At 29.1% G+C, this 57,671-nt stretch carries 50 protein-coding genes (2 of these 50 cut by a window edge); 14 read left to right on the top strand and 36 right to left on the bottom strand.

What is annotated here, in order from left to right; all coding sequences use genetic code 11:
- A protein-coding gene (gene acs, locus Q0733_RS02520) for an acetate--CoA ligase (protein WP_298778567.1) crosses the window boundary here: on the bottom strand, positions 1–1,194 show its 5' portion. Its footprint begins 714 nt before the window's first position; 1,194 of the gene's 1,908 nt are visible here — the first part of the coding sequence; it begins with the start codon at positions 1,192–1,194; the stop codon falls past the left edge of the window.
- Between the two features lie 55 nt (positions 1,195–1,249).
- Between acs and Q0733_RS02515 the strand changes: the two genes are divergently transcribed.
- On the top strand, positions 1,250–2,029 hold the full coding sequence (locus tag Q0733_RS02515) for a sulfite exporter TauE/SafE family protein (RefSeq protein WP_298778566.1): 780 nt from the start codon (positions 1,250–1,252) through the stop codon (positions 2,027–2,029).
- Here the strand turns inward: Q0733_RS02515 and Q0733_RS02510 are convergent, their stop codons facing one another.
- Positions 2,030–3,682 (bottom strand): serine hydrolase, encoded by a 1,653-nt coding sequence (locus tag Q0733_RS02510; protein ID WP_298778563.1) that lies wholly within the window; start codon positions 3,680–3,682, stop codon positions 2,030–2,032. It abuts the gene before it with no gap.
- 218 nt (positions 3,683–3,900) lie between these two features.
- Here Q0733_RS02510 and Q0733_RS02505 point away from each other — a divergent pair, with 218 nt between their 5' ends.
- Entirely contained in the window at positions 3,901–4,698 is a 798-nt protein-coding gene (locus tag Q0733_RS02505; RefSeq protein WP_298778561.1) for a tellurium resistance protein TerC, read from the top strand.
- A gap of 50 nt (positions 4,699–4,748) precedes the next feature.
- Here the strand turns inward: Q0733_RS02505 and Q0733_RS02500 are convergent, their stop codons facing one another.
- From Q0733_RS02500 to Q0733_RS02475, 6 genes are read right to left on the bottom strand one after another with little or no spacing between them, the layout of a single operon-like run.
- A complete protein-coding gene (locus tag Q0733_RS02500; protein WP_298778558.1) occupies positions 4,749–5,117 on the bottom strand; it encodes a glyoxalase in 369 nt (122 codons plus the stop codon).
- Positions 5,110–5,592: a hypothetical protein gene (locus Q0733_RS02495; protein ID WP_298778555.1), complete on the bottom strand. Its 483-nt coding sequence runs from the start codon at positions 5,590–5,592 to the stop codon at positions 5,110–5,112. Before Q0733_RS02495 ends, Q0733_RS02500 begins: the two co-directional genes overlap by 8 nt.
- 59 nt (positions 5,593–5,651) lie before the next feature.
- Positions 5,652–6,839: an enoyl-ACP reductase FabV gene (fabV, locus tag Q0733_RS02490; protein WP_298778552.1), complete on the bottom strand. Its 1,188-nt coding sequence runs from the start codon at positions 6,837–6,839 to the stop codon at positions 5,652–5,654.
- Between the two features lie 10 nt (positions 6,840–6,849).
- Entirely contained in the window at positions 6,850–7,797 is a 948-nt protein-coding gene (locus Q0733_RS02485) for a phosphoribosylaminoimidazolesuccinocarboxamide synthase (protein ID WP_298778549.1), read from the bottom strand.
- A 43-nt stretch (positions 7,798–7,840) separates the two neighbouring features.
- Positions 7,841–8,461: a hypothetical protein gene (locus tag Q0733_RS02480; RefSeq protein WP_298778546.1), complete on the bottom strand. Its 621-nt coding sequence runs from the start codon at positions 8,459–8,461 to the stop codon at positions 7,841–7,843.
- Positions 8,458–9,411 (bottom strand): PhoH family protein, encoded by a 954-nt coding sequence (locus tag Q0733_RS02475; RefSeq protein ID WP_298778543.1) that lies wholly within the window; start codon positions 9,409–9,411, stop codon positions 8,458–8,460. The genes Q0733_RS02480 and Q0733_RS02475 overlap by 4 nt, the downstream gene beginning before the upstream one ends.
- A gap of 127 nt (positions 9,412–9,538) precedes the next feature.
- Here Q0733_RS02475 and Q0733_RS02470 point away from each other — a divergent pair, with 127 nt between their 5' ends.
- The 5 genes from Q0733_RS02470 to gldG are packed head-to-tail and all read left to right on the top strand — an operon-like array spanning position 9,539 to position 13,576.
- Positions 9,539–10,399: an SAM-dependent chlorinase/fluorinase gene (locus Q0733_RS02470; RefSeq protein ID WP_298778540.1), complete on the top strand. Its 861-nt coding sequence runs from the start codon at positions 9,539–9,541 to the stop codon at positions 10,397–10,399.
- 5 nt (positions 10,400–10,404) lie between these two features.
- Positions 10,405–10,701, top strand: a complete 297-nt coding sequence (locus Q0733_RS02465) for a putative quinol monooxygenase (protein ID WP_298778539.1) — start codon at positions 10,405–10,407, stop codon at positions 10,699–10,701.
- Positions 10,701–11,222 carry a GNAT family N-acetyltransferase gene (locus tag Q0733_RS02460; RefSeq protein ID WP_298778537.1) on the top strand — a complete coding sequence of 174 codons (522 nt, stop codon included), beginning with the start codon at positions 10,701–10,703 and terminating at the stop codon, positions 11,220–11,222. Before Q0733_RS02465 ends, Q0733_RS02460 begins: the two co-directional genes overlap by 1 nt.
- Before the next feature lies 1 nt (position 11,223).
- Positions 11,224–11,943, top strand: a complete 720-nt coding sequence (gene gldF, locus Q0733_RS02455; protein WP_298778535.1) for a gliding motility-associated ABC transporter permease subunit GldF — start codon at positions 11,224–11,226, stop codon at positions 11,941–11,943.
- The gene (gldG, locus tag Q0733_RS02450; RefSeq protein WP_298778534.1) at positions 11,936–13,576 is read left to right on the top strand and encodes a gliding motility-associated ABC transporter substrate-binding protein GldG; all 1,641 of its coding nucleotides are present in this window, start codon (positions 11,936–11,938) and stop codon (positions 13,574–13,576) included. Before gldF ends, gldG begins: the two co-directional genes overlap by 8 nt.
- A gap of 40 nt (positions 13,577–13,616) precedes the next feature.
- Here the strand turns inward: gldG and Q0733_RS02445 are convergent, their stop codons facing one another.
- On the bottom strand, positions 13,617–14,375 hold the full coding sequence (locus Q0733_RS02445) for an NAD(P)-binding domain-containing protein (RefSeq protein ID WP_298778533.1): 759 nt from the start codon (positions 14,373–14,375) through the stop codon (positions 13,617–13,619).
- Positions 14,365–15,027 carry an MIP/aquaporin family protein gene (locus Q0733_RS02440; RefSeq protein ID WP_298778532.1) on the bottom strand — a complete coding sequence of 221 codons (663 nt, stop codon included), beginning with the start codon at positions 15,025–15,027 and terminating at the stop codon, positions 14,365–14,367. Before Q0733_RS02440 ends, Q0733_RS02445 begins: the two co-directional genes overlap by 11 nt.
- A 171-nt stretch (positions 15,028–15,198) precedes the next feature.
- Between Q0733_RS02440 and Q0733_RS02435 the strand changes: the two genes are divergently transcribed.
- From Q0733_RS02435 to Q0733_RS02420, 4 genes are all read left to right on the top strand, one after another.
- A complete protein-coding gene (locus Q0733_RS02435; protein WP_298778530.1) occupies positions 15,199–16,047 on the top strand; it encodes a DUF2911 domain-containing protein in 849 nt (282 codons plus the stop codon).
- 121 nt (positions 16,048–16,168) lie between these two features.
- Complete coding sequence (locus Q0733_RS02430; RefSeq protein WP_298778528.1) at positions 16,169–17,404, top strand: DEAD/DEAH box helicase; 1,236 nt, start codon at positions 16,169–16,171, stop codon at positions 17,402–17,404.
- Between the two features lie 72 nt (positions 17,405–17,476).
- Entirely contained in the window at positions 17,477–18,379 is a 903-nt protein-coding gene (locus Q0733_RS02425) for a neutral zinc metallopeptidase (protein ID WP_298778526.1), read from the top strand.
- Positions 18,380–18,441: 62 nt separating this feature from the next.
- Positions 18,442–18,795 carry a hypothetical protein gene (locus Q0733_RS02420; protein ID WP_298778524.1) on the top strand — a complete coding sequence of 118 codons (354 nt, stop codon included), beginning with the start codon at positions 18,442–18,444 and terminating at the stop codon, positions 18,793–18,795.
- 43 nt (positions 18,796–18,838) lie between these two features.
- Here Q0733_RS02420 and Q0733_RS02415 read toward each other — a convergent pair whose 3' ends face one another.
- From Q0733_RS02415 to Q0733_RS02380, 8 genes are all read right to left on the bottom strand, one after another.
- Complete coding sequence (locus tag Q0733_RS02415) at positions 18,839–20,023, bottom strand: glycosyltransferase family 4 protein (RefSeq protein WP_298778522.1); 1,185 nt, start codon at positions 20,021–20,023, stop codon at positions 18,839–18,841.
- Positions 20,024–20,512: 489 nt separating this feature from the next.
- Positions 20,513–21,238, bottom strand: a complete 726-nt coding sequence (locus Q0733_RS02410) for a LytTR family DNA-binding domain-containing protein (protein ID WP_298778519.1) — start codon at positions 21,236–21,238, stop codon at positions 20,513–20,515.
- A gap of 9 nt (positions 21,239–21,247) precedes the next feature.
- Positions 21,248–21,565 carry an Hpt domain-containing protein gene (locus tag Q0733_RS02405; RefSeq protein WP_298778516.1) on the bottom strand — a complete coding sequence of 106 codons (318 nt, stop codon included), beginning with the start codon at positions 21,563–21,565 and terminating at the stop codon, positions 21,248–21,250.
- A gap of 2 nt (positions 21,566–21,567) precedes the next feature.
- A complete protein-coding gene (locus Q0733_RS02400) occupies positions 21,568–23,283 on the bottom strand; it encodes an ATP-binding protein (protein WP_298778514.1) in 1,716 nt (571 codons plus the stop codon).
- Positions 23,283–23,822: a heme NO-binding domain-containing protein gene (locus Q0733_RS02395; protein ID WP_298778511.1), complete on the bottom strand. Its 540-nt coding sequence runs from the start codon at positions 23,820–23,822 to the stop codon at positions 23,283–23,285. The genes Q0733_RS02400 and Q0733_RS02395 overlap by 1 nt, the downstream gene beginning before the upstream one ends.
- A gap of 144 nt (positions 23,823–23,966) precedes the next feature.
- Positions 23,967–24,377: a response regulator gene (locus Q0733_RS02390; RefSeq protein WP_298778509.1), complete on the bottom strand. Its 411-nt coding sequence runs from the start codon at positions 24,375–24,377 to the stop codon at positions 23,967–23,969.
- 272 nt (positions 24,378–24,649) lie between these two features.
- Complete coding sequence (locus Q0733_RS02385) at positions 24,650–25,321, bottom strand: bifunctional 4-hydroxy-2-oxoglutarate aldolase/2-dehydro-3-deoxy-phosphogluconate aldolase (RefSeq protein ID WP_298778507.1); 672 nt, start codon at positions 25,319–25,321, stop codon at positions 24,650–24,652.
- Between the two features lie 80 nt (positions 25,322–25,401).
- Positions 25,402–26,448: a sugar kinase gene (locus Q0733_RS02380; protein WP_298778503.1), complete on the bottom strand. Its 1,047-nt coding sequence runs from the start codon at positions 26,446–26,448 to the stop codon at positions 25,402–25,404.
- 150 nt (positions 26,449–26,598) lie between these two features.
- On the opposite strand from Q0733_RS02380, the gene Q0733_RS02375 reads away from it, so the two are divergent.
- Entirely contained in the window at positions 26,599–27,630 is a 1,032-nt protein-coding gene (locus tag Q0733_RS02375) for a LacI family DNA-binding transcriptional regulator (protein WP_298778502.1), read from the top strand.
- A 5-nt stretch (positions 27,631–27,635) separates the two neighbouring features.
- Here Q0733_RS02375 and Q0733_RS02370 read toward each other — a convergent pair whose 3' ends face one another.
- From Q0733_RS02370 to Q0733_RS02305, 14 genes are all read right to left on the bottom strand, one after another.
- Entirely contained in the window at positions 27,636–28,478 is an 843-nt protein-coding gene (locus tag Q0733_RS02370; protein WP_298778500.1) for a DMT family transporter, read from the bottom strand.
- Between the two features lie 89 nt (positions 28,479–28,567).
- Positions 28,568–29,332, bottom strand: coding sequence for an SDR family NAD(P)-dependent oxidoreductase (locus Q0733_RS02365; RefSeq protein WP_298778498.1), 765 nt, complete (start codon positions 29,330–29,332; stop codon positions 28,568–28,570).
- Positions 29,333–29,383: 51 nt separating this feature from the next.
- Complete coding sequence (locus Q0733_RS02360; RefSeq protein ID WP_298778495.1) at positions 29,384–30,670, bottom strand: MFS transporter; 1,287 nt, start codon at positions 30,668–30,670, stop codon at positions 29,384–29,386.
- A 17-nt stretch (positions 30,671–30,687) separates the two neighbouring features.
- Positions 30,688–31,395, bottom strand: a complete 708-nt coding sequence (locus Q0733_RS02355) for a FadR/GntR family transcriptional regulator (RefSeq protein WP_298778492.1) — start codon at positions 31,393–31,395, stop codon at positions 30,688–30,690.
- A gap of 57 nt (positions 31,396–31,452) precedes the next feature.
- Positions 31,453–32,394 carry a polysaccharide lyase family 7 protein gene (locus tag Q0733_RS02350; RefSeq protein ID WP_298778489.1) on the bottom strand — a complete coding sequence of 314 codons (942 nt, stop codon included), beginning with the start codon at positions 32,392–32,394 and terminating at the stop codon, positions 31,453–31,455.
- A gap of 6 nt (positions 32,395–32,400) precedes the next feature.
- Entirely contained in the window at positions 32,401–34,152 is a 1,752-nt protein-coding gene (locus tag Q0733_RS02345; protein ID WP_298778486.1) for a PKD domain-containing protein, read from the bottom strand.
- Between the two features lie 35 nt (positions 34,153–34,187).
- A complete protein-coding gene (locus tag Q0733_RS02340; protein ID WP_298778484.1) occupies positions 34,188–35,150 on the bottom strand; it encodes a PKD domain-containing protein in 963 nt (320 codons plus the stop codon).
- A 22-nt stretch (positions 35,151–35,172) separates the two neighbouring features.
- Positions 35,173–36,618, bottom strand: a complete 1,446-nt coding sequence (locus Q0733_RS02335) for a RagB/SusD family nutrient uptake outer membrane protein (protein ID WP_298778482.1) — start codon at positions 36,616–36,618, stop codon at positions 35,173–35,175.
- An 18-nt stretch (positions 36,619–36,636) separates the two neighbouring features.
- Positions 36,637–39,738, bottom strand: a complete 3,102-nt coding sequence (locus tag Q0733_RS02330; protein ID WP_298778480.1) for a TonB-dependent receptor — start codon at positions 39,736–39,738, stop codon at positions 36,637–36,639.
- Between the two features lie 361 nt (positions 39,739–40,099).
- On the bottom strand, positions 40,100–40,477 hold the full coding sequence (locus tag Q0733_RS02325; RefSeq protein ID WP_298778476.1) for a cupin domain-containing protein: 378 nt from the start codon (positions 40,475–40,477) through the stop codon (positions 40,100–40,102).
- Between the two features lie 24 nt (positions 40,478–40,501).
- Positions 40,502–42,757: an alginate lyase family protein gene (locus Q0733_RS02320; protein WP_298778474.1), complete on the bottom strand. Its 2,256-nt coding sequence runs from the start codon at positions 42,755–42,757 to the stop codon at positions 40,502–40,504.
- A gap of 78 nt (positions 42,758–42,835) precedes the next feature.
- Complete coding sequence (locus Q0733_RS02315; RefSeq protein WP_298778472.1) at positions 42,836–43,831, bottom strand: T9SS type A sorting domain-containing protein; 996 nt, start codon at positions 43,829–43,831, stop codon at positions 42,836–42,838.
- Between the two features lie 133 nt (positions 43,832–43,964).
- Positions 43,965–46,175 (bottom strand): heparinase II/III family protein, encoded by a 2,211-nt coding sequence (locus Q0733_RS02310; RefSeq protein ID WP_298778469.1) that lies wholly within the window; start codon positions 46,173–46,175, stop codon positions 43,965–43,967.
- 10 nt (positions 46,176–46,185) lie between these two features.
- On the bottom strand, positions 46,186–48,489 hold the full coding sequence (locus tag Q0733_RS02305; RefSeq protein WP_298778467.1) for a chondroitinase-B domain-containing protein: 2,304 nt from the start codon (positions 48,487–48,489) through the stop codon (positions 46,186–46,188).
- Positions 48,490–49,000: 511 nt separating this feature from the next.
- Here Q0733_RS02305 and Q0733_RS02300 point away from each other — a divergent pair.
- Together Q0733_RS02300 and Q0733_RS02295 are read left to right on the top strand one after the other, a co-directional pair.
- The gene (locus Q0733_RS02300; RefSeq protein ID WP_298778465.1) at positions 49,001–52,072 is read left to right on the top strand and encodes a TonB-dependent receptor; all 3,072 of its coding nucleotides are present in this window, start codon (positions 49,001–49,003) and stop codon (positions 52,070–52,072) included.
- Between the two features lie 9 nt (positions 52,073–52,081).
- Complete coding sequence (locus tag Q0733_RS02295) at positions 52,082–53,617, top strand: RagB/SusD family nutrient uptake outer membrane protein (RefSeq protein WP_298778463.1); 1,536 nt, start codon at positions 52,082–52,084, stop codon at positions 53,615–53,617.
- Positions 53,618–53,836: 219 nt separating this feature from the next.
- Here the strand turns inward: Q0733_RS02295 and Q0733_RS02290 are convergent, their stop codons facing one another.
- The 4 genes in view from Q0733_RS02290 to Q0733_RS02275 are tightly spaced (at most 21 nt apart) and all read right to left on the bottom strand, a layout consistent with a single transcriptional unit that may run on beyond the window.
- Positions 53,837–54,607 (bottom strand): SDR family oxidoreductase, encoded by a 771-nt coding sequence (locus Q0733_RS02290; RefSeq protein ID WP_298778459.1) that lies wholly within the window; start codon positions 54,605–54,607, stop codon positions 53,837–53,839.
- A gap of 21 nt (positions 54,608–54,628) precedes the next feature.
- Positions 54,629–55,747, bottom strand: a complete 1,119-nt coding sequence (locus tag Q0733_RS02285) for a polysaccharide lyase family 7 protein (RefSeq protein ID WP_298778456.1) — start codon at positions 55,745–55,747, stop codon at positions 54,629–54,631.
- Positions 55,748–55,765: 18 nt separating this feature from the next.
- The gene (locus Q0733_RS02280; protein ID WP_298778453.1) at positions 55,766–56,464 is read right to left on the bottom strand and encodes a FadR/GntR family transcriptional regulator; all 699 of its coding nucleotides are present in this window, start codon (positions 56,462–56,464) and stop codon (positions 55,766–55,768) included.
- 13 nt (positions 56,465–56,477) lie between these two features.
- On the bottom strand, positions 56,478–57,671 hold the 3' portion of the coding sequence (locus tag Q0733_RS02275) for an Nramp family divalent metal transporter (protein WP_298778451.1). The gene runs 81 nt beyond the window's last position; 1,194 of the gene's 1,275 nt are visible here — the last part of the coding sequence; its start codon lies off the right edge, out of view — the gene reads right to left on this strand; it ends in the stop codon at positions 56,478–56,480.

The raw sequence follows: 57,671 nt of genomic DNA, 5'->3' as shown, positions 1-57,671 counted from the left end.
CGTATCAATAATTGGACTTTTACCTTTACCAATATTATCATTATACCAGTGCCAAGCTTCTTCATTGATAGGTTCTCCAACAGAGCCTAAAACCTTTAAAGATGACAAATCATATTTATCTACCAATTCTGTTCCGTGTTTTGCTAAAGCTCTAATAGCTGTTGGAGCGGTATAAAATTGATTTACTTTATGTTTTTCTACAATCTCCCAAAAACGTCCAAAATCTGGATAACTTGGCACACCTTCAAACATAACTGTGGTTGCTCCATTTGCTAGCGGGCCATAAACAATATAAGAATGACCTGTAATCCAACCAATATCGGCAGTACACCAATACACATCATTTTCTTTGTATTGAAATGCATTTTTAAAAGTATAGGCTGTATATACCATATAACCAGCAGTTGTATGCACCATTCCTTTTGGCATTCCTGTAGAACCTGAAGTGTATAAAATAAAAAGAGGATCTTCTGCATTCATAATTTCTGCTTCACATTCAGTTGATGCTTTGTCTAACAAAGGTTGTAACCACTGATCTCTTCCTTGTTTCATGTAAATTTCAGAATTGATTCTTTTTACCACTAAAACTGTTTCTACACAAGTACATTTTTCTAATGCTTCATCTACAATCCCTTTTAAATCTATGGTTTTTGAACCTCTATAAGAACCATCAGAAGTAATAACCATTTTACAATCAGAATCATTTATTCTGGTTGCCAATGCTGTTGCTGAAAAACCAGCAAAAACAACTGAATGAATAGCTCCAACTCTAGCACATGCCAAAGTAGCAATCGCTAATTCAGGAATCATAGGCACATAAATACAAACCCTATCGCCTTTTTTTATTCCGTTTTCTTTTAAAACATTTGCAAACTGATTTACTCTTTTATATAAATCTTCATAAGTAATATGCTGCGTTTTTTCATCTGGATTGTTGGGCTCAAATAAAATAGCTGTTTTATTGCCTCTTGTAGCTAAATGTCTATCAATACAATTTTCTGTAATGTTCAATTTTGCTCCTTCAAACCATTTTATTTTTGGTGTAGAAAAATCCCATTCTAAAACTTTATCCCATTTTTTTCTCCACATAAAGTGTTCTTCAGCAATTTCTTCCCAAAAATTCTCTGGCTCACGAATCGATTTTCTGTAAACTTGATAGTATTCTTCTAAATGTTTAATGTGGTAGTTACTCATAATTAAGTTAGCATGTTTATAATAGATTCTAAAAATAGAAAATTATATTTGCTTTATGGACATTCAAATCATTTTTGAATCTTTTTTTAATTATTGGCACATCATTTTGCTATTTTTTATAGTTGCTGTGCTATATTCTTCTGTTGGTTTTGGTGGCGGATCTAGTTATTTGGCCATTATAGCTTTAACAGGAATTGCATTTACACAAATTAGAGCAACTTCATTATTGTGTAATATTGTAGTAGTTTTAGGAAATGTTTTTTTGTTTTATCAACAGAAAAAATTAGATTGGAAAAAAATAATTCCGTTAGTTTTATTAAGTATTCCGTTTGCTTTTTTAGGCGGATATTTAAAAATTAGTCAGCCATTATTTTTTATTTTATTAGGTTTTACTTTGCTTTTTGCTGCAATTACAATGTGGATTTCTCAACAAATTATTTCTTCGGATGAAAAAAACACCAACCAGAAATCAATAAAAAATGGAACTTACGGAGGTGTTATTGGTTTTGTTTCTGGAATGGTTGGCATTGGAGGTGGTATTTTTTTAGCACCTCTTTTACATCTTACCAATTGGGATACTCCAAAAAAAATTGCTGCAACTGCAAGCTTCTTTATTTTGGTAAATTCTATTGCTGGTTTGGCTGGACAATACTCTAACCCTGATTTTTATATCGATTGGAATTTAACATCAATCTTATTAATTACTGTTTTTATTGGTGGACAAATTGGTTGTAGAATGAGTAATAAGTTCTTTACCCCTATTCAACTAAAAAAGGCAACCGCTTTTTTGATTGCCTTTGTAAGTATTAGAATTTTATTTAAATATTTGTTTTAATTATTTCTTTTCCGCTTTCATCGCTCTTCCTCCTTGGTTTAGGGTTAGTGCATTAATTTGCCCTTCTTCATTTTTATGAAATTCTATATTTGCTTTTACTACTTTTAAATAAAATTTGGTTTCAGATTCAGCAAATAATTCAAATTGAGGTTGACCAGTTGCTTGTGCAAATAATTGATTTCCTTTAGAAGTAACTGTTATTACAAAACCGGGTTGTAATTCATAAGCTCCATCATATGTTTTTAAAACCTCTGCAGAAACTACAATAGTTTCTTTTGCTTTTAGTACTTTTTTATCAACAAAAACACCTTTTTCTTTGTTAATTCTATTCTTAAATAGTGCTATTTTTTTCCCATCTTTCATTGAAAAACTATAAGAAATAAATCCCTCTTCAAAAGAAAAAGTATTTTTAGAAGTTGGGTGAATTTTAAAATCTTGAGAACTCCCCTCTCTTTTACTATATAATTGCCCTTCTTTTAAAGTGATATACCTTACCACCTCATTATCAAATTGATATGCTCCAACCCATTTTTTTAATTCTTCTGTTGATAATTTTACAGCATTTTCTTTTACTAATTTTGGTTTATCACTAGCTAAAGCAGCTATTTCTAAAGCTATATTTGTAGGTGATTGACAACCACAATTAGAAAATACAATTACATATATGTTTTTACTTGGCACAAAAACACCCATTGATAAATACCCAGGAATTGCACCTCCATGTTCAAGCGTAGGTAAATCATTTATTTCATTTATACTCCAACCATAACCATAATTTATCTTATCTCCATTGTTTAATGTATGGTTTGTAAACGCTTTTTCTATGGTCGTTTTCTTTACAAAAACATTATTTGTAATTGCTGTTTGCCATTTTAACATATCATCTACGTTAGACATAATAGAACCTGCAGCATATGGCAATGTTAAACTTATATATTGTGCATTAGAAAACTCACCCCTTTTTTGATAACCTGAGGCTCTATTTTTTATCAATTTAGAGTGGCTTCCATAATAAGAGTTACTCATCTTTATTTTATCAAAAATTCTTTCTTTGATAAACTTCGGATAAGACATACCACTAACTTTTTCTATAATATATCCTAAAATAAAATATCCAGAGTTATTGTATTTATATTTTTCTCCTGGTTTAAAATCTATTGGCGTATTTTTAAAAAAGTCGATAAATTTTAATGGAGATTGATCAATTGTCATCACTTTACCAAACTCCTGCATCGAAGTATAACTCTTAATTCCAGAGGTATGTGTTAATAAATGATGAATCGTTATCTTATTCCCATTCGTTGGATAATCTGGAATAAACTTTGTAATTTCATCATCCAATTTTAATTTTCCTTCTTCTAATAATATTAAAATTGAAACTGCGGTAAATTGTTTTGTAATAGAACCAACCTCAAAAACATTATCTGGCGTCATATTAACATCCAACTCTAAATTAGCTTTACCAAATGCTTTTCTGTAAATAATTTTCCCATCTTTTGCAACCAAAGCAGCTACCCCAGTTTCATTACTTTTAAATTGATTGCTTACTATTTTGTCTATTTTAGACTCTAAACTTTGTGCATGACTTACATTAAAAAATAATACACAAAAAAAGCTTAAAATTATTGGTTTAAAAAAAGAAGTCGTTTTCATTTATAGATTATTTTAAGTTAATTGATTTTTAATAAGACGACATAAAAGTATTTAAGTTACAACTAATCCATTAAAATTATAAATACAATAAACTAAACAACATTTATAAATAATCTAATTTTAAATGCGTATTTATTGTAAAAAATACAGTATCATTTAATTTCTTTAAATATATTTGAAGTTGAAATTTTTCAAATAAATTAATCAAAAAAAATAATATGTTAGAAGTTGTTTTTACATTAATAATGTTAGTTTTATTACAAGCCGTTCTTGGTTTTGACAATTTACTTTACATTTCTTTAGAATCGAAAAAAGCGCCAGAAGCTGATCAAAAAAAAGTTAGAAAAACCGGAATTCTAATTGCAATCGTTTTAAGAATCGTTTTATTATTTGTACTTGTTTCTATTATCGATTTTTTTCAAGAACCTTTTTCTTTTCTTACAGGCGAAATAAAAGATATTGTTCATTTTGCATTTAACGGACATAGTATTATCGTTTTAGTTGGTGGAGGTTTTATAATTTATACTGCTATAAAAGAAATATGGCATATGATTGGTTCTAGTAATTTAGAACATTCTATTGATGGAAATTCAAAAAGCAGTAAATCTTCCAATGCAGTAATTACCAGTATCGTTTTAATGAATTTAGTTTTTTCTTTCGATTCTATTTTAGCTGCAATTGGGCTTACTAGCGAAATAGAAAATTCTACAACAGCTTTTATTGTAATGGCAATTGCTATTGTAATTAGCGGATTGTTAATGTTATTTTTAGCGGATAGAATATCTACGTTTTTAGCAAAAAACAGAATGTACGAAGTATTGGGTTTATTTATACTTTTTATAGTTGGAATAATGCTAGTTACAGAAGGTGGGCATTTAGCACATATTAAACTCTTTGGAGAAGAAATTGTACCAATGAGTAAAACAACCTTCTATTTTGTACTTGCAATTTTAGTAATTGTTGATGTTGTACAAGGGAAATACCAGAAAAAATTATTAGCAGAACAAAATAAATAGTTTTATTAACTTTCATAAAAAAGTCGTTGTATTTATTACAACGACTTTTTTTATGCTAATTCAGAAATACTTCCTTTAATTCTTTCAGAAATTATTTGTAAAATTCTTCTATTAATTTCTGATGATGAATTTAAGTAAAATAAAAACTCTTTCTCAGTAAAGTGGCCAATTATAAAACCTAATGTTAAATTCTTATAATTATTATCTGTTTTAAACACAGACGAAACTCTACTTCTTTTTTTATTTTCTGATAAAACTGCCAAATCAATTTTCCTTTTTACAAGATAGTATTTAAAGGAAGAAATTAATAATTGATGTTGCATTTTTATGATAGGACGAATTACCTCATTCTGAAATTTTTCTATATCAGAAGTTCCTTCATTTACTAAATCTGACAAAATGGGTCTCTCTTTATTCATTATCAAGTAAATTATCTAATTCTAAATGAAAATCATATTGCAAATCTTCATGTAATTTTTCAATTGCTTTTTTAATCATTTTAATTTGACTATCAAAAACATTTTGCAAACGCTGACTTCTTTTAATTGATGGTCTAAAAGCTTTTAATTTTTTACAGAAATAAAGAAGCAACTCTGCTTCAGTTTCTTTCTTTTTAGAATATCTAATATACTTTTTTGTGAGAGTTAAAATTTTTCTGATACTTTTTCTAATGTAAAAAAAACTTTTGGTATTTACTTCAGAAAACAGAACATCCATTTGATCTTTAATACTCTGAATGTAAGAATCCTCATCATGAGATTCAAATAACAAATAAGTAAGTAACTCTTTATTCTCCTTTTTAAAACGAGACAAGTGTAAACACAACTCTTTTAACTCTAAAGCAGATTTGTGAGAGAGTTCATCTTTTAGTTGTTTTATTGTTACAGCTTTCAAATACTTTTATTTAATAAAAAACCTCACAAGCTTTAAACAAGTGAGGTTTTTCTTTTTCTTTATTTTTCACTAGGTATTACAACCAGTTCATTAACATCTGCATTATAATCTACACCATCAACTCTAAAACCAAATAGGTTAAAAAACTCATTGTTGTATCCTTCTAAATCACCAATATCAGATAGATTCTCGGTTGTTGCTTTTTTCCAAAGATCTGTAATTTTTGCTTGTACATCTTCTCGCATTTCCCAATCATCAACTCTAATTCTTCCTTTTTCATCCAAAGATAAATCACCTCCAAATAATCGTTGGCTATATAAACGTTGTATTTGCTCAATACAGCCTTCGTGAGTTCCATTTTCTTTCATTATTTTAAATAATAAAGAAATATACAATGGTATTACAGGAATTGCTGAACTAGCTTGAGTTACCAAAGCTTTATTTACAGAAACATAAGCTTTACCTCCAATTGATTTTAAATCATTTGTAATTGTAAAAGCTGTAGCTTCTAAATGGTCTTTTGCCGCTCCAATTGTTCCATTTCTATATACAGGTTTTGTAACTTCTGGGCCAATGTATGAATATGCAACTGTAGTAGCTCCATCTGCTAATAAATTTTCAGATTTTAAAGCATCAATCCACATTTTCCAATCTTCACCACCCATTACAGTAACAGTGTTTTTAACATCATCTCCTTCAGCAGGATTTATAGAAATCTCTGAAATTTTTCCTGTATGAAAATCAACGGTTTTATTGGTAAAAACTTCTCCAATTGGTTTTAAAACTGATTTAAACCTTTTTCCAGTGTTTGGATGCGTTCTTACTGGTGATGCTAAACTATAAATTATTAAATCTATTTGTCCTAAATCTTCTTTTATTAAATCAACAACTTGTTGTTTTATTTCATTCGAAAATGCATCGCCATTAATACTTTTTGCATACAAACCCGCTTTATGAGCATGCTTTTCAAAAGCAGCAGTATTGTAATATCCAGGTGAAGCTGGTCTTCCTGCAGTTGCAGGTTTATCAAAGAAAACACCAATTGTTGCAGCATCTGAACCAAATGCTGAAGTAATTCTGGATGCCAATCCAAAACCTGTAGATGCTCCTAAAACTAACACTCTTTTTGGCCCTTCTATTTTACCTTTAGATTTTATGTACTTTATTTGATTCTTAACATTTTGCTCACAACCAACAGGGTGTGATGTTAAACAAATAAAGCCTCTTGTTCTTGGTTCTATAATCATATTGTATGTTTTAGATTTTTAAAAAAGAATTTACATTGTTTTCAATTCTTTTTAATACATTTTCTGTAGAAGCTTTTATAAAAGTTTCCCCTGTAATTTGTTCGTATAACTCAATATATCTATTAGAAATTTCGATAATTTTATCATCAGACATTGTTGGTATTTGCTGATTTTCTTTGCCCTGAAAACCATTTTCAATCAACCATTGTCTTACAAATTCTTTAGATAATTGCTTTTGAGCCTCTCCTTTATCTTGTCTTTCTTGATATCCATCAGCATAAAAATAACGAGAAGAATCTGGAGTATGAATTTCATCAATTAACACAATTTTTCCATCTTTGGTTTTACCAAACTCGTATTTTGTGTCTACTAAAATCAAACCTCTTTTTGCTGCAATTTCTGTTCCTCTTTCAAATAATGCTCTTGTGTATTTTTCTAAAATGATATAGTCTTCTTCTGATACAATTCCTTGAGATAAAATATTTTCTCTAGAGATATCTTCATCATGATCTCCATTATCGGCTTTTGTTGATGGTGTTATTATAGGATTTGGAAACTTATCATTTTCTTTTAATCCTTCTGCCATTTCTACACCACATAAAACTCTTTTACCTGCTTTGTATTCTCTTGCTGCATGACCAGATAAATATCCTCGGATTACCATTTCTACTTTAAAAGGTTCGCATAAATGCCCTACTGCAACATTTTCATCTGGATTTGAAATTAACCAATTAGGAACAATATCTGCAGTTTCATTCATCATTTTTGTAGCAATCTGATTTAAAATCTGACCTTTAAACGGAATTTGTCTTGGTAAAATTACATCAAAAGCAGATAATCTATCTGTTGCTATCATCACTAAAAGCTTATCATTTATATTATAAACTTCTCTTACTTTGCCTTTGTAAACAGACTTTTGATTTGGAAACTGAAAATTGGTTTCGTTAATTGTATTCATTTTTTTGTTATGTTGTTGTTACTGCAAAAATAAGTTTTACTTCTTATTTTTCTTTCTTTTCAAGTATTTTTATTTGCTTTAAATTATCTGTAATAGGAGTAGCAGTAATTACTTTTTCACCAGGAATAAAATAGAAAAAATAGGCAGAATTTTGTCCAATTTTTCGAACATCTAAACGAGTATTATCTTTAAAAATTAAAGAGTAGTTTGGTACTATTTCTTTTGATTGATATTTTTGCTTAATCCCAATCCCCATTCCCGTTCTCATTGAAACAAATAATAAAAAAAAGATAAACATTAATCCGGTAAATTTATTTTCTTTTTTTGATAAATCCTCATATCTCTTATCCCATTTCTCTATATTATATATTTTTTGATACCACTTTTTTTCTCTAAAATAGGCATATAATTTAAACATCCATTTATTAAAATACATGTACATTAACCAGAACATTATTGCTAAAATTAAAGAAATATACCAATTATTGGTTAACAAACTAATAGGAGAAATTAATGCATCTAAAATTGTTGTATAATTTAAATAAGATATACCAAAAACTCCGTAAAAAATAGCATCACTAACAATACCTAAAATAATAAGATACAAGTACCCAATGTAAAAATAATCTTGTAGACCTAATTTCTCTTTATCTATTTTAATCATTCCGTTTCAATACTTTTATAAGCAGTAATAATTTTTTTAACCAATCTGTGTCTTACTACATCTTTGTCATCTAAATATACTTGTGCAATTCCATCAATGTCTTTTAATGCCAATAAAGATTCTTTTAAACCAGAAACTTGTTTTCTAGGCAAATCAATTTGACCTGGATCACCAGTAATAATAAACTTTGCATGCATACCCATTCTTGTTAAAAACATTTTCATTTGATTATGAGTTGTATTTTGAGCTTCGTCTAAAATTACAAATGCATTGTCTAAAGTTCTACCTCTCATAAATGCCAAAGGCGCAATCTGTATGACTCCTTTTTCTAAATGAGATTCTAATCTTTCATGCGGAATCATATCTCTTAAAGCATCATATAAAGGTTGCATATAAGGATCTAATTTTTCTTTTAAATCTCCAGGTAGAAAACCCAAATTTTCGCCAGATTCTACAGCGGGTCTTGTTAAAATAATCCTTCTTACTTCTTTTTCTTTTAATGCTTTTACTGCCAAAGCAACAGCTGTATAAGTTTTACCCGTTCCTGCAGGGCCAACCGCAAACAACATATCATTTTTACTCATTAAAGCAACCATTTTACGTTGATTCTCAGTTTTAGGTTTAATCAATTTTCCATTGACTCCATGTACCAAAATATCTTTTGCGTTTTTTGTAGCAACTGTTTTTTCTTCATTTCCTGAGGATGTTAAAATACGCTCAATACTGTTTTCATCCAACTTGTTATATCTATCAAAATATTTAATTAAACGTTGAAAACGAACTTCAAATTCGTCTAAAATATCTGACTCTCCATAAATTTTAAGTTTATTACCTCTTGCTACAATTTTAATTTTTGGGAAGTATCTTTTTAACTGTTCTACTGTACTGTTTTGTGTACCAAAGAAATCTTTTGGATTAATTTCCGTTAACTCAATAATGCGTTCGTTCAAATGATTAATTTTATTAAATGGTTCTTTTAAATTATAAACTAAAAATAGCAATTAAAATTTCTAAATTGATTAGATTTGCTTAAAATAATTCACAACTTTTACACAATTAATTAACAGCAAAAAATTAATGTCTTTTATTACATTAACTACAGATTTTGGAACAAAAGACCACTTTGTTGGTGCTGTTAAAGGCGCTATTTACACACAGCTTTCTGATGCTAAAATTATTGATATAACACACCAAGTATCTCCTTTTAACATCACAGAAACTGCGTATATTTTAAAAAACTCTTATAAAAGTTTTCCTGAAGGAACCATTCATATTGTTGGTGTAGATTCTGAGTTAAGTACAGAAAACAAACACATTGCGCTAGAATTAGATAATCATTTTTTTGTATGTCCAGACAATGGGTTAATCTCTATGATTGCATCTGAAATTCAACCAACAAAAATTGTAGAAATTAATATTCATGACCGAATTGAAAGTAGCTTTCCTGTTTTAGATGTTTTTGTAAATGTTGCTTGTTTTATTGCAAGAGGTGGAAATTTAACAGTTATTGGAAAAGAAATTAAAGAATATAAAAAGCTCGTTGAAATTCAACCAAAAGTAAATCAAAATAAAGATCAAATTATTGGAGGCGTTTTATACATAGATAATTACGGAAATGTAATTAGTAATATTAGTAAAAAAATGTTCCAAGAAATAGGCAAAGGCAGAAGTTTTAAAATAACAGTTTCTCGTTATTCTTTTACAAAAATTTTTAGTAAATACAATGAAATTACTGGAAATAACGCTGTAAACTCTAGTCAATTTGACGGCAATAAGTTAGCGCTATTTAATTCTGCTGGTTATTTAGAAGTTGCCATTTATAGAAGTAATTTAAAAACAGTTGGTGGTGCATCAACACTTTTAGGTTTAGAATACAGAGACCCTATTATTATTGATTTTTTCATAGAATCTAAACCAGAATACACACCTATATCATAAATTTTATGTTTGTAAGAATTGTAAAAATGAGTTTTCAATCTGCTAAGATTGAAGAGTTTTTAGAAATGTTTCATCAAAAAAAAGAATTCATTAGAGGTTTTGATGGATGTACTTTTTTAGAATTATATCAAGATAAAAACAATCCAGAAATATTTTTCACATATTCCTATTGGCAAAATGAAAGCGATTTAGAAAACTACAAGAATTCTGATTTTTTTAAAAAAGTATGGAAACAAACCAAAACATATTTTAATAACAAGCCAGAAGCTTGGAGTGTAGATAAAAAAGTAAGTTTGCAATAATGAGCTTTAACTTTACTAAATTTCCTGTTTTAAAAACAGAAAGATTAATTTTAAGAGAAATTACTTTTAATGATGTTGATGTCATTTTTAACTTACGTTCTAGTAAAGAAATCAACAAATTTATTGGTACAAAAAGAGTTCAAAATAACAAAGAAGCAAAAGACTTTATTATAAAATGTGATGAGCTTTATAAAGTAAAAAATCGTATTTTATGGGGAATCGAATATCAACAAAAAATAATAGGAACTATTGTTTTACATAACATTTCTTTAGAAAAAAAATATGGAGAAATCGGTTATAAACTAAAACCAGAATTTCAGAAAAAAGGATTTATGAGTGAAGTTTTTAAAGTGATTTTAAAATTCGCATTTAAAGAATTAACCCTAAAAACTGTTGAAGCCTATACTCACAAAAATAATTCATCTTCTATTGCGTTGTTAGAGAAACACAATTTTGTTTTTCAAGAAGAAAGAAAATGTAATACTTTTGATTTTAATAGAATTTTTAAATTAGAAATATAAATTGATAGCCATTTTAAAAAAAGAATTCAACTCATTTTTTGCAAGCCCAATTGCTTATTTAGTTATTGGTGTTTTCTTATTAATTAACGGTTTATTTCTGTGGATTTTTAATGACGATTTTAATATTTTAAACGCAGGTTTTGCAGATATAAATTCTTTCTTTTATTTAGCACCTTGGGTTTTTCTTTTTTTGATACCTGCAATAACAATGAAAAGTTTTGCAGATGAGTTTAGTAATGGTACAATTGAGCTTTTAAAAACAAAGCCATTAACAATTTGGCAAATAGTTTTAGGTAAATTTTGGGCTTCACTTCTATTAATTATCATTGCCTTAACACCAACATTAACCTATGTATATACTATTTTTCGATTAGGAAACCCTGTTGGAAATATTGATTTTGGCAGCACAATTGGGTCATATATCGGCTTGCTATTTTTAGCAGCAACATATACATCAATTGGCTTATTTACGTCTACTTTATCTAAAAATCAAATTGTTGCTTTTATATTGGGTGTTTTTATCACTTTTATTCTTTTCTACGGATTTGATTCTATTTCAAATTCCTTTGGAAACGATGCAATCATCATTAAAAAACTAGGAATTAACGAACATTTTAAAAGTATTTCTAGAGGCGTTATTGATACAAGAGATATTATTTATTTTCTTAGTGTTACTTTTTTCTTTTTATTCATCACTAAAACAAGATTAGAAAATGAATAAAAACATAAAAAACATTGTTTTTATAAGTATTGGATTATTCGTTTTAAACCTTATAAATCAATCATTTTATAAACGTTTTGATTTAACGGCAGATAAACGCTACACTCTTTCTAAAATTACAAACTCTATTATTAATAATATTGATAAACCTCTTTTTATAACGGTTTATTTAGAAGGCAATTTTCCATCAGAATTTAAACGTTTACAAATTGAAACCAAACAATATTTAGAAGAATTATCGGCAGAAAACAGTAATGTAAAAATTCATTTTGAGAATCCAGATCATCAGCGTGAAAACTTGATTAAAAAAGGAATGATGCCAAGTCAATTAACAGTTGAGGAAGATGGAAAACTATCTGAAGCAATTATTTTCCCTTGGGCAGAAATTAGTTATAAAAATAAAACTCAAATTGTTTCTTTATTACCAACAGCCATTGTTGCATCGCAAGAAGAACAATTTCAAAAAGCAATAGAAAATTTAGAATACAGTTTTAGCAACGCTATTAATTCTATTTGTCAAAAAATACAAAAAAGTGTTGCCATTATTACTGGTAACGGAGAGTTGGCAGACATTTATCAATATAGTTTTTTGAGTGAAGTTGCTAAAAAATATAAATTAGCAAAGTTTACTTTAGATTCAGTTGCAACAAACCCGCAACAAACTTTGCAAGATTTAACTTCGATAGATTTAGCAATTATTGCAAAACCAACTCAAAAATTTACAGCAAAAGAAAAATTTACTTTAGATCAATTTATTACAAATGGCGGTAAAACTTTATGGATGTTAGACAATGTGCAAGCAGACCAAGACAGTTTACTTTCTAGCGGAAAAATGTTAGCTTTTCCAAGAGATTTAAACCTTACAGATTTATTATTTTCTTACGGAATTAGAATCAACACAACATTGATAAAAGATTTATATGCTGCTAAAATTGCTTTAGCAACTGGCACAGTTGGTAACCAAACTCAGTTTCAAAATTTAGATTGGTTTTACCATCCTTTGGTTAACGGAAACCCTAATCATACAATTACAAAAAACCTAACTCCCGTTAGATTACAATTTGCAAATCAAATTGATATTTTAAAAAACAATATTAAAAAAACACCTTTATTAATGAGTTCTCCTTTAACACAAAAAATAGGAACTCCTAATTTTATTGAATTACAATCTATTTCTGAAGAACCAAAAGAAGAGGATTACACTTCTGGAAATCAACTATTTGCAGCTTTATTAGAAGGCAATTTTAAATCTGCTTATAAAAGCCGAATAAAACCTTTTAAAACCTCACTTTTTAAAGAAAACGCAACTGGTAACAAAATGATTGTAATTTCTGATGGTGATGTTGGCAAAAATCAAATTTTAAAAGGAAAGCCTACAAATTTATCAAGAGATAAATGGACAAATGAAGAATTTGGAAATAAAGAGTTTTTACTAAATTCTATTGATTATTTATTAGACGATGTTGGCTTAATGCAGTTAAGAAATAAAACTTTAAAAGTGAACATGCTTGATAAGAAAAAAGCCTTCAAAGAAAGAGTTTTTTGGCAATTTTTAAATGTTGGCTTACCAATAATTTTATTATTTGTATTTGGGTTTATTTTTAATTTCTTGAGAAAGAAAAAGTATAGCTAACACTATATAATACTAGAATCTAAACACTAAATTTTGAAAATTAAATATTTAACAAATCGTCATGAATAAAAGTGTAATCTAAAGTTTGTTGCACTTTTTTAGAACTTATTATTTTCCATTGGTATATTTCATTCTCTTCAAATTCAGGCAACTTAAAACCTTTACTTTTTCTAGCATTTATATAAAACTCTTTTCTTGTTGGATGATGATTTGAACATGCATTAAAAGTTTCATTCCAACAATTTTGGTCAATAATTTCTTGAATAATTTCTATACAATCTTCTTGATGAATCATATTTACAAACCCGTTTGGTTGAGGAATTTTACGTCCGTTTTTAAACCAGTTCGCAGGATGTCTTTCACCAGCAAATAAACCAGCAAATCTAATTATTGTTGTTTCAAAAAAGGTGTTTTCTCTAAATAAATTTTCAATTTCTGTTATCGGAGTTTCTAAAACAATATCTTCTTCAGTCATTACTTTATTAATCCGCCCATATACTGAAGTGGAGCTAATAAAAATTACTTTCTGAACAGGAGAATTTTGAATTTGAGAAATAAAGTTTTCAAAAGCATCAACATCTTTACAAGTAATAGCAATAATTAAGATATCGGTATTTAAAAAATCATCAAACTCTTCAAAAGAAGTAATATCAACCAAATAAGCATCAATATCTAAAAAAGCTAAAGTTTCTAATTTTTCTTCTGAAGTTGTAGAGCCTTTTACAGTAAAACCTTCATCTAACAATGAAACCGCCAAAGGTTTACCCAACCAACCACAACCTAAAATACTAACATTCATGTTCACAACAATTTTCGTCTTTTACTAACCTACAAGAAACTACAGCTAATAAAGCTCCTAAAATTGGAGCCAAAATATACATCCATAAATGCTGTAAATTTCCAGAAACTAATGCTGGAGCAAAAGAACGTGCTGGATTCATTGAAGCATTTGTTATAGGACCAGCAAACATGGCCTCTAACAATACAACACCACCAATTGCAATACCTGCAACAACACCAATTTCTTTACTTCCTGTAGATACATTTATAATTACAACCATTAAGAAAAACGTTAATAATAACTCTAAAACAAAAGCTCTATAAACATCAACAGTAGAAATTGTAGCGCCTAAAAACTCACTTGTTGGAAATAAAAACCAAAGAATTAAACTAGCTAAAAGCCCGCCTAAAACTTGCGCAAAAATATATTTAGGTACTTCTTTCCAAGCAAACTTTTTTGCGTAGGCAAAAGCAATGGTAACTGCAGGATTAAAATGTGCTCCAGATGTTTCTCCAAAGGCATAAATCATAGCCATAACTATTAACCCCCAAGTAATTGCAATACCAACATGCGTAACATCACCACCAGTAACTTCATTAATTGTCATTGCTCCTGTTCCGCAGAAAATCATAGAAAAAGTGCCAATAAATTCTGATATGTATTTCTTCATATTTAATTTTATATTTATTTCAACTAACTAAAGGATTTATTTTAAAATCTTTCATTTTAATTCAAATGACAAATAAAATACAAAGATACAATCCCTTATTTTAAGATTTTGTTAACATTTCTCGTTTTTTGAAATCGTAATTTTGAGATAACTAATTAAAATTAAATAATCATGAAAAAAACTATATTATCATTATTTGTAGCTGCTTTTACATTTTCTGTAAACGCTCAAATAAAAACCCCAGCACCAAGTCCGTTTCAAAAAACAGAACAAAAAGTAGGTTTAACAGACGTTACTTTAGAATATTCTAGACCAAGTATGAAAGGAAGAAAAATATTTGGTGGATTAGTAGATTTTGGGAAAGTTTGGAGAACTGGTGCAAATGCAAACACAAAGCTTGCATTTTCTACTGATTTTACAATTGACGGAAAAAAAATGAAAAAAGGAACCTATGCCCTATATACAATTCCTGGAGAAAAAACTTGGGATATAATTTTATATACTGATGCTACAAATGGGGGAACTCCAAAAAATTGGGACGAATCTAAAGTTGCAGCTAAAGTAAAAGTTACACCTTTAGAAATACCTATTGATATTGAAACGTTTACAATTACTTTTGATGATTTAACAAACAATTCTGCAGTTATAGGTATTATGTGGGAGAAAACATATGTTGGTTTACAGTTTGAAACACCAACTGACGCAATGGTTACTAAACAAATTACGCAAATTATGAATGGACCTTCAGCAAGTGATTATTACGCTGCTGCTTCTTATAATTTAGATACTAATAAAAATATGAGTGATGCAAAAATTTGGGTTGATAAAGCGATAGAAATGACGAGTAAAGATCCTAAATTTTGGATGTATCGTAAACAGGCTTTAATTCATGCAAAAACAGGAAATAAAAAAAGCGCAATTGCAGCGGCAAAAACTTCTTTAATGCTTGCTGAAAAAGCAAAAAATGCTGGTTATATTAAAATGAACAAGGCTTCATTAAAAGAATGGGGAGCAATGTAAATTGACCTCCTTTCTTATAAAATTTTTAAAATCTCAAGTGTAAACTTGAGATTTTTTTTATGCAAATGAAAACACAATCAGCTTCATCACTTTTAAACTATCTTTGCAAAAAAAAACAATAATGCAGTTTTCAGAATTACCATTAGATAAATCAATTTTAAAAGCAGTAAAAGAAGAACGATTTCACACACCAACTTTAGTACAAGAGAAAGCGATTCCTGTTATTTTAGAAAATAAAAATGTTATTGTTGCTGCACAAACTGGTACTGGAAAAACAGCTGCATTTGCATTGCCAATTACCCAACTTTTGCTGGATAAGGAAGGTTCCGAGAAGAAAAGTAAAAAAATTAAAGCTTTAGTAATTACTCCAACTCGCGAATTGGCAATTCAGATTGAAGAAAACTTTAAAAGCTTTACAAAGTATACAGATTTAGAAACTACTGCTGTTTTTGGTGGTGTTTCTTTAGAACCTCAAAAAGAGATTTTAAAAAAAGGAATTGATATTTTAGTAGCAACACCTGGAAGGTTAATTGACTTAGAAATACAAGGTTTTGTTGATCTTAGTTTTTTACAAATATTTGTTTTAGATGAAGCAGATTTAATGCTAGACATGGGTTTTATAAACGATGTTAAGAAAATAGAAAAATTATGTCCTGCTAAAAAACAGACCTTACTTTTTTCTGCAACCATGCCTGATAAAATAGTTGCATTAGCAAAATCTACATTAAAAAATCCTGTAAAAATTGAAATAAACCCTGAAGAAACTACTGCTAAAAATATTGGACAATTAGTTTATAAACTCCCAAAAAAGAATAAGACCGATTTATGTTTGCATTTATTACGCAACACCATTAATGGTAGAATTCTAATTTTTAGACGCACAAAATTTGGTGTAGATAAATTAGAACAAACACTTATCAAAAATAATTACAATGTATTTAGTATTCATGGTGATAAAACTCAAATTATTAGAAATAAAGCCATACATAACTTTAAAAGCAAAAAAGACAGCATTTTAATTGCAACGGATGTTGCTGCTCGAGGAATTGATATTAGCAATGTAGATGCAATTATTAATTTTGATATACCAAACGTACCAGAAACTTACATTCATAGAATTGGTAGAACTGGTAGAGCTGGTAAATCCGGAATTGCCTTTTCTTTTTGTAGTCCAGATGAAGATGTGTATCTATTTAAAATTGAAGAAATTTTAGAAACTACCATTAAAGTAATTACAGATCATCCTTATCCTTTAACACAACCAAAAAAAGTAAAAATTCAGCCAAACACCATTAGCAAACACAAAAAAGGAAGAAAATCTGAAGCTTCTAAAAAGAATAAAAAACGTTGGTATTAATTTTTAGTTTATCATTTTTTTAAAATTGTTAAATTAGTAGTACTTTTAAAAACTAACAAAAAATCTAAGTAAATGAAATGGCAAGGTAGGCGTAAAAGTTCTAATGTTGATGATAGAAGAGGTGCTAGTTCTGGTAGAAACTTTACTGGTATTGGCGGAAGTAGTTTAGGCAAACTATTAATTCCTTTACTTTTAAAAGTGATTACAACCAAAAAAGGATTGATAATTGTTGCTATTGTTTTAGGAGTAATGTATTTTACTGGTAATAATCCTCTTCAATTATTAACTGGAGGTTCATCAAATCAAATTACAAATTCATCTACTTATAAAGGAACTGCCGAAGAAAATGAATTGGCAGAGTTTAGCTCAACAATTTTAGCTAACACAGAAGATATTTGGAATCAACTTTTAAAAGGATATAAAGAACCAAAATTGGTGCTTTTTACAAATTCAGTTACTTCTGCTTGTGGTTCTGCATCTAGTGCTACAGGTCCTTTTTATTGTCCTGGAGATCAAACTTTATATATCGATTTAAGTTTTTTTAAAGAAATGGAAACCAGGCTAAATGCTCCTGGAGATTTTGCTCAAGCTTATGTAATTGCTCATGAAGTAGGTCATCATATTCAAAAGTTAATGGGTACCACCGATAAATTAAATCGTTTACGAAGGCAAGTAAGTAAAACCGAATATAATAGATATTCAGTGATGTTAGAATTACAAGCAGATTTTTATGCTGGTGTTTGGGCTCATCATTCTCAAAAAATGACTAAGATCATGGAAAAAGGGGATTTACAAGAAGCATTAAATGCAGCAAACGCAATTGGTGATGATCGTTTACAAAAAAAGTCTACGGGTAGAGTTGTACCTGACTCTTTTACACATGGAACTTCTGCTCAAAGAATGCGATGGTTTACAAAAGGTTTTGAGACTGGTGATTTTAGTCAGGGAGACACTTTTAATGCTAAATCTCTTTAATATTTAAACACTTTTTTTATAAATTCTTTAGTTAGTAAATACAAAGCATATTAATATATTTAATGAAAATTGAAGATTTAGTAGGAAAATTCTCAATAATTGGGAGTAATCAAAACAATGATGTCAACACCTATAAAGGTGAATTAGAATTCTCTTTAAATAAAGATCAAAGAATATTTGCTAAGTGGATAATAAACAAAAGTCAACCACAATTTGGAGTTGGTTTTTTTAAAAATAATATTTTAGTCATTAATTTTACTTATCAAGGAGATGAAAACACAACCTATAAAGGTGTTGTTGTATATAAATGCTTAACTAAAGATATTTTGGAAGGTTTTTGGTCTGAAGAATTTGGAGATCCAAAATTTTTAGGAACTGAAAACTGTTTTAGAATAAAAGACGAATTAGTAAATTAAAAAAGGTTTCTTTCTATTTAAGAGTTATATTATTAAATATAAATTAAGAAACTAATTCGTTAAGATTAAAAATTGTATCTTTTTTATTATTAGCAGTATCTGGTAAATCAATTACTTTTGATTTAGATTTTAAATTTTTGAATAATACATCGAGTTTTAAATTATCAATTACTGTTACTGTTAAAAGCCAAATTATCCCAAGTATAACTACTTGCTTAATAATTGCTAATTCTTTAAAAACAAAAGTACTAAGAACCATTAGAATTGTATAAGCACAAACTATTAATGAAATTTCGGCATGCTTAAATCCCTTACTTAATAAAACATGATGTAAATGATTTTTATCTGCTTTAAAAGGACTTACACCAGCTTTTAATCTAATATAAAATATACGCATTGTATCTATTAAAGGAAAACTAAAAAGGGCTAAAAAACAAATTAAAGATTTTGAATTAGCAAACATCGTTATTTCAGATATATCAGTAGAAATAAAATTAATTGCCTGATATGCTAGAACAAAACCTATTGTCATTGATCCTGTATCTCCCATAAATATTTTATTTTTCTTTGAGAAATTATAAATAAGAAAAGGAATAATAGCTCCTATTAATATTACACTTAAAACAAACATAAAATAATTTCGTGTAAGGTAAAAAAGACTACCAAAAAACAATGAAATAACAATTGCAAAACAGCCTGCTAAACCATCAACTCCGTCTATTAAATTATATGCATTGATTAGAACAACAAAAAATATAATTGTTACAATTACAGAAATAAAATAAGGAAATTCATAAATACCAAATAAACCTTGTAAGCCCTCTATTTTAACATTTGTAATTAATATAAAATATGATGCAGCTATTACTTGAAAAACAATCTTACTTTTAGCGCTAATAGTAATTAAATCATCTACCAAACCTACAAAAAACATTATAGTTAAAGAACCTAAAAAAATTAATAATTTATAATTACCTAAATAGTTTCCTAAAAATGTTATCGTTAAGTTTAAAGCTAAAAAAATCCCTATTCCTCCTAAACTTGGTGTTTTATTAACATGAATACTTCTATTATTTATTTGTGGCAGCAAACCTTTTAAATTAGAAACTTTTATTACAATAGGATGCGATAAATATGAAATTATCATTGCAACTAAAAAAGCTACAAATACAAAAATTAAACCTTGCTCTACATTAAAACTAATTGAACTGTTAAAGATATTTATCATAATCATTATAATTAATTGATTACTAATTTATCTTCATTTAAAGTGTTTTAATATAAAAATTAGATAATTGCCTTATTACTTTTGACCAATGTCATTCGTCTATAAACTTATTCTTATATTTTATAGTTAAACAGTAGTTATTTAAGTAAAAACTAATTCCGAAGAGAGTAATGAATATTAAAAATGATTCTTGAAATTATATTTATTTATCAAAAAATGAATGTTAAATAAAAAAACTCAAGATATTATCTTGAGTTTAAAAAAATAGAAATTACTTTATGAGGAACTATTTAAGATATATATTTATTAAAATTTTAAATTAGAAGCCCAATAGCTTTTTTTAAAACTTATATTTTTTGATGATTATTTGAGTATTAAAAAAACTTGTTTTGATACCACAAATTTAAGTAAAATAAGGTTTTTAGAATTTCTAAATCGACAAGAGAAATACTTTGTTAAGATAATTAGTATATAAGTACTGCTAAATGGTTATAAAAGATTTAATCTTCTTTTTAACTCATTTCTATTAACCCTACTTACCGGAATTACATCTTTGTTGATAAGAACACTATTATCTTCAATGTCAATAATTTTTTTAATATTTATAACATAAGACCTATGTACTTTTAAAAACATTTCATGAGGCAGTTTCTCTTCAATCTTTTTTAAAGAACTATGTACAATATAATTTTTATTCTCTGTAATTATCTTAATATAATCTCCTTTTGCTTCTATAACACAAATACTAGATAAATCAATTTTCACCAACCTTCTATCAATATTTACATATAATGTATCATCAGTTTCATTGGCTTTAACCTTAGGTTCGTTTTTTATTTTTGTCCGTGTTACATCTTCTACTAAATTAATTGTTTTTACCTTTTCTATAGCTTTTTCAAATCGATTTAACTCTATAGGTTTCAATAAATAATCAACTACAATTTTATATTCAAAAGCTTCAAGTGCAAAATTTCTATCAGATGTTGTTAAAACTACTTTTGGTGGATTCTTTAAACTTTCAATAAAATCGAAACCTGTAAAATCTGGCATATGAATATCTAAAAAAATCACATCAACTACATTTTTATTAAGATATTTTAAGGCTTGCAATGCATTTTCAAAATCTGCTACAATATCTAAATTTGGCACATTTATAGCAACTTGTTTTAAAATCAATCTTGCCGATAATTCGTCGTCTACTATTATACCTTTCATATTATTAATTTATAACTTTTGTAAAAACTTTAGCATAATTGGTAATATACTTTCAAAATATTCTTTGTTTTTAAAATCGCCTTTTTTTATGCTTTTTTCAAAAACATTTGTTATCTCATAGCTTTTTTCTAAACCTAATATACTCATTTTGTGCTTAATTCTGTGTATATAGAATTTTGCTTTTTCAAAATTATTTTCTTGTAAAAACTTATAATAATTATCTATTTCTCCCGATAATTCTTCATTTATAATTTCTAATAAAGTTTGTTCAAATTCAATTTCTCCTTTAGATATTTTTTTTATATATGATAAATTAGGTTGTTCCATTTTTATTTTTTTATAGTAAAATAAAAAGTGGTTTCTTTATTTATTTCAGACTCTAACCAAACTTCTCCTTTATAAATATCAACAATTTTTTTTACGATAGATAATCCAATTCCAGATGATTTTTTTGATTTTTTTAATGACTGAAATATTTTAAAAATCTTATTAAAATGCTTTTTCTGAATACCTATACCATTATCTTTTACAGAAAACTTGTAAAAAGTTTTATGATCTTCAACATCAATATTTATAATTCCCTTTTCTTTATTATTAAATTTTATAGCGTTACTAATTAAATTTTGAAATAACTGCTGAAACTTTGTTTTATCACCATAAAAAGTTGGTAATTTATTTAAAATATTAATTGAAATATTTTTAGGAATATATAAAACATGAATCAAGTCTTTGATTAAAACATTAAAATCAATTTCTTGATTTTCATTTCCAATTGTATCTAATCTAGAATATTTTAAAACATCAGAAATTAAATTATCCATTGTTTTAAGAGTTATATCTATGTCTTCAAAATTTTGAAGACTTGCTTGATCAAACTTCTCTAAATTATCGGTTTTAATCCAATAAGTTAATGCAGCTAAACTTCTTAATGGCGATTTTAAATCATGAGAAACTATATGTGCATATTCTTTTAATTCTTCATTACTTTTTTCTAGTTTTTTAAGCAGTTCCGTATTTTTAATTTCCACTCTATTTCTTTCTCTAATATTAATTGCACTTTTTAATTGAATAGCTACTAAATTTGCCATATTTTCAATAGTTACTTTTTGCTCTTTAGTGAAGTAATTTTTCTCTTTATGTTCAGAATCTATTACTGCTATTACTTTGCCTTCACTAATAATTGGTACTGTAATTTCAGATAATCTAATATCATCATCAATTATGTATCTTTTATCTTTTGAAGTGTTTTTTATAATTTCAGACTTACCAGTTTGTGCTACATAACCTACAATTCCTTCTCCTATTGGAATTCTAATTTTATTTATTATTTTTTTATCAGAACTTGCTTTGTTTTTATAAGCTGCAATTTGCTCTAAAGTATTAGTCTCGTAATCTACCAAATAGATTACACAATCATTAGTTGCTAAATAATTAACAATACTATTGGTGATTTCCCAAGCAATTTCATAAATATCTTCTTTTCCAAGAATAGATTTTACAATATCAATGGTCATATCAATGATTAATCTTTTTTCTCTTTGTACAGTTACATCCCTTATAATTCCCTGAACTGCAATTGCTTTATTATTTTCATCATAAACAACACTCGCATTTATCTGCACCCATTTTATTTGGTTTGTTTTTGTTACAATTCTTGAGCTGAAATTAGAAAAACTACCTTTATTTAATAATTCTCTAAATGATTGCCTTGCATAAGTTAAATCTTCTTGATAAATTAAATTAGTAGCATTTAAATTTTTAATATTTTGATAACCAAATAAACCTATAGCATTATCATTAATTTTAAGTACGTTGCCATTAATATCAATAACAATATATGCATCATTTATATTTTGAAAAATTCCTTTTAGCTGTATTGTTTTTTCACTTAGAAGATTTTCTAATTGATCGTTTGCTCTTTTTAATTCTTTAGAAATATTATAGAGTTCTAAAGATTTTTCTTCTAGAATTTTTTCAGCTGCTTTTCTAGCACCTTTTTGACGCTCAACAGCCCTAAGTAATATGTCAATTTTTTCTTGACTCACTAATTTTTATTAATTACAAACCTTACTTCAGTACCATCTTTTTTAATCTTTTCTAAAACAATTGTTGCTTTAGCATTAAAATATTCAAACGTTTTATTCATTAACCCTAAGCCAAAATGATGCATGGCTCTATTAGATTTATAAAGCATTATTAACGATGTTTCTGTTTTGCTTTCTACAATAAAAACAGGCAATTCTGCGTCTGGATATATTTTTCTTACTTCTACATGAATATGATTTTCAATTGATGCTAACATCTCTATTGGGTCATTATAGGTTGATAAAAGGCCTGGGTAACTTACTTTAATTACTTCAAAAAAATGTTCTGCATAAACTTCTAATAAATTATCAATTGAAATACCTGTATTCTTATTTAAATTTTGAAGTAAATGTAACATTTCAGAAAACTTATAAGTACCTATTGAGGTATAAACTCCATTAGATTCTAACTTAGATTGCATTATTATTTTATCAACCATTTCGAAACCAAATTTGGTTTCAACTAAATCTAAAAATTCTGTAAAAACAATTCCCTTCATTGTTTTTTTTTTAATATTAAAAACGCATAAAAATCACTAAAACAATAACTACAAATGACTTAAGTGTAAAATACAGATCAAATGATTATACATCTAAGTTAAAAGTTTTATTTTTTTTAAAAATAGATCTAAAAAGAGTACTTCTTAAGAAGGAAAAGATTCATTCATTCTTAAATAGTTCATTAAAATATGAATCTTTTTTTCGTATTCTTCAAATCTTAATGGTTTTAAAAGGTAACCAGAAATCCCTAATTTATAACATTCAAAAATGTCATTTTTGTTATCAGAAGTAGTTAATACAATTGCAGGAATATGCTTTAAATCTTCGTTTTCTTTTAAAATTGTAAGAAATTCAATACCATTTGTATCTGGCATATTCAAATCTAAAAGAATAATGTCTGGAAGAAAAGTTTCAAGTTTATTTAAAGCATCATCTCCGTTATCTGCCAAGGTTATTTGGTAATCATCGAAACCTCCAGAAATAGCTCTCTTTAACTTAAGAACTTCTATTCTATCGTCTTCAATTAATAAGATTTTTAATTTTCTTTTAAACATTGTACACTAAATACGCATGTACAAAATTAATTTATATTTTTTTTTTTTTTTTTTTCGATGATAAAAACAACTTTTATATAGACGAAATACTATTTTTCATAGTTGAATTACTTATACTTAAAGTGTTTTAAATCAGAAAACACTCAATTACAGGTGGTTATAACATTTAAAAATAATAAAAACACATATTTAAAATGATTATAAAAGTAAAAAACTCGAAGTCTTTCAACTTCGAGTTTTACTGTTTTACAAACTAATCACTTTCTATAAAACTATTTTTTTCTTAAATCTTTAATGATTTCTATAGCTCCTTTTGTAAGTTCAGAAATCTTAGCATAATTAAAACTTCCATCAGAGTTTTTAGCCATTAATTTAGATCCCATTCCTACACAAGTTACACCTGCATTAAACCAACCTTCTAAATTTTCTTTAGTTGGAGAAACTCCACCAGTTGGCATAATACTAGTCCAAGGTTGAGGGCCTTTTATTCCTTTAACAAATTGAGGTCCATAAATATCACCAGGAAATAACTTTACTATTTCGCATCCTAATTCTTCAGCTCTTGCAATTTCTGTTAATGTTCCACAACCAGGAGACCATAAAACTTTTTTACGATTACATGCAATTGCAATATCTTCTCTTAAAACAGGAGTTACAATAAAGTTTGCTCCTAAAGCCATATATAAAGATGCTGCAGCACCATCAGTTACAGAGCCAACACCCATTACCATACCTGGTAATTCTTTAACTGCATATTTAGTTAATTCACCAAAAACTTCATGTGCGAAATCTCCTCTTGCGGTAAACTCCATTAAACGAGCTCCACCATCATAACATGCTTTTAATACTTTTTTACTAACTTCTATATCACTATGAAAAAATAAAGGTACCATACCTGTATCTTTCATTACTTGTGCAACTTCTAATCTTGAAAATTGTGCCATATTATATTTTTAATTTAAAAATTGAGTTTTCAATTAGTTAATTGAAAACTCAATTAAATTCAAATAATTATATTATTTTTTTAACGTGCAACTCTACCTGAAGCATCACCTCCCATTAACTTTTCTACTTCAGAAACTGTTACTAAGTTGGCATCACCTTTTATAGTATGTTTTAAACAAGATGCAGCAACTGCAAAGTCTAATGCATTTTGATCATCTTCTGGGTATTTTAATAATCCGTAAATTAAACCTCCCATAAATGAATCTCCACCACCAACTCTATCTACAATATCAGTAATTTGATATTGACGTGTTTGATATAATGTTTTACCATCATATAAAACTCCCGCCCAAGTGTTATGAGAAGCTGATATAGAACCTCTTAAAGTAGTTATTACCTTTTTAGCTCTTGGAAACTTTACCATCATTTGCTCACAAACTGATAAAAATGCTTCTGCTTTTACATTATGCCCCTCTGTTTGCACAGAAATTCCTTCTGGCTTAATTCCAAAATGCATTTCTGCATCTTCTTCATTACCTAAAACAATATCACAATAAGAAGTTAATTCTGTCATAATTTTTTCTCTATGCGCATCATCACAAAATTTCCAAAGCTTAGCTCTATAATTTAAATCTGTAGAAATAGTTATTCCTTTAGCACTTGCTGCTTTTAAAGCTTCTAAAGTTACATCTGCTGCTCCTTGTGAAATAGCAGGGATAATACCTGTCCAATGAAACCACTCACATCCTTCAAAAACTGAATCCCAATCAATCATACCAGATTCTATTTCAGCAATAGCAGAATGAGCTCTATCATAAACTACTTTACTTCCTCTTGATACAGCACCAGTTTCTAAAAAATAAATACCTAAACGATCTCCTCCGTAAACAATTTTATCAACACCAACACCTCTTTTACGCATCTCCATCATTGCACAAGCACCGATATCATTTTTAGGTAAACGTGTTACAAAATCTACATCAACCCCATAATTTGCTAATGAAACCGCTACGTTAGATTCTCCTCCTCCATAAACAGCATCAAAGTTATTTGCTTGTGAAAACCTTAAAAATCCTTGTGGAGCTAATCTTAACATGATTTCTCCAAATGTTACTACTTTACCCATAATTTATTATATCTTTTATTAAAATTGAATTTGGTTAAACGTTTAAGCAGTTGTTAAAATAAAAATCAAAACGTATAATAAGCTTATTTGTTTTGACTTTAATGATTAAACTGTATATTTGTTTAAACGTTTAAGCAAATATATAAAAATTTGACAAATAAAAAGAAAACTACCATAAAAGATATTGCAAACGTGTTAAATATTTCTGCAGCAGCCGTTTCAAAAGCCTTACATAATGATTCTAGAATTAGTGATAAGACTAAAAAAGCTGTAAAACAAGTAGCAGAAAACTTAAATTATCAACCAAATCACCTAGCAAGTGCGCTTAGAAGTGGTAAAAGTAAGTTGGTTGGTGTTATTGTACCCAAAACAAATAGCAATTTTTTTTCATCAGCAATTCACAATATAGAAGAAGTTTTAAATGAAAAAGGTTATAATGTTATTATAACTCAATCTAACGAATCTTATGAAAAAGAATGTAAAAATATTGATACCTTATTATATACTCAAGTTGATGGAATTATAGCTTCTATGGCAAATGAAACTGTTGATTTGGAATATTTTGAAAAAATAAAATCTGCAGGAATACCACTAATTACTTTTGATCGTGGAGAAAATGATTTAAATGTAGATTATATAGGTATTGATGATTATAATAGTAGTCATCTTATTGTAAATCACTTAGTAGATCAAGGCTGTAAAAGAATTGCTCATATTGGTGGTTTTAAACGTACAAGAATTTACAACAATAGAATTAAAGGTTATGTAGATGCTATTAAAAAACATAATCTTTCGTTAGACGAAGAACTTATTATAGAAAGTAATTTGACTATTGAAGATGGAAGAAAAAAAATGCTGCAATTACTAGCTTTAAAAAATAGGCCTGATGCTGTTTATGTAGCTGGAGATTATGCTGCTTTAGGCGCTCTACAAATTTTAAATGAGCAAAACATAGCCATACCAAACGAAATTGCTTTGGTTGGTTTTGGTAATGAACCTTTTACTTCTATGGTAACACCTACTATAACAAGTGTAAATCAGCATGCATATAATATAGGTAGAATTGCTGCTGAAGCTTTTTTAAATTATGCTGATAAAAATAATTTTTCTCAATCTTTAAATAAGATTATTTTAAAGGCCGAACTCTTAGTACGAGAATCTTCATTTAAAAAAGAAAAATAACTTTACTACTTCGATTGATTTTTAATATAAATATTATAAATTAAACCCAATAAAATTAAGAAAACTCCAAATAGAGTATAAAGATTATAAACTTCTTTAAACCAAGTAGCACCAATAATAATCATAAAGATAACTTCTAAATATTTCAATGGTGCAATCATACTTGTTTCATCTGATTGAAAAGCTTTGGTCATATATAATTGACCTACATAACCAAAAACACCTAAGCTAAATAGTAGCATCCATTCTAAAAAATTTGGGCTTACCCAGTTATTAATGGACATAAATCCTCCAAAAATAAAAGCGATTATCATAAAATAATTAATAATCACTAAAGGATTTTCTTTTCCTCCAATTTTGCGAATAATAACAAATATAAATCCTAAAAAAATTGCAGAACAAATAACTAACAGAAGTCCAGTAGTATCAACATCTACCCCAAAACCTTTAATTATTAAAACACCTATAAATGCGATTATAAATAACAACCATTGAATAGGTTTTACCTTTTCTTTCAAAAAAAACATTGCAAAAATAGCAGCGAAAATTGGTGAAGTATACCTTAAAGAAACTGCTGTACCAACGGCTAAATAGTTTAAGGATTGAAAAAAACAAGTTAAAGAAATTACACCTGCAATTCCTCTCAAGAGCAATAACTTTCTTTTAGTACCTAAAAAAGGGATTTTATTTTTTACAACTAAAGGGATAGTAATTGCTAAAGTACCAATTGATCTAAAAAAAACAATTTGATATACATTAAATACATTTAAATATTTTACAATTGCATTCATAACTGCAAAAGCAATTACACTAAAAATCATATAAAAAATTGCTTTATTTTTTTTCATAAAAAGGTAGGATTAAAATAATAAAAATAAAAGCCGTTTTGAAAATTTCAAAACGACTTTTAATCAAATTCAAAAAAAATATTATTTTCTTAAATACCTAAAGCTTGTCCACCACCAACTTGGATAGTTTCTGCTGTTAAGAAAGCAGAATCTTTACCAGCTAAGAAAGAAACAACACCAGCAACATCTTCAGGTTGACCTAATCTACCTAACATAATATTGTTTGCCCAAGAAGCAAAAACTTCTGGTTTAGTAGATTTAATTTGTGCGTGAAATGGAGTATCAATAGTTCCTGGAGATACTGCATTAACTCTAATACCATACTCAGCTAAATCTTTAGCTAGAGCTCTTGTAATTGCATGTACACCTGCTTTAGATGTTCCATAGATACCAGCACCTGGTCCACCTGCATTCCATCCTGCATTAGATGTATAGTTAATTATTGAAGCATAATCACTTTTCTTTAAATAAGGAATAGCTGCTCTTGAAGCAAAAAATGCAGAATCAAGATTTAATGCCATTACAAATCTGTAAAAATCAGTTGTCATTTCTTCAAAACGAGATCTACCACCTAAACCTCCAGCATTGTTTACAAGTACATCAATTTTACCGTACTTCTCTCCAATTTTATTAATGTTTGCTGTTACTTCTTCTTCTTTTGTAACATCAAAACCATAGTACTCAGCAGTAATTCCTTCTGCCGTAAGTTCAGCAACTCTACTTGCACCTTCTTCATCTTGAATACCATTTAAAATTACGGTAAAACCATCATTACCTAATCTTTTTGCTACTTCAAAACCTATACCACCAGTAGCTCCTGTAATTACAGCTACCTTTCCTTCTAATTTACTCATATTATATTAATTTAATTTTTGTTGTTTTATTTAATTTATAGAAATTATTATTTAATCTGCTATTTTTCTTACAGGTCCTATCTGTTTTATTAAAATATAAATAGCTAAAACTCCTAAAATAACAGAAACAGTTATAGCTATAAATGCAGGAGTGTAAGAACCTTCTGATGTTATAGTACCTATAAACCAATTCATAATCATTGGAGAAACTGCTGCAACTGTACCAGCTAAACCAGCAAGAGTACCTACAGATGGGCCTCTAAATAAATCACTAGATATTGTTTGTACATTTCCAATAGCAAACTGAAACCCAAAAAGGACTAAACCTGCTAAATAAATAAATGTCATAAAATTATCTTCACCTACAAAAAGTATGATACATACAAAACCAATAAAAACAAGTAATCCTCCAGTAGATATTGTTAATTTTCTAGCAGAATCAACAGATTTTGTTTTCATTAAAAAACCAGAAAACCATCCTCCTACAATACTACCAGCAGCAGCCATTAAATATGATATCCACATAGTGGCTGCAATTTCTTCAATACTTAAACCAAATGTTTTATTTAAATAAATTGGCATCCAACCTGCAAAAAACCACCAAATAGGTTCCATAAAAAATCTACATAATAGTACTCCCCAAGATTCTTTATAGCTTAATATTTTGCCTACACTTAATCCTTTCACTTTCTTACCATTTACTAATTCGTCTTTTTCAATCTTATCAGCGAGTATTAAATCCCTTTCTTCTTGAGTAACCCAAGGGTGTTTTTCTGGTGTAGATTTATTTAAGAACAACCAAGGAATTACCCATAATACACCAACTGAACCTAATATAATATATGTAGACTTCCAACCGAAACTTGAATATAACCATACAATTATAAATGGAGCAATTACATTTCCAATAGATGCTCCAGAATTAAAAATACCTTGCGCTATAGCTCTTTCTTTGATAGGAAACCATTCACCATTACTTTTTACAGCTCCTGGCCAATTACCTGCTTCACCTAAACCTAAAAGCCCCCTTACAATAGACAAAGAAACTAAACCTGCAGTAAAAGCGTGAAGAGCAGAAGCTACAGACCAAACTATAATAGAAACTGTAAACCCTAACCTTGTACCAATTTGATCATATAATTTTCCTGAAAGAAATTTTCCTGCCGCATAAGCTGCCATAAAGACATTTAACATAATAGCATAATCTGTATTATCCATGCCAAGATCTTTTCCCATTTCTGGCCATAATAAAGCAAAAGCTGTTCTATCAATATAATTTATTACAGTTGCAATAAATATGAGAGCTATAATCCACCATCGTAATCCTTTTAATTTCATCTTAAATAGTTTTTTATTTATTCGTTTAAGTTATAGCAATAAATGTAAAGCTCTTTAAAGTGCTCTTTCATCTTTTGCTTTGCTAATTTTGGGTTTTGTTCTTTAATTGCATCAAAAATTGCTTGATGATCAGCTATACCTCTTTGAGCTAAGCCTGCATCGCAAACATGATATTCTTTAAAATTTGTAATTATTTCTGGAGTGATTATCAACATAAAAGTATTCATAGAACTATTACCACTTGCTTTTGCAATAGCTAAATGAAATAATAAATCTTCTTGAACTGCATCTTCTCCATTTAAAACTTTTTCTTTATAAGCGTCTAATGCTGCTTTTAATTTTATTAAATCTTCTTCTGTTCTTCTTAAAGCTGCAAGTCTTGCAGTTTTTAATTCTAGTAAAATTCTTGTTTCTACTAACGATTTAAAATCTGGTTCATCTAATCTTAAAATATCATCAATCATTCCGTTCATGGCAATGACACCAATGTTGGCAACAAAAGTTCCACTTTGTGGTATCGATTTTAAAATACCATAAAATTCTAACTTTTGTATTGCTTCTCTTACATTACTCCTAGAAACACCAAACTTTTCAGAAAGCATTCTTTCTGAAGGGAGTTTATCACCAGGTTCTAAATTCTTAAAGTTTATTAAATCTTTAATCTTAGATAAAATATCTTTTTGAATATTAAAATTTTCTGATTTGGTTAATATTTCTAATTTCATAATCTTTTGAAAAACTTTTTGTCTATAAGAAAATCAAATAAACAAAATAAATTTATATTAATGACTAACTTCTAATTCATAAAATCTAACTTTTGAAAAAGATCCTTTATCTCTAGATTGAAAATAATTTCCTGCTTTAAAGTAATTTTCAAAAATCCCCCATTTTCTCATGTGTATATCCTCATACACTTTGTACTCATTTTTATTTAAAATAATAACCATTTTTCCTTTAGATACTTTTACTTCTAAAGTAAATTTTTTAAAACCAACTTCTTGTTCAAAGTTAAAACCTTTATCATTACCCCAAGCATCTTCATGCAACATTTCTTCATAAGTGGCATTTAGGTTTTTAAGAACTTTTGTTTTGATTCTTATTTTTCCTTTATCCCAATATATCTTTAGAATTGGTGGTGCATTATTATCATCTTCTCCTATTAAATCTCGTTGTTCATCTGTTAATCTTCCATGGATTTGCATGATTATAGTTCTATGGTATTTCCCTTTAGAATCTTTAGATGAGGCGTCCATTGCTATTTTAGCTCTCATATAACCACCGTCTTCAAACGTCCAATTCTTTTTATTACTTCCAGGAACCATTTGCTCTCTTAACTCAGATCGTGTATATTTTGTATTTCTTGTTTTAGAGTTAGTTGGCATTGCATGAAATACAATAGCTCCCCTAGTAGAATCAATATACATATAAGGTTTTGCTATTTCGTTTTTAGCAAAATCTAATATTTCTGGTGGCTCAATATTATAAGGCTTTCCTTTTTCGTTTGCAACAGGTAGAGTTACTTTCCAATGACTTAAATCTATTTTAGGAAGTTTAACTTTTTTCTTCTTTTTTTTCCTTTTCTTTTTTTTCTTCTTTTTATCTTTTTTTGTAAGATTAACTATTTCTTTAGAAATACTATCGGTCTTTGTTTGACCGATAGTATCAATAGATACAGATAATGTTACTGCTAAAAAAAGAATTAAAGTTTTAAAACAATACCTCATAATAATTTAATCTGCTGGATAAATTTTAACATTATCTATATAAGCATCTTTATCATTAAACGTGTAAAAGAAAATTGCAACCTCTCCTACAGCATTAGATCTAAATGTTTCTTTAACTACTGTTCCTCCTGAACAAGAATTATCACCAAATTTACCATTAGCTACGGTTCCAATATGTTTTATCAATGGGTTACTTTCTAAAGCAACATCACTATCTTCAAAATGACCATTTAAAATTAAACCAACAACTCTGTTATCATCAGAACCTCCTGTTCTTATTGCATATTCATATTCAAAAACATAATCTGTATTTGGACTTAATGTAACCGCTTGATATGCGTATCTTGTGTTACCAGATACAGGTGAACCATCTATATTTGAAGCACCTTGACTACTTGACCATTTTGCACCTCTTGTTTTTGATGTAGTTGCAGTACCATCATAATCTGTACATGAACCATCAGAACTACGCCCAAAAGGATCACTCTTACCTGATGCTGGATTTGCAATTTTCCAAGCATCTGACATTGAAGAGTCATTTAAATTAAAATCTCCATGGTTAATTACAGGATTGATTGGGCCAGTTGGAACTACTCCTACTGTCACATCTTGTGAAACTGAAGTGGTTTTACCTAAACTATTTGTTGTTGTTAATGTTACAGTATAAGTAGCTTCAACACCACCATCTGTATAGACATAGGTAGGACTAGCTTCCGTTGATGTTCCAGAACCATCTCCAAAATCCCAACTGTAACTGGTTGCTAATTCTGAAGCATCTGTAAACGTTACTGAATAATCAGTATCATCTTCATCAAAAGTAAAACTAGGAGTAGAAAGAGATTCTCTATACAAATAAACATTATCTATATTAAGTGTTGCCTCATCACTTGCTGTACCATTTGTTCCTAATTCAAATACTATATCATCAATAGTTGTAATACCTTCAGCCGCTAAATCAATATCAAAAGCTGTCCATTCATCACTTACTAAATCTTGTTCAAAAGTTTTACCTCCTAAAGATATTTTAACTTTATCTACACCTATATTATGAATAGAATGAAGATCTATATGAAGACTATCAGCACTTTGACCCGCTCCATAAGCATCTGCAACAACAATACTGCTATCAAAAGTAATAGATGCTGTTGTAGTGCCACGTAATCTAGAATATTGAATAACATTGTTTAATCCATCTCCAACTTCTACAAGACTATATTGAGCAGTACCTGCTTCAAAGTCAGAATCTACTGCTGTTGAATAAGCTGTAAAAACATCATCAATCTCTGTACCATCACTAAATATAGATAATACATCTAAATCAGCTACAGCTGGTGATGTTGGTGCAGTTGTTAAAGTTGTTGGTGTATGTGTAATTTCTATAACTTCTGATTTTACATCACTATCTGAAGTTTGTCCATTTGATTTACCAACTACAGAAATTGTATAATCTACTGTTTCTAATTCATTAGGGTAATCATAAGTAACCGATCCATTTTGTTCCGATATAGTTAATACATCTTCGGTACTTGTATCATCTCCAAAATCTACTTCATATGAATCTGCACCAACAGATAATGGTGTTACAGTAACTACTGTACCATCTCCACTAATAACAGCTTCAAAACTAGACAACACAACTTTAGTAATACCTGTACCAGTAGTTGTTGTAGGTCTAAAATCATTATCATCATTGACACAACCGACCATAAGAACCGCCAATAACAAAGCTTTTACTCCTTTATTTAATAAATTCATCATATTTTATTTTTTATTTGTTATATATCAAGTAAAAACTAGTTTACTGGATAAACTTTAACGTTATCAACATACGCATCAACAGGAGTTGAAGCTGAAATCCATATAGATGCCTCACCAGATGCTGGCGCAACGAACTCTACATAAAGTTTATTAAAAACTCCTTTACCATCAACAACTGTACCTTCTGCTCTACCCAAAAGTTGTGTAGCATTTCCTTGAGAAGCAGCAAAAGCATCAGCTCCATCTGTAAAAGTACCACCTAACATTTCTGCAATAATTTTTCTACCTCCTTCTGGATCTGTCGCTACATCATCTTTAATTGAATATTCTAACTCTAAAATGTATGGTTCTCCTGCAGTTATCGTTATTGCTTGATATGCAAATCTTGAAGCATTGTCTCTTGTAATAGTTCCATCAGCGGCTACATTTATTGAAGTAGCACTTGTCCATTTAGCTCCTGCTGTTTTTGTTAAACCACTAGCTTCCCCATCATAATTTGTTGGAGACCCATCAGAACTTGTATTGAATGGTGTAGTAGTACCATCTGAAAAGCTTGAAACTCTCCAATCATCAGTTCCAGCATCAAAATCTGGATTTAAAATCACTGGAGTTACTGGACCTGGCACTACATTTACATCAAAAGTACCTGTATTACTAACTCCGTTTCCATCTGTAGCAGTTAAAGTTACTTGATATACATCCTCAGCTTCTGGGAATGTATATTGTGTATTTACATCTGTAGTGGTAGATCCATCAGGAAACTCCCATAAAAAAGAAATAGCTTCTGAAGATGTATTTGTAAAATTAATTACATAAAACCCAGCAGGATCTGCTAAATAAGTAAAAGCAGCTGTAGGTGGTGTAGTATCTTCAATAGAACCTGCTTCAGGTAAATCAAAAGCAAAAAGATCCTCATCACAACTCACCAAACTACAAAGTGTAATAACACATAGCAGTATTAAATTTATTTTTAAAATATTTTTAAATAATTTTTTCATGATAGTTAAAATTTATAAATTATTAATATCCAGGGTTTTGAGTTAACAAACCGTTACTTAAGTTAATCTCACTTTGAGGTATCGGTAACAACAAATCGGTAGTTGAAAAAGTGTAACCCATTTCTGTAGCATGATCTTGTAAAACTTGAGCATCTAAACCAAACCTTTGTAAGTCAAATAAACGTTGATTTTCAAATGCTAATTCTAACCTTCTTTCTAATAATAAATCATCTTGAGTAATTAATGCATAATCATCTTCTGCACCTACTGCTCTCGCTCTAATTGCATTAAATGATGCTAAAGCACTGCCATCTGTAGTAGTATTGGCTCCTGCCATAATAGCTTCTACATGTAATAATAAAACATCTGCATATCTTAACACAATCCAGTCATTACCTGCCTTACGAGGAATAATTGAACTAAAATCTCCATCCGAAATTCCGTCAGGAAAGTACTTTCCAACTTCGTATAAATCTAAATCATTTAGAGAAACTCTGTATGAAAAATCGCTTCTTACAGTTCCTGTATCTCCAGTAAAGGCACTAACTAAATTATCATTTGGAATGTTTAAACCATCTTGTCTTCCTACGTCAGAATCAAACTCAGAAGAAAAACCTTGAGAATCATTGTCTACACCAGAAATATATCCAATAGAAAAAATAACCTCATCATTACCTGTTTCATTATAAAAAACATCATTATAATCTGCTTCTAAAATATAGGCACCAGAATTAATTATTGCTTCACACATTTGTCTTGCCCCAGTATAATTTGGAGTTGCTATAGACAAATAAGCTTTAGCTAACAATCCTTGTGCCGCAGGTTTACTTGCTCTATTTTTAGTTGTAGCAACTCCCAAATTTGTTGCTGCGTATTCTAAATCTGCTATAATAGCATCATAAATCTCTGTTGAATCATCTCTTGTGTATAATTCTTCAGAATTATTAGGACTTACAGTACTTAACACTAAAGGTACATCTCCATACAATCTGACTAAATTAAAATAAGCATAAGCTCTTAAAAACCTTAATTCTGCAGTATAAGCCGTTTGATTAGCCTCATCAGCTACATCTACATATTCTAAGATATTATTGGCTCTAAAAATCACCTCATACATACTTTGGTAATAATCTGTAGACTCACTGTTTGTTGGTTCTACAATATATCTATGAAAATCAGCCTTAGATCCTTCAATAGTAGCCGATCTTGTATTATCAGTACGGTGTTCTGTTAGTAAATATTCAAATTGAACTCCTTTATTTGTTGTAATAACACTACCTGTTGTTTCTTCTGGTATACCTTGTACAGCATCATATACTCCTAAAACACCTTGCTCTACATCTGCATCAGTGCTAAAAAATGTTGAATTTGTTACTAATGATTCTGGATCTGGGTTTAAGAATTCATCAACATCACAAGAGTATGTCAATCCTAATAGCGCAAAAGCTATAAATTTTATATATTTCATATCTGTTGTTGTTTTAAATTAAAAGTTAACATTTAAACCTATTGTTACGGTTTTATACTGAGGTGTTCCTGCTCTTTGTCCTCCAGCTGTTAAAACAGCATCAGCATTAGTGTCTGAATGTTCTGGATTGAAACCGTTATAATCTGGGTCTGTTGGTAAATACAACAAGTTTTGACCAGTAGCATATAACCTTAAAGATTCTAATTTTAATTTAGATGTTACATCTTTTGGAAAATTAAAACCAACATTAACATTACGTAAAGATATATAACCAGCACCTTGTACAATATCATTTGTTAATACTCTATCTTGTAAAAATGTTTCATGAGGAATTACATTATTGGTAACTGCTAAAGCAGCACCTTGATCAATTGTACCTCCTTGCCAATGTGTACCAAAATACTGATCTCCAACATTTCTTACTTGTGCCCCATGGCTTCCTTGTAACATAAAAGAAAAATCAACTGCTCCAAACTTAAATTCATTTGTTAATGACCAAATTAAATCTGGATAAGGATCACCAAGAACAGTTTTATCATCATCTGTAATAAGACCATCTCCATTTAAATCTTTTACAACAACTTGCTCGGAAACTCCATTTATTGGAAAGTAAGGTGTATCCCAATACTCATTTGGTAAAGGTGTAGCTTCATCTACTACATACCCATAAAATGCAGATATTGGTTGTCCTACAGCATTAATCCACTCTGTATTTCTATCGTAAGTATCTTGTAAAATTTGCCCATCAGAATCTGCTAAATTTACCAATTCATTCTTTAAAGTGGTCCCTATTAAAGTAGTAGTCCATGAAAAATTCTCATTTGAAATATTTCTTGACTTAACTTCCATTTCAAAACCTGTATTACTAACTTCTCCAATATTAACAAGACCTGAATAAAAACCTGTTACTGCTCCTACAGGGTTCTCTAATAGTAATTTACTACTATTTCTTGTATACCAATCGAATGATCCTGATATTTTATTATTAAACAAACCATAATCTAAACCAATACTTAAATCTTCATTAGCTTCCCATTGTAAACTAGGGTTAGGAAGATTAGCAGGACTAATTGCCGTAACAGAAACATTATCAACCCCATAAGTATTTGATGAAAGTAATGCTAAATATGGAAAGTATTGTGTAGATAAATTATCTCCTCCAAAGTTTTCATTTCCTGTTAAACCATAACTACCTCTTATTTTTAGTTTACTTATGAAATCAGTTTCTTCTAAGAAGGTTTCGTTATGAATATTCCACCCAACTGATACCGCTGGAAATATACCCCATTTAGAATCTACACCAAAAACCGAACTACCGTCACGTCTAACTGAAGCATTAAACAAGTATTTTTCTTTGTAAGAATAATTTAACCTTGCAAAATAACCTATTTTCCTTCTAGTTTCATTATACTCTGACCATCCAGAAATAGAAGTTGCTGCATTTAAAGTTTTTACCAAATCATTTGTATAACCTACACCTGTTGTCTGAGCATCTTCAACTCTTCTTTGTTGAACAGTTAAACCTAATAATACATTTAAATCATGATCTCCAAAACTATTATTATATGTTAATAAATTATCATTTACAATTCTAGTTTGATTTCTGTTTTGATAATTTAGTTGAGATCTAGAAGCTCCATTAGCATGATAATTAACACCATCATACCTATGTCTTCTTCTGTTCTCTAAAGTAACACCTAACTGAGTCTTGAATTTAAAATTATCATCAAACTTATATTCAAAATAAGTTTTACCAAAAATTTTAGTTTTGTATTCATAATGCTCTCTTTCTACATACTGTGCATAAGGGTTAGAATCTCCTGAAGTACGTGGTCTAGTATCAGAACCATCGCCGTCTAAATCTAACTCTATTAAATGATCTTCATAAAAATAATCACCTACTGCAACATCAGGGTAATTGTCAAAATTTACAAATTGTAAAGACTCTTCGGTATGATAAATTGGCAACCAAGGAGATTGTCTGATTGGGTTATGGATAGAAGTAGGCAATCTTCTTCTTTTAGAATAAGAAGGTGTTGCCGTAATACCAAACTTTAATTTATCGTTTATCTTTGTATCAACCTTTATATTAGCTGAATATAACTTGTAATCATCTGTAATTACAACCCCTTCATCTCCTAAGTATCTTAACGAAGCTGAAAACTTAGTACTACTATTTCCACCTCTAGCAGAAAAAGAATGACTTTCTACAGTTCCACCGTTAAAGAAAACTTCTTGCCAATCTCTATCAACACCTAAAGCATCAACTAACAACTGCATGTATTGAGTTCTTTCTGAATATTCACCTGTTTGCTCAAACTCATACGCAGCCCAATCTGCAACTGATTTTTTATACCCTTTACTGTCATGAGCTTCTTTAATACCAAAATACGTTTGGTATCCAAATTTTACTTTTCCATCCTTACCACTTTTTGTTGTAATAATGATTACACCATTTGCTCCTTCCGAACCATAAATAGCAGAAGATGCTGCATCTTTTAAAACCTCAAAAGACTCCACATCATTCATATCTATATTTGACAAAAAATCAGAATCAACTACAATACCATCAACCACCAAAGCAGGACCTGTTGATGCAGAAACTGAGCCTAATCCACGAATTTGAATACTTGGCGCCGCACCTGCCTCGGCATTTGTTGTTTGTATATTAACACCTGAAACCTGACCAATTAAAGCTTCATCAACACGAGCAACTGCTATTTGATCTAACTTCTCGTTTGTTACTTTTGATATCGCCCCTGTTACTGTAGATTTTTTCTGAGAGCCATAACCAACTACTACAATTTCATCTAAAGAAGCAACATCTTCTGTTAGACTTACATTTAATGTTTTTTGCCCATTTACAATAATTGTTTGTGATGAGTATCCTAAATAAGAAAACTGCAACACATCTCCACTTTTCACTTTTAATGAGTAATTACCATCAAAATCTGTTTGAACTCCTTTAGTAGTTTTCAAAATTCTAATTGTAACCCCGGGAAGCGGAGAATTGTCTGCCTTTGCCAAAACTACACCTTTAATGGTGTATGCATCTTGTGCATAAGCAAAAACGTTTACTAACATCAATAACAATAATGTTATTTTAAATTTTAATCTCATAATGTTGTTTTTGTTTAAAAAAATATTTTTTTTCCAATAAATATTGGAATTTAGGTTAAACAATTTCAATAAATAAAATCTTTAAAATAATAAATTAGCTACTTTACATTTTAACACCCCTCCTAAAAGAATAAAACACAACTACACTTCTACTTTAATATTTATTGATTTTATTATAAAAAAAATTGGTAAACCAATTTGGTTTACCAAATATAATTTAATTTTATTAAATAACAAGCTTTTGTTAATTAATTCATAAAATATTATAAAAAATAGAATTACTAAACTTTTGAAAAATAGATACAATTAATTTACAAATAATTGCGTATATTATAACAAATGCTTTGTAGTGATGAGTCCCCTACGACTCTTTATCTCCAAAATAAGAAACTCCATCTCCACTTAAAAAATCTTCTCTAACAGGACTAAAAGTATCAATCAACTGCCCTTCTTCTAAACAAACTGCACTATGCAATAAATTAGGCTCAATATACACACCATCTCCTGCTTCTATAATTTGTTTTACTCCATCAATTTCAAATTCAAACTTACCTGAAACACAATAAGTTGCTTGCGTATGAAAATGTTGATGTGGTGAACCTAAAGCTCCTTTTTCAAACTTTACACTAACCATCATAATTTGATTATCATAACCTAAAAATTTTCTTGATACTCCTCCTCCAAGAGCTTCCCATTCCATTTCTTTTGCAATGACATACTTTTCACTAAATCTTTTCATTTTTATAAGTTTATTAGTTTTTATTTATTTAAAATAATAACCACCAGTCCACTGGTAATTATTACCATTAATATTTACATTGTGTTTTGAATTATTGTTAGAGTTTGCAGTTATAAACAATTTAGTTTTACCGTTTATATTAGTGATTTTTATTGCTGTATAATTATCAGAATCTAAAACAACTTTTAATTCTTTTATACTACTGTTCGAATTTATAGCTGACTCTGTAACTGGACTATAACTTCCATGCGCCTCAATAGTAGAAACAAAAAGTGTATTTTTTATATTATTTCGCCTTAATATTAATGCAGCATCTCTTCTCAAATTAAATTTTGGATCATTTGCCCCAATTCTTGTAAAAAACAATTCATCATTATTGTTAGTAACAGAAGTTAATGTATAAAACTTTCCTTTATTCAACCAAGATAATTTACTATTATCGCTAGATGGTTTTCCTTGCCCTTCAACAAAAAGGTGCTGATATCCATTTCTATCTCCGAAAGTATTTAATGTTTTTGGTGTTTTATATTCAAAATTTGTTTGAATAACCTGTCCTAGAAAGTAGTAAGGAAAATCATATTTATTAGCTTTATCAGAAGAAATCTTCATAATATCTAACATATAAGGCTTTTCTAAATCTTCATCCTTTATTACCGCCATGGTTCTTAACATTTCTGTTCCTGGGTAAGCATTACTCTCTCTTGCACTTGCAACTTGTACATGATTATTTTCCGAAGAATAATAGTTTAAAACTGAATGATGTTTACTACCAATTTCATATTTGGCATTAAAATGAGAAGTTTCATTTTGCACAACCGTATTGTGAGCTATGGTTTGTTTTGCCCAAGTTTTATTTTCTTTTAAATAGTTTCCACCACCTTTTTGCTCAATATTAACAAAACGAGATAACCCATAATCTTGTAAAATTTCCTCACCATCTTCATATAATGAATAAGATAATTTATCATAATGCCCGTGACTAGAACCTTGTGCCGCATATTTAAAAACCAATTCAATATCTTCATTTCTTAATATTGCTACTCCTCCCTGATTTCCTTTTGGACCATCAGAAAGATTAATAGATTTTTTACTAAAAGGTTCTGCCTTACTATTTTTAATACCAAGAGCTACAGCTAGGCCAGAATCGTCTAATAAAACACGATCTTGCTCTGTTGCTATTGAAAGTAAACCTGGATCTTGCCCACCAAAATGATAAGAAATATCAACAGCAGTCACTAAAGCACTTGTATAATATGACATCCCTTTTTGACCATCATTAAGAGGAAAAAAATCTCCATCTGCATCAGATAAATTTAATAAAGCGTTTATTGATTTTAACAATACTCCTTCTTTGTATTCAAATATTTTTAATTCTGGTTTAACATTATGTAAAGCTTCAGCAAAAATTAAAAAAGGATACATTGCATAACGCTGGTAATAAGGACCTTCATTATAATAACCATCTGGAGAAAAAGGCTCTTCAATATTAGCCAAAAAACCTGCTTTTCCATCTTTATTTAAAAAACCACCATCATCATCTTTTTCTTTTGTATTTAATTTTAAGCCTTTAATACCATATAGCGCACGATCAATTAATTCTTGATCATCCATCACTAATCCAATCATACCTACAGCTGCATTACCCCAGGTACTATGATTATGAACTCTTTGATAAAACTGAGGACTATCAACAGAAATATGATCTGCAAATGGCTTAAACAGGTTTGTTTCTAACTTATTTCGTTCTTCTAAAGACAAATAATTATAAATACAATCATAAGCCTGACTAACGTATACTAACCAATTAGAATCATTTAAACATTGCCAAAATAATTTACCTCTTGCATAAGATCTTGTTTTTGGGTGTAAGGGCAATGTTTTATACATTTTTTCATACTGCATTAACATGTCTTTTACATATTTAGCATATTTAGCATCATCTAAGATTTGATACAAAACACCTGCTTTTTGTAAAACTACCATATTACGTTTATGACGAACATGTGTATAACCACCAGAATAATGAACAGGTATTGGAGTTTCAATTCCTAATTCAATTTCCGCATCTATTTCTGCTTTTACTTTTTCTAATGTTTTATCAAAAATTGGAATATTACCCAATTGTGCTCTAATATCTTTAACACCTTGTTTGGTTAAAATTAATTTTGGATGCTCACTGTTAGCATTTAACTCAACATTATAATTTGAATTTTGACCTGTATTCTTAGCACACGAAAAAATAATTAAAAGAATTAAAAGAAAGTTTGAGATTTTTAACATAGAAAAAAGTTGATAAATTAAATTAGAAAAGCTTCAAAATAAAAATATTTCAAAGCTTTTTTTATAGTATTAAAATGTTTAGTTCTTAATTAATTTCTTAGAAGCTACAGAGTCTCCACTAGTAAGTTTCATCAAATAAACCCCTTTAGATAATGAAGAAATATCTAAATTACCAGTACTTAATATTGTTTTGCTGATTACCCTTTTACCTAATAAGTTAAAAATTTCAACTTTATTAACTTCTAGTTCTGAAGAAATAGTTACAAACTCACTTGCTGGGTTTGGATAAACACTAAACTTAGAAGAAAAAACTTCGTCTACGGATGCGGTTGGATCAGATATTACAGATTCCCAAGTAGTACCAATTCTAATTTCATCAATAACAGAATTTGGTGTTCTTGCATTAGAACTAGCCTCCATACTAATAGCAACAAATTCATTCCTTGTTTTATCAATAGTTTCAAGTGTAAGATCTGAAACAGGTTCTGCAGCTGAAACTGTTGGGTTTACCCATAATTTACCAATTGTTCCATCAAATTTATAACTTATCACAAAGAAAAATTGAGTACCAAAATCATAATCCGTAGAAGTAAATACAGCTTTACTAGTTGTATCTGTAGATCCATAACCTACATTAAAAGTATTATCTTTACTTCCAGCTTTTATAAAAAGAGCTGGACCAGCATTTCCTGTACTATTTAAAAGTACTACCTGCCTATATATATCAATACTACTTGGATCCTTGTAAGTTACTACATTCATTAAAAAAGAAAAATATATAGTTCCAGAATTAACCTCAGTAAAAGGAAGCTTTAAATCATCTCCACCACCTTCATAACCAACTGCATTACCTGTAGGTAAAGGAATTCCAAAATCACTCCAAGTAGGTTGAGCCACAATTAACATATCTCCACTCGTAGCCCCATTTTTTTCAACCCAAACATTACTCGTAGTTAAAGTTTGCCCAGTAAGTGACTCTCCAACAGTATAATCAAAAGGCTCATGTAAAATTTGCTGACCAAACGCTAAATTTACAGCAAATAGTATAGCAATAAAAAGTAATGTTTTCTTCATAATCGTTAAATTAAAATAGTTTATAAATAAAATTGGTAAACCAAATTGGTTTACCAAAAGTACAAAAAATATCTTTGTAAATAAAAACAGTAATAAAATAAATTAAAAAACTAGCTACAAGTATTTTAGAAAATTAATTAATAGCACAATAACTTAGAGGCTCTATTACCTGAGTTTTACTTGTACCTAAAATCATAACTTCAAAAGATTTATAAAATAATGATTGCAACTTTATTTCATTGTTTTTAATATCTAAAAAAACATCTACTTTTTCTGAAAATTGAAGTTTCTTATTTTTAAAAACCACTTCTGTAACACCAAATAAAATGTGTTTATCAGATTTTGAAAGTACTTGTGAAGCGTCTGATTTTAATTGATTAGAATTAATACTCCAACCTTTGATTTTTGGGTTAGTATTTTCTTCATCAATTCTATCATCATATTTAGAAAAAGGAAATAAAACAGTTATAAAATTAAAATTTTCAACTCCTTCTTTAGAAACTATGGACCACTCTTTTCCTCTAGCCCCTTCTGTGGTAACTTTATCTATTTTTTCTAATTGATAAATATCTAAACCAGAACTATTTTGAAAACTAGAACGTAATAAGTTTGGTGAATTCTCTAAACTATAATGACCTTGCCAAACTTGTTTATATGTATGCTTCTCTTCGGATGAAAAATTATCTTTTACTAACCAAAAAATATTTTCTACATTAAATATCTGTCTTGAATACTGAACTCCAACATTCTCAAAACCATCATGCGAACCTATAAAAACTTCGATATCTTTATCTTTCTGAAAACCAATTACCTTTGGATTAGGTAGTTGTTTAAATTTACCAAAACCACTACCCCCTTTATTTGAAGTATATTTTTTGCCTTGCAGCTCGTTATCAACCAAAGCTACATTTTTGGTCATTGAATTTTTAAAAAGTTCTAAATCTTTTAAAGAATAACGAACTTGGTAATTAGGTAGAATCACATTTTTATTAGCAAAAGCCTGGATACCCAACATATCTCCGTGTTGATGATCTGGCTTTTTAGTATCTAAGCCAGCTGAAACGACTAACATTTTATCGTTTTTATTCCAACCTTCACGCATAAAATAATACCCAGTATCATCAAAAGAGTATGACTTTACTTTTGGCTTCTCTTGCTGAATATTCCTTAAATTTTCTAATTGTTTACCGCTCGCATACCAATACATTCTACTACTTAACTTATTATTAGCAAAGTATCCAAAAGTTGGATTTTCAAACAACAAATACCCTAAAGTAAGTCCGTCTGAAATATCATTTTTCTCTGCCCAAGGAGCGTCAGTGTCATCAGAAAAAACTGGTGCAGATTTATCTGGAAATGAAATTTTAGTTAATGTTGTAAATAAAGATTCCAATTTATTTTTCCAGTAAGTATCTACTTTTAAATTGCTATTCTTGGCTAATTGATATACAAAGAAATAATTACCTATATCACTTAAATGATAATGTACCGTTCTCTCAAACTGAAAACCATCTTCGTTAATTTCTTTACGTAAATGTTCTGCTAACAGTTTCATAGAATGCTTATACCATACATCTGTATCTACAAAATCTCTTAATAAAATAGAAACCATTGCTAAGGCAGACAAACCTCTTGTTTGATGATTACCAGACTTAAACTCTTTATTTCGTTCATATAAATAAGAAGCATGCTGTAATAAAGTTGCAATAGTTTTCAATTGATCTTTATCTGTATATCCTTTTTCTCCTAAAAAAAGATTGTGAATTTGCAACCAATTCAAAACCCTGTAACCAGACCTAAATGCTTCGTAAACACCATTTCCATCCTCAATAATTTCAAATTTATTTTGATGTAAGGCTGTATTTAAAGACTGCATTTGCCCCTTAAAATAATTGATATATTTAGGATTCTTATTTTCATAAAAATAATTAAAAGCAATATCGACCATTTTATGCTGACGCGCCAAATGCCTTAATGCATAGGCATTTACAGGTTTTCCGTTTTGATAATTAAAAGGCAGTTTCCATTTAGGATTTGATGAATATTTTGTTAAATGATCTAACCCTCTTGCTTTATGACTTTTTTCAGACTTAGGATATAAAACTGAATACAAAGCAAAACGTTTTTCTACAGTTTTATAATCATAATAATATCGCTCAGAAAATTTTTCTCTAAAATAACTAGCAAGCTTTTCTACAGAAAGTTCACCTTTATCTAATAACTGATTTTTTACATCATTCTTTAAAAAGTTAGGCAATTCAGTAACATTTAAAACTTTTTTACTAGGTATTTTTTGACCATAAACAGTTAATGTAAATAGTAAAAGAAAAATTATTTTAAACAACCTTATCATTTTAGTACATTAATTTCATTACTAAGTTTTCTTCAGTTTTTATTTTTCCAGAATTACTTAAAGTATTCTCAGATTCAATATTATTTTTTGCTCCCCATAAGATAGAAACAAACTGAACAGAATTATTTTTAAATGTATTTTTTGTAATATTTACATTTACAATACCTCTGTGATTTAATAACATTTTGTTTTTTTCTTTACTACCACAGTTAGTAAATGTGCTATTTGAAACTAATAAATTTCCACCAATTGTAGATTCATCATAACCACCTCTATAATAATCTATAACATTTTGTTTTACATTATTAAAGTTACAATTTTCTATTGTTAAATATTCTGTATTATAATCTCCTCTATCATTCGTCTCTTCAGATAATTCTATACCGTTTTCACAATTTAAAATAGATGTATTTTTAAAAGTTATTTCTTCTGAAAAAGATTGCTTGTAAACTTTTAAAGCATAATTAAAATTACTAATTTCAGAATCTAAAACCTCTAAACCAAAATGATTAGACATATTCTTTTTTAAACTTGCAAATGCAAATTGTGAATCTGTTCCTTTTAATTTAATATTCTTTAAAGTTAATTTACCATAAGGATACAGCTCCAAAGCTGGCGTATTTTTTTCTCCAGTATATAAAATTTCTGCTTTTCCTTTTGATTGAATTGTTATTGATTTGTTAATAACCAATGATTTTGAAAGTGCATACACTCCATCATTTAAATCGATAATATCTCCACTTTCAGCTTCATTAAGTTTAACAATTAACTCATCACTATTTATAACAGCATGTGTTTTTGCTTCTTTTGCTTTAACTTCATTAGAAAACCATGTTGCTCCATATTTTGATTTATCTAATAAATTTAAGTTGATGTTTTCTGAACTCAAAATAGCACCAATTTGATTAGATTTACTTCTAGAAGCTCCTAATAAATCTCCAGTAATTGTTTCAAAATCAAAGCCATTATAAACCTCCACATCACTAAACCCATTTACTGGCACAGAAATATCAGTACCAATATCTGTTAAGGTTAGTTTTACAGGTGATAAACCATCACGTTTTGCAAATTCAACTCCATTATTATCAATTATATTACTTTTAAAAGTAACACCATCTGCTTTATCATGCTCAATAATTGGATTTTCATCCCCTTTAGAATTATAGATTACATTATTTACAACCTCAGTTCTTAAAGGCCTTGCAGATCTAATTTCAGATTTTGGTAAAACTGCCGCTTGAGCAATATTGGTACCAACACCAAATTGCCATGGAGAATCCGAATCTACAAATGTATTATAAGCTACAACAACATCTGTAACTTGATTATACCTATTTAATGGTGACTTTGGAATTCCATTCATAATTGCAATTGGGCTTCTAAAATTCTTACCTTTAATTTTATAAAAAAGATTATTTGTAACCCAATGACCTGTATTTATAATTCTAATTCCACCAAATTGTTCATTTACTCCATCACCAATAAAATAATTCCCATCTACCAAAACATAATTTCCATGCCTTGTAACTACAGAACCTTCACTCTTATAAAAAACATTATTTTTTATGATATTAAAATTGGTTTTGCTTGATATAATTTCTACTTCTCCATTACATTCTTCAAATAAATTATTCGCAATCGTTGTATTACTTGGAGACATTGATGTAAAACTACTACCTAATTGAATAGTTTCTCCTCTAGCACCACCTTTTCTTGGTCTTGGCCCAAAATGATTATTTACAATTTGATGATAATTTCTAATACTTTGGTTTCCTTTTAAGTCTACCCTTACAGTTGGCCCACCGTTAGTTTTACCCGCTAAATAACAGTTAGCTAAAGTATTATGTTTCCCATAAAACTGAACCCAAAGATTATCTTGGTCACGTTCTAAATTATTAAAATCTAAAATCACGCAATTTGTTACGCTACTATGATTTGCAACCTCCTTCTTACTTGTTCTAAATGCAATTACATTTGCTGTTGGAGAATGTCCGTTTCTAAAAAATAAACCATTAACATTTAAATAATTACCACTAATTTCTAAATTAGAAACACCTTCTATAAAGACTTCCCCCGGAGTTTCAGCTTTTAAAGTTATAGGGTTTTTCTCATTTCCCTCACCTATAAGTTTAATATTTACATCTTTATAAACGCCGTTTTTAAGCACTATGTTATCTCCAGCTTTAGCGTTTGTAATAGCTTCATTTAATTCTAAATTATTACTTACTAAGATAACATTTGTGGATTTCTTACTACAAGAAACAAACAGTATAATTAAATTGATAATTAGAAATGATTTTTTCATGAATTATGATTAATGTATTAATAATATATTGAGATATACGTTGTTTTTAAAAAGTTTAAATCATTTAAACATTTTAAATTAACATTACTATACCTTGTTTTTTGAAAAAAAACAAACTGGTAAACCAATTTGGTAAACCAAATATACATTAAAAATCTAAAACTAAAACACTGTATTAAAAATTAATTTCTTTAAATCAAATATATTTTACGAATAAAATATATGTCAAATAATATTTTCCTTTCCTTTTAAACAAAAATTAAAATAATTTAACCTTGAAATTCAAACATAAAAAACAATAGTAATATAGCAAAAAACAGATAATACAAATAATATAATTTACATGCGTTAATAGCTGTAAATCCATAATAATTACATTAATTAATTTTCAATAACACAACATACTCCACAAACCATTTGCTTTTTATGAAAAAAATATTATATTTGGCAAACCAATCTGGTAAACCAAATTGGTTTACCAAAAAATATTTAATCTATATAATTTTAATTTATGTTAAAAAACAACTTATTCAAGAAAATCATTACTTGCATTGTTCTATTTGCATCAGTAATGGCTTTTGCTCAACAAAAAGTTACTGGTAAAGTAACTGACGGAGAAAGTAATACTGGCTTACCAGAAGTTAGTATTCAAATTAAAGGTACCTCTACAGGTACAACAACAGATTTTGATGGTAACTATTCTATTACTGTCACTAACTCTGATGCCATCTTAGTATTAAGGTACCTTGGTTTTGCTACCAAGGAAGTTAGTGTAAATGGAAGATCTGAAGTAAACGTAACATTAATCGAAGATTCAAATTCGCTTGACGAAGTTGTAGTTGTAGGTTATGGTTCTCGTAAGAAAAGTGATTTAACTGGAGCAGTTTCTTCAATTAAATCAGAGGAATTAAATGCTTTTCCTGTATTAAATGCTCAACAAGCACTTCAAGGTCGTGCAGCGGGGGTAGTTGTTCAATCAAATAATGGAGGAGAGCCTGGAGCACCTATAAGTATGAGTATTAGAGGTAATTCATCTATTAACGGTAGTAGTTCACCTCTTATAGTAGTAGATGGTTTTGTTGGGGCAACTATGCCACAAGCAGGAGATATTAAATCTATAGAGGTTTTAAAAGATGCATCTTCTACTGCTATTTATGGTTCACAAGCAGCTAATGGTGTTGTAATGGTAACCACTAAAAAAGGTAAGGCTGGAAAAATGAACATAGAAATAAATTCATCTTATTCTGTTAATACAGTTTCCAATAGATTAGATTTATTAAATGCTGATGACTTTGCAGATTATCAAAATGCTGTTAGGGCAAATGAAGCTATAACAAGTGGTGATCCATTTGTACCATACGTACAAGGAGATTATGACACAGATTGGCAAGATCAAATTTATAGATCAGGTAGTATTTCAAATCATCAATTATCTTTTTCAGGGGGTACTGATAAATTAAATTACTATGCTTCTGCAACTTACTTTAAACAAGAGGGTGTGTTAATTAATTCAGGATTTGAAAGAATCTCTTTTTTATCTAACATAGATGCACAACTAACTGATAAATTAAAAGTAGGTATGAATCTAACTGGTAGTTTAGGTGAGAAAAATGGAGTAACAACTCAATCTGATGGCTCTGTAACTGTAGGAGGTGATGATGTTGTTTCTTTAGCAATGCGTTTTGCACCTGATAAAGGAATTTATAATGCAGATGGCAGTTTCTCAACTAATGACCAAATAGGTGATGAAGTGGATAACCCTTGGGCTGTTGCCACACAAAGAGATGATGATACAGAAATAGATAAGTTTAGAGGGAATTTTTACGCTGATTATCAGATTTTAGAAGGCCTAAACTTTAAAACAACTTTTGGATTAAGCTCTCAGAATAGTTTTAGAGGTAGGTATATGCCAAGAACATTATCTGTTACTGCTGGTAATGGAGTTGATGGTAGAGCTATCATGAATGATGATAATACCAAAATTATTTTATCTGAAAATTACTTAACATATAAGAAAGAAATAGGAAAAGGTGATTTAACTTTATTGGGAGGTTATTCATATCAAAAAATCACAAATAAAGGATTTTATTCTGAGGCTACAGGTACAATATCTGATTCTTTCTCTTATTATGGATTATGGACAGCTACAAATTTAATAAATGGAACAGGTGGAGACGTTTATATAAATGAGAAAGAGTTACAATCTCTTTTTGGTAGAGTAAATTATGATTATGACGATAAATATTTACTTACTTTTACGGTAAGACGTGATGGAGCTTCTAATTTTGCTGCAAATCATAAATATGCAACATTTCCTTCTGCTGCTTTTGGTTGGAGAATTAATAATGAGAAGTTTATGGAGGATGTTAAAGCTATTTCTAATTTAAAACTAAGAACTAGTTATGGTGTTACTGGAGATCCATCTATTGCACCATATCAATCTCTAGCAAGCTTAGCTAGTTTATATGCTTCAGTTAATGGAGAAACAGTTTCAGCTTTTACTCCTAATCAACCTGCTAATCCTGATTTAAAATGGGAATCTTCTTATCAAACAAATATAGGTTTGGATTTAGGTTTATATAATAATGCAGTATCACTGTCTTTAGATTATTATAATATAGATACTAAAGATGTTATTATGGTGAATAATGAACAAGCAGACCTTTTCGGTTTCTTTAATCCAAATACATATGTAAATGCAGGAGAAATCAATAATAGAGGTATAGAAGTTTCTTTAAACACACGTAATATAAGTAATGATAACTTTAGCTGGAATACAGATTTTGTATTTGCTAAAAATAAAAATAAAGTAGTTGCTTTAAACGGAGGTATTGATGTCTTTAATAATGGTGCGCCAAGTTATTTTAGTGTAGATAATAATTCTTTATTACGTGAAGGAGAAGAAGTAGGACTTTTTTATGGTTATGAATATGCAGGAGTATATGATGGAACAACTTTGCCAAGTGGTACCTCAACATTACCAGGTGGGGTAGCAGGAGACCCTCTATTTGTAGATCTTGATGATAGTGGAGATATTGGAACCGATGATAGAACCATTATTGGTAATCCAAATCCTGATTTTACTTGGGGTATTACAAATAGTTTCACATATAAAGATTTTGATTTAAATATCTTCTTTCAGGGGTCTCAAGGTGGAGAAATTTTTAATATGACTAACGTTCAATTAAACAATGGTGATGCTAATACTACTTACGATTACTACAATAGCGCTTGGACAACAACAAACACTAATACTAACGCTCCTCGTGTAGGAAATAATAGTTCAAGAGAAATATCTTCTCGATTTGTTGAAGATGGAAGTTATGTAAGGTTAAAAAATATTGCTTTAGGATATAATTTATCTTCAGATTTATTAGAAAATATAGGGTTAGAACAAGTAAGACTTTCTTTCAGTGCTCAAAACTTATTAACTTTTACTAATTATTCAGGTTTAGATCCTGAAGTAAATTATTTTGGAGCTGCTGGAAATAATAATACAGCTTCTAACACAGTTAGAGGATTTGATTTCGGTAATTATCCAACAGTAAAATCATTCACTTTTGGTGTTAATATTAAATTTTAAATAAAAAAAATGAGAAAAATATATAAATTTTTATTGTTATTGATAGGATTGTCAATAACAGGATGTTCTGATTTAGTTGAAGAGCCAGTAAGTCTATTGTCTCCTGAAGGAATTTTTCAAACAACTGATGATATTCAAACAGCTGTAAATGGAGCTTATACTCATGCAATTAATGAAGAGATTTGGGGTAGGAAATTATCTGTAGCTTTAATGTTACGTTCAGACATGGTTAATCTTCAATCTACTCAAACTAGAAGAGTTGAAATGAATATGCATACAATTACAGATGACAATGAAATGGTTTATGATCCTTGGCGTAGAATTTGGCTAGGTATTGCAGCAGCTAATACAGCCATTGAAGGCGCAAAATTAGTTGATGTTGATGAGTCAACAAAAAACCCTGTTATTGCTCAGGCTTATTTTATAAGAGCTTTTTATTATTTTCATTTAGTTAGGTTATTTGGAGATGTTCCTTATATCGATTATGTAATTGATAGTAGTAATAGCCAAGCTACATCTGAGATAACAAGTACATCAGAAGCTGATGTTTATACAAAAATAATATCAGATTTAAAGTATGCTGAAGAATGGTTACCTAATACCGTTGCTACTAGAGCACTACCTTCTAAAGCAGCAGCTAAGTCTTATTTAGCTTTAGTCTATTTAACGATGGCAGGAACAGATGGGACTGCAAATTTTCAATTAGCATATGATAAAGCAAAAGAAGTAATTAATAATAAAAGTATTTACGGTGTAGATTTGGATCCAGATTTTCAAACATTATTTAATGCTGATTTAATTGATGGATCTGTAGAACCAATTTTTGCTTTAGATTATAACAATGTAGAGGCAGACAATAATGCTTATGATCAAATATCACCTATGACTGGTATTAGAGGGGATGATGATGACCAAGGTTGGTCGGTTGCCGTTCCTACTATGGCTGTATATGATTCTTTTGACAAAGATGATTACAGAACACGCGTTAGTTTCCAAACAGAAGCAACAATTGGTGGAGTTACTGTAGATTATTCAGAATTCTCTATAAGTGGTCACGCACATGCTGCAAATCAACCATATATAGCGAAATATTCACGTTATCCAGGTGAATATGCTAGAGGTAATAAAAGAGCAACTAGTCATAATTATTCTATGTTACGCTATGCAGAGGTTTTATTAATAGCAGCTGAAGCAGGTGTAGAAATTGGAGCTGGAGACGCTTTAAGTCTTTTAAATGAAGTAAGAGGTAGAGCTAGAAATGGAGGTAATTCAACCAATGGAGGTTATGTAGAACAAACAATAGCAGCTAGCACTATACCTGCTGATCTTACTTCAATTACAGTTGAAGACGTGTTAGAAGAACGTAGGATAGAACTTGCTTTTGAAGGTAAGAGATGGTATGATATTAAAAGAAGACGTTTAGGTGATGAAGTTTTTGGAGCATCAGGTTATGAAGGTGACAAACCTGATTGGAACTCTGCTGTAGATTATGATACACCATTACCACAAGATGAATTAGCTGTTCTTCCTAATATTACTAATTAATTTTTAAAAAAATATTATTTGAATTAAGTTAAAAAGGTTTACAGCTTTAAAAGTTGTAAACCTTTTTTTTATATTTGAATAAACAAGGTATTAGCTTTTTAAAAAATAAAAGTTTAGTTAAAGTACCCCAAAAAGAATGAAGTAAAAAAACACCTATTAAGCTTTGATAAAACTTAATAGGTGTTTTTTATTAATAGTATTAAATAGCAAACTAATATTTTACATATTGTAAACGCCTCCATTAATATCTAAGGTAGCTCCAGTAATAAATCCATCATATTCAGACGCAAGAAATAAAACAGCTCTAGCTACATCAGCAGCATTACCTGCTCTTTTAATTGGAATACCTGCAATTGTTTCATTTGCAGACTCTCTAGTTGTATGAGTATTATGAAATGAAGTACCTAAAATAAGACCAGGGGCAACAGCATTCACTTTTGTACCTTGCGGCCCAAACTCTGTAGCAAGTGCTCTTGTAAACGTTAAAATAGCTCCTTTACTTGTAGCATACACTAAAGACCCTGGATGCCCTCCTTTACGTCCTGCAAGTGATGCTAAATTAACAATACTACTATTTTTATTCATTGCTAAATAAGGCCCTGCTGCTCTTGTAACTAACATCATTGATGTCATGTTAATATCCATTACTTTATGCCAAAAATCAGTTTCCATTTCATCCAACATTCTTCTTGCAACAAGCGACCCTGCGTTATTTATCAATATTTCTAAACTTCCAAAGGCTTCTATTGTTTTTTCAACCAATAGATTAGCATCTTTTTCTTTAGTTAAATCTCCACTTATAACTACCGCTTTCTGCCCCTTGTTTATGGCATAATCTGCTAATTTTTTGGCTGTATCCGCACTAGAAAAATAATGAATAGCAACATTTGCACCACTATCAATAAAGTGCTTTGTAATTGACTCTCCAATTCCTTGTGCGCCAGCAGTTATTAAAACATTTTTTCCTTCTAATTTATGTAAGTTATTCATGATTTATTTTTATATTTTTAATTAATCATTTTTAGTAAAATATTCTTTGTTTGAAACAGCAGTGTTACTAATATATATACTCGCTGTTTTAAACCAAACTTCGGCATAGTTACCATCTTCATATTGTTTTTGAATATCGCCACCATGAATTTCTGCTCCAGAACACCAATTTTTATTTACCTCAGGAGATTTTCCATTGGTTTGATTATATGCACCTAATTTAAAAAAACAACCTTCTCCTGTATAAGCTTCCTTACGTTCTACACCATCTTGACCAATTGGAACAAATAACTTTTGTGTTTGTAACGGAATATCTGCTTTTGTTGTGTATTCTGATTTAATTAAGTTTTTTGAAAAGGTTTTAGTTTCATGACCTTCACTCATAAATTTTAAGGTCATAATTCCATCTTTCACCTTTATTTCATAACTAAACTCTTCTCCTAAAGAAATACCATCTTTAGGCTCTTCCGGATAAGTATTTACATCAGTACCCACTACTGAAAAATCATAACCCCAAACTGCTGATGAAAAATCCCATCTACCAGAATTATCTTCTCCTTTTGTATTGATTTCATAATGCCAAAAAACAGAACCTTTAGTATGACCAGGAAACTTTTTGTAAAATATTTTAAGAGGCTCGTTTTCATGACCATCTGCGCTATGAATTTGCCCTACAACTACAGAATATGAAGCTGCTACCCTAGCATCACCCGTTGCAGAAACATTCATTACCTTAAGAGAGGCTGTTAATTTATCATCAGCAGTTTTTGGATACCATTTTTTTGCCTGTGCCAATTCTGTTCTTGTATTGTTTGATGTTCCGTGAGTATCTCCTCCATTTGGAGCTTTAAAAACAACCCAATCATTTTTACCATCATTTGAGGTGAAAAAGAAATCTTTATTTTCAAAATTATTTGCTATTCCGGCATTTGATCCATCTCCTAAAATTAATTTCCAATGATCAAAAAAAGGAATAACATCACTTGCATAAACATTGTTTTTTGGCTCTTTTTTATCAGAATTTATTATTGATGAATCAGTTTTTTTGGCCTTTTGATTACAACTAAAAAGTACCAACAAAATACTTATTTTTAATAAATTAGATACTTTTGAAATCATTTTTTTGTTGCTTAGTTTCATATTATTTTTCATTTGAATCTATATTTTTTTTATATGTCTTGATAGTTTATAAAAATGTTCATTCATCATTTTTGTTGCAAGTTCTGGGTCTTTAGCTTCAATTGCTAAAAAAATGTTTTCATGTTTCTTTATTTCAGAACTTATTTGATCTCCTTCACAAACGGTATCTCTTTCATAAGTTTTAAGAATTGGCGGGATTAATAAAAGCATTAACGAAACCATAGTATTATTTTTACTAGCTTTTGCAATTGCTAAATGAAATAATAAATCTTCTTCTAAATAATCATCACCAGCAATAATTTTAGTTTTAAAAGCAACTAAGGCTTCTTTTATTCTTTTTAAATCAATATCTGTACGTCTTTTAGACGCTAGCCTAACCGTTTTAAACTCTAAAGATATTCTTGTTTCTACAAGTTCATTAAAAGAAGGAACATCTAAAGAAATTATTTCATCAATAATACCATTAAATCCAGTTAATCCAATAGCTAAGAAAGTTCCGCTTTGCGATATTGATCTTAAAACCCCATAAAATTCTAACTTTCTAATAGCTTCTCTAATATGATTTCTTTTTACATCAAATTTTTCTGACATAATTCTCTCAGAAGGTAATTTATCTCCACTTTCTAAGTTTTTAGCGTTAATTAAATCTCTAATCTTAGAAATAACAACATTTTGCAATGTTCTATTTGCATGATTGTCTATTAAACTAATTTTCATATAATTTTATATTTTAAAAATAATCTAAAAGAGCTAGTATTCCATTGTAAGAAATCACCAAAGAAAAAAACAAAGCTGCATACATACCAATGTAAACTCCCATACTCGTTTTGTAATCTTTCATTACTTTTTTACTACTTAACATTAATATAATTCCTAAAATTACAACTGGTAAAACAAAGACATTAAATACTTGTGATAAAATTTGAATTTCTATAGGATTTGCGCCAAATGCTGGTCCAATTAAAGCAACCAAACAAGCTATTGCTGTAATAATTCTAAACTGACGTGATTTAGTATCTAAAGTTCCAGATTGATAATCTGCAATTAATAATGGTGCAATTAACAAACAAGGAAATATTGAAGACAAACCTGCACTTAAAGCACCAAAAAAGAAAATAGTAACAGCCCATTTACCAGCAACTGGCTCTAAAGTATTTGCCATATCTAAAACATGTGTTACTTCTTTACCTTCATAAAATAAAGCTCCTGCAGCTACAGCCATTATTGTAGCACTTATTACAAATATTAAAATAGCTGCTGTAATTGAATCTTTTTTTTGTTGGTTTAAATTTTTAATTGTCCATCCTTTACCTTTCACAAATAAAGGTCTTGACAAAAATGTTGCAGACGCCATAGTTGTTCCAACAAAGGCAGCAACCAACATTTTACCTCCCGGAATATCAGGAATTGTTGGTAATAATCCTTTTACAACATCTACAGTTAATGGTTGTACAAAGCATAATGATAAAACAAAGGATAAACCCATTAGAGTTACAAAAATCACCAATATTTTCTCAAAAAAAGTATACTTTCCTACTAGCATTAATAAGTAAAAAATAACAATTATTATAATTGCTATAATTAAAACAGTTTCATATTTATAAGAACTTATTTCTTCAAAATTAACTGCAAGTATTTCAAAAATTATATTTGATGAAATTCCTAAAATCCCCATTAACGAATTCCATTGTCCAAATGTAATACCAACTATAACTAAAATTGCTAAAGCTTTACCAAATTTCAAATGCTTTTTAAATCCAAAAAGTGCAGTTTCACCAGTTAACAAAGCGTAGTTTCCATATGCAAACATTAAAACTCCAGAAAAAACACAACTTAATAAAAGCACCCATAATAATTGCATATTAAATTTGCTTCCTGCAACAATCATAGAGGTTACACTACCTGTACCTATGGTATAACCAAT

The organism is uncultured Polaribacter sp. (genome assembly GCF_947500975.1).
GTDB lineage: Bacteria > Bacteroidota > Bacteroidia > Flavobacteriales > Flavobacteriaceae > Polaribacter.
Note: the sequence above shows the minus strand (reverse complement) of the source record. Positions and strands in the feature narration are given on the sequence as shown.

Coding starts and splice junctions, on each gene's coding strand:
- Q0733_RS02515 (WP_298778566.1), top strand. CDS start 1,250: ATGGACATTCAAATCATTTTTGAATCTTTTTTTAATTATTGGCACATC.
- Q0733_RS02510 (WP_298778563.1), bottom strand. CDS start 3,682: ATGAAAACGACTTCTTTTTTTAAACCAATAATTTTAAGCTTTTTTTGT.
- Q0733_RS02505 (WP_298778561.1), top strand. CDS start 3,901: ATGTTAGAAGTTGTTTTTACATTAATAATGTTAGTTTTATTACAAGCC.
- Q0733_RS02500 (WP_298778558.1), bottom strand. CDS start 5,117: ATGAATAAAGAGAGACCCATTTTGTCAGATTTAGTAAATGAAGGAACT.
- fabV (WP_298778552.1), bottom strand. CDS start 6,839: ATGATTATAGAACCAAGAACAAGAGGCTTTATTTGTTTAACATCACAC.
- Q0733_RS02485 (WP_298778549.1), bottom strand. CDS start 7,797: ATGAATACAATTAACGAAACCAATTTTCAGTTTCCAAATCAAAAGTCT.
- Q0733_RS02480 (WP_298778546.1), bottom strand. CDS start 8,461: ATGATTAAAATAGATAAAGAGAAATTAGGTCTACAAGATTATTTTTAC.
- Q0733_RS02470 (WP_298778540.1), top strand. CDS start 9,539: ATGTCTTTTATTACATTAACTACAGATTTTGGAACAAAAGACCACTTT.
- Q0733_RS02465 (WP_298778539.1), top strand. CDS start 10,405: ATGTTTGTAAGAATTGTAAAAATGAGTTTTCAATCTGCTAAGATTGAA.
- Q0733_RS02460 (WP_298778537.1), top strand. CDS start 10,701: ATGAGCTTTAACTTTACTAAATTTCCTGTTTTAAAAACAGAAAGATTA.
- gldG (WP_298778534.1), top strand. CDS start 11,936: ATGAATAAAAACATAAAAAACATTGTTTTTATAAGTATTGGATTATTC.
- Q0733_RS02445 (WP_298778533.1), bottom strand. CDS start 14,375: ATGAATGTTAGTATTTTAGGTTGTGGTTGGTTGGGTAAACCTTTGGCG.
- Q0733_RS02440 (WP_298778532.1), bottom strand. CDS start 15,027: ATGAAGAAATACATATCAGAATTTATTGGCACTTTTTCTATGATTTTC.
- Q0733_RS02435 (WP_298778530.1), top strand. CDS start 15,199: ATGAAAAAAACTATATTATCATTATTTGTAGCTGCTTTTACATTTTCT.
- Q0733_RS02430 (WP_298778528.1), top strand. CDS start 16,169: ATGCAGTTTTCAGAATTACCATTAGATAAATCAATTTTAAAAGCAGTA.
- Q0733_RS02425 (WP_298778526.1), top strand. CDS start 17,477: ATGAAATGGCAAGGTAGGCGTAAAAGTTCTAATGTTGATGATAGAAGA.
- Q0733_RS02420 (WP_298778524.1), top strand. CDS start 18,442: ATGAAAATTGAAGATTTAGTAGGAAAATTCTCAATAATTGGGAGTAAT.
- Q0733_RS02415 (WP_298778522.1), bottom strand. CDS start 20,023: ATGATAAATATCTTTAACAGTTCAATTAGTTTTAATGTAGAGCAAGGT.
- Q0733_RS02410 (WP_298778519.1), bottom strand. CDS start 21,238: ATGAAAGGTATAATAGTAGACGACGAATTATCGGCAAGATTGATTTTA.
- Q0733_RS02405 (WP_298778516.1), bottom strand. CDS start 21,565: ATGGAACAACCTAATTTATCATATATAAAAAAAATATCTAAAGGAGAA.
- Q0733_RS02395 (WP_298778511.1), bottom strand. CDS start 23,822: ATGAAGGGAATTGTTTTTACAGAATTTTTAGATTTAGTTGAAACCAAA.
- Q0733_RS02390 (WP_298778509.1), bottom strand. CDS start 24,377: ATGTTTAAAAGAAAATTAAAAATCTTATTAATTGAAGACGATAGAATA.
- Q0733_RS02385 (WP_298778507.1), bottom strand. CDS start 25,321: ATGGCACAATTTTCAAGATTAGAAGTTGCACAAGTAATGAAAGATACA.
- Q0733_RS02380 (WP_298778503.1), bottom strand. CDS start 26,448: ATGGGTAAAGTAGTAACATTTGGAGAAATCATGTTAAGATTAGCTCCA.
- Q0733_RS02370 (WP_298778500.1), bottom strand. CDS start 28,478: ATGAAAAAAAATAAAGCAATTTTTTATATGATTTTTAGTGTAATTGCT.
- Q0733_RS02365 (WP_298778498.1), bottom strand. CDS start 29,332: ATGAGTAAATTAGAAGGAAAGGTAGCTGTAATTACAGGAGCTACTGGT.
- Q0733_RS02360 (WP_298778495.1), bottom strand. CDS start 30,670: ATGAAATTAAAAGGATTACGATGGTGGATTATAGCTCTCATATTTATT.
- Q0733_RS02355 (WP_298778492.1), bottom strand. CDS start 31,395: ATGAAATTAGAAATATTAACCAAATCAGAAAATTTTAATATTCAAAAA.
- Q0733_RS02350 (WP_298778489.1), bottom strand. CDS start 32,394: ATGAGGTATTGTTTTAAAACTTTAATTCTTTTTTTAGCAGTAACATTA.
- Q0733_RS02345 (WP_298778486.1), bottom strand. CDS start 34,152: ATGATGAATTTATTAAATAAAGGAGTAAAAGCTTTGTTATTGGCGGTT.
- Q0733_RS02340 (WP_298778484.1), bottom strand. CDS start 35,150: ATGAAAAAATTATTTAAAAATATTTTAAAAATAAATTTAATACTGCTA.
- Q0733_RS02335 (WP_298778482.1), bottom strand. CDS start 36,618: ATGAAATATATAAAATTTATAGCTTTTGCGCTATTAGGATTGACATAC.
- Q0733_RS02330 (WP_298778480.1), bottom strand. CDS start 39,738: ATGAGATTAAAATTTAAAATAACATTATTGTTATTGATGTTAGTAAAC.
- Q0733_RS02325 (WP_298778476.1), bottom strand. CDS start 40,477: ATGAAAAGATTTAGTGAAAAGTATGTCATTGCAAAAGAAATGGAATGG.
- Q0733_RS02320 (WP_298778474.1), bottom strand. CDS start 42,757: ATGTTAAAAATCTCAAACTTTCTTTTAATTCTTTTAATTATTTTTTCG.
- Q0733_RS02315 (WP_298778472.1), bottom strand. CDS start 43,831: ATGAAGAAAACATTACTTTTTATTGCTATACTATTTGCTGTAAATTTA.
- Q0733_RS02305 (WP_298778467.1), bottom strand. CDS start 48,489: ATGAAAAAATCATTTCTAATTATCAATTTAATTATACTGTTTGTTTCT.
- Q0733_RS02300 (WP_298778465.1), top strand. CDS start 49,001: ATGTTAAAAAACAACTTATTCAAGAAAATCATTACTTGCATTGTTCTA.
- Q0733_RS02295 (WP_298778463.1), top strand. CDS start 52,082: ATGAGAAAAATATATAAATTTTTATTGTTATTGATAGGATTGTCAATA.
- Q0733_RS02290 (WP_298778459.1), bottom strand. CDS start 54,607: ATGAATAACTTACATAAATTAGAAGGAAAAAATGTTTTAATAACTGCT.
- Q0733_RS02285 (WP_298778456.1), bottom strand. CDS start 55,747: ATGAAACTAAGCAACAAAAAAATGATTTCAAAAGTATCTAATTTATTA.
- Q0733_RS02280 (WP_298778453.1), bottom strand. CDS start 56,464: ATGAAAATTAGTTTAATAGACAATCATGCAAATAGAACATTGCAAAAT.